This window comes from Ancylobacter tetraedralis (assembly GCF_014195655.1).
Taxonomy (GTDB): Bacteria; Pseudomonadota; Alphaproteobacteria; order Rhizobiales; family Xanthobacteraceae; genus Ancylobacter; species Ancylobacter tetraedralis.
Map to the genome: position 1 here is coordinate 1 of NZ_JACICD010000011.1, position 56,079 is coordinate 56,079.

The following is a 56,079-nucleotide window of genomic DNA, read 5'->3' on the forward strand; positions in this document are numbered from 1 at the left end:
CCAATCCCGCCGTTGCGGTGGCGCCGCGTCGATGGGCGCTTTATAGGGGCACCCCTCCCAACCTGTCAACGGCCTTCTTGCAGAAAAATGACAGGGCGAAATATGGCGTGTGGACTATCTCGCGGGAAAGCGTGGGTCCATATGGCTTTGCGCACGGTTCTCCGGCTGTTTCAGGAGCGCCATGGATACGTCATCTGATGCGGTACGTGCCGCTTCCCTCCGGCACCGGCGGGATTCGGTGGGCTCCCGCCGGTGCCGGTTTCGGGCGACAATGCGCGCCCGGTCACTCACCAAGGCGCCGTGATGCCGCAATCTCCTTCTGCCGACCCGTCTCCCGGAGACCATCCGGCCCGCCCAACCGCCGGCGAGGTGACCCGTGCGGCGCTGAAAACGCCCAAGGCGGCGGCGATTGCAGGGATCGTCTTCTCGCTGCTGCTGCTCGCCATTTTCGGCCTGCTGCGCAGCGCGGTGCCCGCCGACCCGCTGGAGCGCGGCATCTGGCTCATCACCGATCGCGGTCAGGTGGGGCTCGCGCTCAACCTGGTGCCCTTCGCCGGCATCGCGTTCCTCTGGTTCATCGGCGTGCTGCGGGATCGACTGGGCGCGCAGGAAGACCGTTTCTTCGCCACCGTCTTCTTCGGCAGCGCGCTTCTGCTGCTCGCGACGATCTTCGTTACGGCGGCCATGATCGGCGCGCTCCTGCTGGCCAGCAGCGTCACGCCGGCGGACGTGCTGGTCAACTCGCCGACCTTCACCTTCGCCCGCGCCACCATCTACATCCTGGTGAGCGTCTACGCGCATAAGCTGGCGGGCGTGTTCCTGTTCACCACGTCCACCGTGGTCATCGTCACGCGGATCGCCCCGCGCTGGATCGCGCTGCTGGGCTATGCCCTGGCCGTCATCGTCCTGTTCGGCAGCTATTTCATCAGCTGGAGCTTCATGGTGCTGCCCATCTGGGTGCTGCTGATGAGCATCCATATCGTAATGGAGACGTTCCGCCGCCCGGTATGAGCGGCGCGGGCGATTCCGGCGCGGCCGCGGGGCTCATGCTGGGCGGCCGTCTTCGTCCTCCGGGGGCCAAGCGTTGCGAGAGAGGGACACGGAAGGGGCGCGAGGAGGGCACAAGCCGCAAAGGCCGCAAGGCGCCGCTCACCCCGGTTTTTGTTCATTCCAAATCGGAAATATTTTCTCGATATCCGGGGCAATTATCATCCAGTCCGATCCGCGCGACGATGGGCCATCCCGTCCCCAACAGCGGAAGTCCCGTCATGATCGATACCCGCACCGCGCCTTACGCCGCCCTCATCCTGCGACTTGCTCTCGGAATCCTGTTTCTCGCCCATGCCGGGCTGAAGATCTTCGTGTTCACGCCGGCCGGCACCGCCGGCTTTTTCGGGTCGATCGGCCTGCCGGGCTGGCTGGCCTATGTCACCATCGCATGGGAGCTGGTCGGCGCGCTGGCGCTGATCCTCGGCCTGTGGCCGCGCATCGCCGCGCTGGCGCTGATCCCCATCCTCGTCGGCGCCATCGTCACGGTGCACGGCCCCGCCGGCTTCTTCTTCACCAATCCCAATGGCGGCTGGGAATATCTCGCGCTGTGGATCGTCGGCCTGCTCGCCGTCGCGCTTATCGGTGACGGCGCGCTCGCGCTGAAGCCCACCTCGGCCGGCGCTGCCCGTCGCGGATAGCGACCGGCAAGGAGACATCGCCTGCCCCGTTGAACATCGTGTGAGGAGGAGGTTTCCATGACCGCACCCACCCCTGCGTCCGTCACCGCATCCCCGACTGGCGACGCGCGGCAGGCTCCCCCTTCCGCCGGCCGCCCCATCGCCCATCCCCCCCTGGCGATGGGGCGCGTCGCGCTCACCGTGAACGACCTCGACCGGGTCGCCGATTTCTACGTCCGTGCCGTGGGCCTCGCGCCCCTGCGCCGCGATGGCGAGAGCGCGCAGCTCGGCGCCGGCGACGAAGTGCTGCTTGAGCTGCGCCAGGACCGCGCGGCGCGCCGCCGCTCCCCGCGCGAGGCCGGGCTGTTCCATACCGCCTTCCTGCTGCCCGAGCGTACCGATCTCGGCCGCTGGCTGAAACATGCCGCCAGCGCGCGGGTGCCGCTGGTCGGCGCCTCCGATCACGAGGTCAGCGAGGCGCTCTATCTCACCGACCCGGAAGGCAACGGTATCGAGATCTATGCCGACCGTCCGCGCGCGGCCTGGAAATGGCGCGACGGGCAGGTGCACATGTCGACCGAGGCACTGGACCTGCAGGGCCTCGTCGCCAGCGCGCAAAGATCCAGCTGGGCCGGCTTTCCCGTGGGGTCGCGGATCGGTCATGTCCACCTGCAGGTGGGCGCGATCGGGCCGGCCGAGGAGTTCTATGCCGGCCGGCTCGGTTTCGACGTCACCTCCCGCTATCCCGGCGGCACATTCTTCGCCACCGACGGCTATCATCATCACCTCGCGGCCAATATCTGGAACAGCCGCGGCGCCGGACCGCGCCTTTATCCCTCGACCGGCCTCGCGGAAATCGAGATCCGGCTTGATCCGGCGCGCCTCGCCGCCGGGCGCGCGCATGATAAGGTCGCCGCCATGTCGGACGCGACCTCCGCCGAGCTGCGCGATCCCTGGGGAACAGCGGTCGCGCTCCGGGCCTTGTCCGCCGGCTGATCGAGATTTGTGGATCGATTGCGCGGATCAAGGCGCGCTGCTGAGGAACCACCATGCTGGTCGATGGAAAATGGGTCGAGAACTGGCAACCGGTGCAGGCCACCGATGCCAATGGCGGCTTCGTGCGGCAGGTCTCCAGCTTTCGCAGCTGGGTGACGCCGGACGGCGCGCCGGGCCCCACCGGCGAGGGCGGCTTTGCCGCCGAGGCCGGCCGCTATCACCTCTATGTCGCGCTGATCTGCCCCTGGGCCTCGCGCGCCCTCATCGCCCGCAAACTCAAGGGGCTGGAGGCGGCGGTGTCCATCTCCGTCGTCAACCCGGTACTGACCGAGCAGGGCTGGCGATTCGGCCACCATCCCGGCGCCAATGAGGACACGCTCAACGGCGCGACCTATCTGCACGAGATCTACACCCGCGCCGACCCGCACTTTACCGGCCGCGCTACCGTGCCGGTGCTGTGGGACAAGCACCGCGGAACCATCGTCAACAACGAATCCGCCGACATCCTCCGCATCTTCAACACGGGCTTCGGGCGGCTGGCCCGCCACGCCATCGATCTCTATCCCAAGGGTTTGCGCGCGGAGATCGACGCGCTCAACGCGGCCATCTACCCGCGGCTCAACAATGGCGTCTACCGCGCCGGCTTCGCCACCACGCAGGGCGCCTATGAGGAGGCTTTCGGCGAGGTGTTCGGCATGCTGGATGAACTGGAGGACCGGCTCGCGAACGCGGGCCCATTCCTCACCGGCGAGGCCCTCACCGAGGCCGATATCCGCCTGTTCGTGACGCTGGTGCGGTTCGACGCGGCCTATCACGGCATCTTCAAGTGCAACCGGCACCGGCTCGCCGACTACGCGCATCTCTCCACCTATCTCGTGCGGATACTGGCCATTCCCGGCCTGCGCGAAACGGTCAATATCGACCATATCAAGCAGGGCTATTATTCGATCCGCGCCCTCAATCCGAACGGCGTCGTCCCGCTCGGGCCGCAACTGGCCTGGCTCGACGATTGACCCCGCCGGCCACGGGCCGCGAAGATGGTGGTGGCGCGCGTGCGCCATCCACCCGTGCGCCCGCAAACGCTTCGCGGAAAACCTTCGAGGAAACGCCTCATGGAACGCCTCGATTGCGACCGCATGCTGGTGGCGGTGCTCGACACCGGCAGCTTCGTGGAGGCGGCGAGGCGGCTGGGGGTGAGCCCCGGCCAGGCGTCCAAGTTGGTATCCCGGCTGGAAGCCGATCTCGGCGTGCAGCTGATCAAGCGCACCACCCGCGCCCTCTCGCCGACCGAGGTCGGGCGGGCCTATTGCGAGCGGATTCGGCTGCTGCTGGAGGAATTCGACACGCTCGACGCCTCGGTGCGCAACGCCTCGGGCGCGCCGGCCGGCCGGCTGCGTCTGACCGCGCCGATGTCCTTCGGCACGATCCAGCTGGTGCCGCTGCTGCTCGCCTTCGCCGACGCCTTTCCCGACATTCAGGTCGAGGTGAATTTCTCCGACCGCGTGGTGAACCTGGTCGACGAGGGCTTCGACATGGCGGTGCGGGTGGGCAAGCCCTCCGACAGCAGCCTGATCTCCCGCAAGCTGTGCGACGCCAAGGTGGTGGTCGTCGCCGCGCCGTCCTATCTGGCCCGGCGCGGCACGCCGATGCGGCCCGAGGATCTCGCCGCGCATGAGTGCATCATCGACGAGAATTTCCGCGACCCGTCCAACTGGCGCTTCACCGAGCCGCCGTCGGGAAACCCCATCACGGTGCCGGTGGCGGGGCGGCTGCGCTTTTCCAATGGCGAGGCCTGCCTCGCCGCGGCCGAGGCGGGGTTCGGCATCGCCCGCGTGCCGAACTTCATCGCCGGCCGCAGCCTGCGCGAAGGCCGAGTCGAGCCGCTGCTCGGCGCGTGGGACGATGCCACGCTCGCCATCTATGCGCTCTATCCCCCCGCCAGGCATCTGGCGCTGAAGGTGCGGGCGCTGGTGGACTTCCTGGCGGCCAATTTCCGTTCCGGCACCGACTGGGGCGGGTGACGCCGCCGAGCAGGAAGCCGGCTAGTAAGCCGCCTGGGAAGGTGCTTCGCACCACGCCGGCCGGGGCCGCGATGGCGCTGGCGGCGCGGCCGGCGCGTGCTATCGGTTCGTATCCGGGGCCGGCATCGCGCCGGACGGGGAACGGCTCGCGGGAGGCGCGCATGACCGCAGGATCGATCGCAAGAGGGGGCGTCACCGCCCGGTGCGTCACCGCGCTGCTGGCCCTACCCCTGCTCGCCCTGCTCGCCGCCCCACCGGCGGCACGGGCCAATGACGACGTGCTCGCGCGCAGCGCCGATCCGTCGGGGCAGGTGATCCAGACGCTCGACTACGCCAATACCCGCTATTCCCGCCTCGACCAGATCAATGCCGGCAATGTCGCCCGGCTCAAGGTGGCGTGGACCTTCTCCACCGGCGTCCTGCGCGGCCATGAGGGCAGCCCGCTGGTGGTGGACGGGGTGATGTATGTCCACACCCCCTTCCCCAACATCGTCTATGCGCTCGACCTCGACCATGACGGCCGCATCCTGTGGAAATACGCGCCCAGCCAGGAGCGCGACGTCGCCGCCATCATGTGCTGCGATCTCGTCAATCGCGGCCTCGCCTATGCGCAGGGCATGGTCTTCCTCGCCCAGGCCGACACCACGGTCGTCGCGCTCGACGCGAAGACCGGCGCGGTGCGCTGGAGCGTGAAGAACGGCGATCCCCGGCGCGGCGAATCCAACACCGCCACCGTGCTGCCGGTGAAGGACAAGCTCATCGTCGGCATTGCCGGGGCCGAGTTCGGCGTGCGCGGGCATATCAGCGCCTATAATCTCACGGACGGCGCGCTGGCCTGGCGCGCTTATTCCACCGGCCCGGACGCCGACATGCGCGTCGATCCGGAGAAAACCACGCAGCTCGGCCGGCCGGTCGGGCCGGATTCCTCGCTGAAGAGCTGGGAAGGCGAGCAGTGGAAGGTCGGCGGCGGCGCGCCCTGGGGCTGGTTCGCCTACGACCCCAAGCTCAACCTCATCTATTACGGCACCGCCAACCCCGGCACCTGGAATCCCTCGCAGCGCCCGGGCGACAACCGCTGGACCAACGCCATCTTCGCCCGCGATGTCGATACCGGCGTGGCGCGCTGGGTCTACCAGCTGACGCCGCACGACCAGTGGGATTATGACGGCGTCAACGAAATGATCCTCACCGATCAGGCGTTCGAGCGCCGCGCGCGAGCGCTGCTCACCCATTTCGACCGCAACGGCTTCGCCTATACGCTGGACCGCGCGACCGGCGAGCTCCTCGTCGCCGCCGCATTCGATCCGAAGACGAACTGGGCCAGCGGCATCGACCTCGACAAGGCGAGCCCCACCTATGGCCGCCCCCTGCTCGATCCGAAACACGGCACCGAGGCGGAGGGCGAGGATGTCACCTATTCCGGCATCTGCCCCGCCGCCATCGGCGCCAAGAACCAGCAGCCGGCAGCCTTCTCGCCCGTCACCGGCCTGTTCTACGTGCCGGCCAGCGCGCTGTGCATGGATTACGAGCCGTTCCACGTCGATTACGCCGCCGGCCAGCCCTATGTCGGGGCGACGCTCGCCATGTATCCCGCCCCGGGCGGGGATGGACGCACCGGCTCCTTCGTCGCGTGGGACAATGTGCGCGGTCGCGCCGTGTGGTCGCTGCCGGAGCGGTTCTCGGTCTGGTCCGGCGCGCTCGCCACGGCCGGCGGCGTGGTGTTCTACGGCACGCTGGAAGGCTACCTGAAAGCGGTGGATGCCACCACCGGCAAGGAACTCTACCGGTTCAAGACGCCGTCCGGCATTGTCGGCAACGTGATGACCTACACCCATGGCGGCCGGCAATATGTCGCCGTGCTGTCGGGCATTGGCGGCTGGGCCGGCATCGGCCTCGCGGCCGGCCTCACCGACCCCAATGCCGGCTCCGGGGCGAAGGACGCCTATGCCGCGCTGAGCCAATACACCGCGCTGGGCGGCCAGCTCACCGTGTTCACGCTGTCCGAGGGGCCCTGAGGGCGGCGACGCCCTCCCCTCACACCGAGACGCGTAGCCCGCTCGCGGCGAACAGGTGGCAGGCCGCCACGTCGATCCCCAGCTCCAGTGCCTGCCCGGCATGGATCGGCGTGCCGGCATGGCGCAGCACCAGCCGGCCGGCCGGATGATCGCCCGCATGCAGGTGCCAGGCCCCGCCGACATATTCGCTGAAGCTGATGCGGGCCTGAAGGCGGTGGGCGCGCGGCTCCAGGCTCAGATGTTCCGGCCGGATGCCGAGCTCCACCGCGTCATCGATCCTGAGCCCGTGCCGCTCGGCGACCGCGATCCGCAGCGGCTCGCCCGCGAGGCCCGGCAGGTCGATCGTCACCCGGCCCGGCTCGACCCGTGTCACCCGGGCGGCGAGGAAGTTCATGCGCGGCGAGCCGATGAAGCTCGCCACGAAGCGGTTGGCCGGCTGCTCATAAAGCGTCGTCGGCGATCCCGCTTGCTCGATGCGCCCGTCGCGCAGCACGACGATGCGGTCGGCCATGGTCATGGCCTCGATCTGGTCGTGGGTGACGTAGATCATGGTCGTGGTGAGCCGCCGGTGCAGTTCCATCAGCTCGGCGCGCATCTCGACACGCAACTCCGCGTCGAGATTGGACAGCGGCTCGTCGAACAGGAACAGCGAGGGCTCGCGCACGATCGCCCGCCCGATGGCGACGCGCTGGCGCTGGCCGCCGGAGAGTTCCTTCGGTCGGCGCTCCAGCAGGCGGGTGATCTGCAGCGTCTCGGCGGCGCGGGCAACCCGGACCGCGCGCTCGGCCTTGGGTACGCCGGCCATGCGCAGCGCGAAGCCCATATTCTCGGCCACGCTCATATGCGGGTAGAGCGCATAGGACTGGAACACCATGGCGAGCCGGCGCCCGGCCGGCGGCACCCCGCGCACATCCCGCTCATCGAAGCGGATGCGGCCCTCGGTCGGCACTTCCAGCCCGCAGATCAGCCGCAGCAAGGTGGACTTGCCGCAGCCCGAGGGGCCGACGAACACGGCGAACTCGCCGTCCTCCACGGTGAGATCGATCCCGCGGATCGCCTCGAAGGCGCCGAAGCGCTTGGTGATGCCGCTCAGTTCGACGCGCGACATGGCAGGACTCCAGCTGGGCAGGCGGCGACGGGCCGGGCAAAGGGATGCGCCCTCATGGCAGGCGCACCGTGACGGAATGGATGCCGGTAAGCCCGGCCGCATCCTGCGCGTAATAGACAACCACGAGGTCGCCATTGGCCCGCAGGCCGAGGGTTGGATAACCGAGATCCTTGGTGGCGAGGTCGTCGACCAGCGCCACCGGCTCGCTCCAGCTTTCCCCCTCATCCTGCGACAGATGCAAGACGATGCCGAAGGGCGGCGCGCGGCGTCCGGCCACGGCGGCGAGACGCCCATCCGCGAGACGGATCATCTGGGCGGGATAAGCGCCGATGCCGGTGGGGCGCGGCGCGCTCCAGTGGTGGCCGTCATCGTCGGAATGCACCGCGTGCAGTTGCCGCGTGGCATTGTCGCGCAGCAGCAGGAGGATGCGGCCGGAGGGCAGCAGCAGCGGCGCCGGCTCCTCGAATTCATGCCCCTCGCCCTCCGCCACCAGCACGGGCGGCGACCAATTTTCGCCGCCGTCGCGCGAACGCACGACGAAGATCCGCCGGTAATGCGGCACGTCGGAGAGCGGCAGGAGGATGTCGCCCCCCATGGTCTCCACCGCCCCGCGCATGCCGTAGCCGCCGCTGAACGGCGCGGTGGCGATGGCGCGGGTGGCGTGGAAGCTGCGCCCGTGATCGTCCGACAGGTGCACCACGGTGCGCCCGCCGCCGCGCGCCCAGGGAAAGGCGCGCTCCGCCTCCCCGGCCAGCGCGGCAGGGGTGAAGGCATCGAGCTCCGGCGAGGCCGCGAGATCGGCGAACAGCGCGCCGGGCATCACGGCATCCGCCCGGCCGAGCGCGCGGGCGCGCTCCAGCGGCAGCCATTCGAACCGCCACTGGTTGAGCAGCACCCGCCCGGAGCGCAGCACGGTCAGCCCCGCGCACTCGACCCCGCTCCAGTCGTAATCGGGCACGACGGAGGGCGGGCTCCAGCTCGCCCCCTCGTCGCTCGAGCGCATCATCACGTTGCGGTAGTCCGGATCCTGCGGCGGATGCAGGATCAGCTTGCGGCGCGGCACCCGGTTGAACACCAGGAGCCAGCTGCCATCCGCCGCCACCGCGAGGTGCGGGTGGGCGCAATAGGCGTCCACCTCGCGATGCAGGGTGCCGCGCGGGACGATTTCCGCCCGCAGCGGGGACGGCCATCGTCCCGTTCGCACGCTCGACATGCCCGGCCTCAGACGCGGAACCGCGTGCACAGCAGGTACTGCAGCGGCTTGGGATCGTCGGTCCACTCGTGATAGGCGCAGACGATGCTGCCATCGGCGACCTGGGCGACGCTGGGATAGCCGATATGCTGGTAGATGCCGGGATGGTTCCAGTCGATGCCGCCACCGGCCAGCTTTCCGGATTCCGGCGTCATGCGGCTGGAGCCCGGGGTGTCGGTGACGGTGCGGCCGGGAACGCCGCCCTCGCGGATGATGAACTCGTTCTTCACATCCCAGGTCACGCCATCCTCGGAGATGATGCCGCGCACGCCATAGGGCGGGCGACGATAGCCGTAGACCATGAGATAGCGCCCGTCCTGCAGGGCGATCAGCTCGGCCGGGTAGCCCCAGATGTTGGTCCATTTCGGCGGCGTCCAGGAGAAGCCGTCATCCTCGGAAATGGTCATCACCATGTTCTTGGCGTCGCTGGAGGGCTGGGTGTGGGTGCGCATGAAGCACACCAGCCGCCCGTCCTTCAGCCGGAGCAGCGCGGGCTCCTCGTAGTCGATGATGCTGGCGGGGTCGTAGGCGAGGGTGGAGAAATATTCCCAGTTGTCGCCGCCATCGTCCGAGCGCATCAGCGCCGAGCGCGTGGTCTCGCCTTCGCCTTCCTCCTCATAGCCGCGGATGCGCCCGTACAATCCCATCAGCAGCGAGCCGTTCGGCAGCAGCCACGAGCCGAGCCGGCAGCCGCCATGCTTGAGCGGGCGGACATTGACCGGGATCGGCTTGGTCCAGGTCACGCCGCCATCGGTCGACTTGATGACGAAGGTGCCGAGCCATCCCTGCAGCTTGTAGGTCCAGCTCCAGTCACCCCATTCATCGGTGCGCGGATGCGCCGACCAGGAAGGCTGCTCGGGGCGCACGCCGCGCTTGAAGAAGCCGGTGATGGTGAGGTTCACCAGGAGCGTGCCGTCCTCCAGTTCGCAGATGCCGCAGTCCCAGTTGCCCTCGGTCTGGCTCCAGGGCAGCACCACATGCGGGGGGCTCCAGCTCTTGCCGCCATCGGTGGAACGGGTCATCAGCGTCTGGCCGCTGTCATGGTGGAACGGGAAGCGCTCCTCGTTGAAGACGGCGAACAGGTCGCCATTCTTGAGGGTGCGCATCGCGATCTGGTTCACGCAATGCGAGCCGTGGCGGAAGATGTCGTAGGTTTCGACGTCCTTGATGATGCCCATGACGGTGTCTTTCACGTTTCCTGTTCAGGCGAGATGAGGCGGGGACCGGCCGGCTTCAGAGCCGGATCCCCACATTCTTGATGGAGAGGTAGTTCAGGATGCCGGGCAGGCCGCGCTCGCGGCCGACCCCGCTGTCTTTGATGCCGCCCGTCGGCGCCTGCTGGCCGCCGATGAACCAGCCGTTGATCCACACCGAGCCGGCCTCGATATCGCGGGCGAGCCGGAGCGCGGTGCCGATGTCGCTGCCATAGACGCCGGCCACCAGCCCGTAGCCGAGGCCGTTGGCGAGGCCGAGCGCCTCCTCCGCGGTATCGAAGGCCAGCGCCACCGCGACCGGGCCGAAGATCTCCTCGCGCGCCGCGACATTGGCGGGCTCCACCTGGTCGAGCAGCGTGGGATTGAGGAAATAGCCGCGCGGCAGGTCCCCCGGCCGGCCGCCGCCGAAGCGCAGCCGGGCGCCACCGCGCAGGCCCGCGGCGATGTAGCCGGCCACGCGCTCGTGCTGCTCGGCCGAGACCAGCGGGCCGAGGTCGCGGTCGTCCATCCCAGGCCCGACGGTGAGCCGCGCCGCCGCATCCGCCAGCCGGTCGAGAAAGGCGTCGTGGATCGAGCGGTGCAGGAGGAGCCGCGAGGAGGCCGAGCACACCTGCCCCGAATTGCCGAAGGCCCCGTCGAGCACGTCGCTCACCGCCCGGTCGAGATCGGCGTCGGACAGGACGATCAGCGGGTTCTTGCCGCCGAGCTCCAGCACCGCCGGCTTGAGGCCGCGCGCCGCGCCGGCATAGACCAGCCGCCCCGTTTCGACCGAGCCGGTGAAGGTGATGGCGCGCACGTCCGGGTGGGCGACCAGCGCGGCGCCCGCCTCCTCGCCATAGCCGGTGACGACATTGACGACGCCGGGCGGAATTCCCGCCTCGATGCAGCACTTCGCGAACAGGCCGGCGCTGAGCGGGGATTGCTCCGCCGGCTTGACCACGCAAGTGCATCCCGCCGCCAGCGCCGGCGCCACCGAGCGGGCCAGCATGCCGAGCGGGTAGTTCCACGGCACGATGTGGGCGGTGACACCCACCGGCTCCAGCAGGGTGAAATCGATGATGTCGCGCCCCAGCGGGATGGTGGCGCCTTCCAGCTTGTCGGCCGCGCCGCCATTGTAGCGGAGCGTCGCGGCCACGCCCTCGACATCGCCGCGCGATTCCCTCAAGGGCTTGCCGACATCCAGCGTCTCGATCAGGGCGAACTGCTCCTTGCGGGCCAGCACGATGTCGGCGAGCCGGTGGATCAGCCGCCCGCGCTCGGCCGGTGTCACCTCCCGCCACGGGCCGGCAAGGGCGGCCTTGGCGCCGGCAACGGCGCGGTCGATGTCGCGCGCCCCGCCCCGCGCCACCGGGGCGAGTTCGGCTTCGGTCGAGGGATCGAGGCTGGCGAAGCTGTCACCCGAGGCGGCGGCCGCGAAGGCGCCGTCGATGAACAGGGTGCGCGGGGGCTCCAGCCCGAGCGCGGTGAGATCGATGCGCGCGGTCACGACTTGATGCTTCCCTGAGAGATGCCCTGGATGAAGTAGCGCTGCAGCAGGAAGAACAGCGCGAGCGACGGTACGGAGAGGATCGTCACCGCCGCCATGGCGACGCTGAACCCTTCCAGCTGGGTTCGCGTGCCGACCACCGGGGTGAAGGCGGCGATGCCCACCGGCAGCGTCTTCATGCTCTCGTCGAAGGTGACCAGCAGCGGCCACAGGAAATTGTTCCAGTTCAGCGTGAACAGGATCACCGCGGCGGCGATGGCGGGGGCCCGCGCCAGCGGCAGCGCGATGAGAAAGAACAGCCGGAACGGCCCGGCCCCGTCGACCCGCGCGGCTTCCTCGATCTCGGCAGGAAAGCCGAGGAAGAACTGGCGGAAGATATAGACCGCGAAGACATTGCCGATGCTCGGCAGGATCAGCGCCTGATAGCTGGAAGCCCAGCCCATCTTGATGAAGCCGAGCAGCATCGGAATGATCGACACCTCGGTCGGTATCATCAGCGAGGCGAGGAACAGCGCGAACAGCCCATCCCGCCCGGGAAAGCGCATCCGCGCCAGGCCATAGCCCGCCATGGCCCCGAACAGCACGGAGAGCGAGGTCGCCACGCCCGCCTGAATGAGGCTGTTGAACGCCCAGCGCACCACCGGGTATTCAAACACCTTCACGTAATTGTCGAAGGTGATGCGGCTCGGCAGCCATTCGATCTGCGCCGTCATCACGTCTTCGGGGTATTTCAGCGAGGTCGACACCATCCACACGAAGGGGGCGAACCAGGCGAATGCCACCGCCATGCCGACCAGCCAGATCGGCAGGTCGAGGAGGGTGAAGCGGTGCTCGTCCATGTAGCGGCGGAGGCGGGTCATGAGCGTGGTCATCAGGCACGCTCCTTCAGCAGGAAGCGCTGCAGCAGGGTGATGACGAGAATGACGATGAACAGCAGGAGCGCGATGGCCGAGGCATAGCCGAACAGGTTGCGCACGATCGCCATCGTATAGATGTAGTAGATCGGCGAGGAGGAGGAGCCGGCCGGCCCGCCATTGGTCATCACATAGACCTGGCTGAAGATGCGGAAGGTGGAAATCAGCTGCAGCGTCACCACCATGGAGATGACCGGCCGAAGCTGCGGCAGCACGATGAAGAACAGCCGCTGCCAGCGCCCGGCGCCATCCACCAGCGCCGCCTCGGTGAGGTCGGCGGGAATGTCCTGCAGCGCGGCGAGGAACAGCACGAAGGCAAGGCCCAGATCCCACCACACCGAGGCGATGGAGACGCCGACCAGCGACCAGTCCGTCGAGGTCAGCCACGGCACGGCACTGACGCCGACGACACCGAGATAGTGGTTGACGAGGCCGAACTGGGTATCGAGCAGCCACACCCACACGAGGCCGATCACCGTGGCGGAGACCACGTTGGGCGCGAAGAACAGCGTGCGGGCGAGGCCGGAGAGCGGATAGCCGCGGCTGACGAACAAGGCGAAGGCCAGCCCCAGCACGGTGACGCCGGGCACGATCAGCACGCCGTAGATCAGCGCGTTCTGGAACGCCACCGTGACCCAGGGGTCGGCGAAGGCGCGGGTGAAATTCTCGGTTCCCACCCAGCGCGGGCTGCCGACGATGCTCCAGCGGGTGAAGGCGACATAGACCCCGAACAGCACGGGCAGGATGTTGAACAGGAAGAACGGCACGGAGAAGAAGGCAACGAAGAGATAGCCGACGCGGTCGACGCGCGGGCGCTCGTGTCGCCGGCCCGGCGGCGGCGCGACGGCCGTCTCCGGGGCAGGCACTGCCATATCGGTCATGATGTTCCCCGCTCCGGATCGCCGGCGGCCGGCCTCAGAGTGATCGCGGACGGAGCGGCCGCGCGGGGCCCCGTCTTTTCGGTGTCGCGCGCCGCCGAGGTCGGACCCGTGTCCTCACCGGCCCGACCTCCCGCCCCCCGGGCGGCGCGGCTCCCGCAGCAGCTTCCCGCCGCTCAGCCTTCGTCGAGGCCGCGCTGCCAGGTCTCCTGGATCTGCGCCATCGCCTGGTCGATGCTGGTCTTGCCGGCCCACACGCCGTCGAGCGTCTTGGCCAGGAAGTTGCCGCCGGAATAGATGGTGAAGTCCGGGCCGGCCACGACCGGGATCTCGCCCTCGGTGGCGAACGACATGCCCTCCACGAACGGGCCGCGCACGCTCCACGGCGCGCCGGCGGTCTTGTAGTCCGGCCGCGACAGGATGGATGTGCGCGGGGAGGCGCCGCGGCCGACCGTGGTCCACAGGAAGCTGTTGTCGGACAGCCACTTGACCGCCTGCATGGTCGCCTCGTAGCGCCCCTTGTCGCCCTGCGCGTAGAGTTCGAGCCCGCCGATTTCGCTATAGGTGCGCCGCGTGCCGCCAATATTGGGGAACAGAGCGGCGGTGAAATCGAGCTTCTGGCCGAGATAGCCGTTCAGCGTCCACGGCCCGGTCCAGAAGATGCCGCCCTGCCCGGTGCCGAACGCCTTGTAGCGGTCGGTCACGTCGCGGGTGGAGACCTTCTGCTTGTCGAACAGGTCGAGCACCCATTGCATGGCGGCCTTGCCGGCATCCGGATTGACCGCCGCGGTCTTGAGGTCGTCGCTGGCGCGGCGGAAACCCATCTGCGCGGCAACGATGCCCCAGGTGACGGTGGGCTGAACGCCCGAGCCGGTCATCATGATTCCCGAGCGCGTGACCTTGCCGCCCTCGGTCTTGGTCATCGCCTTGGCCCATTCCATCAGCGAGGCGGCGTCGGTCGGCGGCTTCGAGCCGTCGAGGCCGGCTTCCTTGGCGATGGCGAGGTTGAGTAGCGGCTGCAGGCTCATCAAGTCCATCGGGACCATGAACAGGCCGTTGCCGTATTTGGGGTAGCGCGAGGCCTGGATCGACGCGGCGCTGAAATCGGGCAGGTCCAGCCCCGCCGCCTTGGCGAGGTCGTCCAACGGCACGATCACCTCGTCGCGGGCGAGCGCGGCTTCCTTGCCGGCGGTGCCCCAGCCGAAATCGGGTGCCTTGCCGGAGGCCACGGCCGCGAGGATCTTGGTGGTGTACTGCTCCTCGGGCACGATCTCCATGCGGATCTTGATGCCCTGGGAGGCGTGCGCGGTGTTGAAGGCGTCGATCATCTTCGCCCACACCTCGCCATCCGAGGCGGCCAGCCAGCTCCAGTGCACGATCTCCACCGGCTTGGCGAGAGCGGGGCGGGCGGGCACGAAGGGGGTGGCGGCGAGGGCCGCCGCACCGGCAAGAAAGCCGCGCCGGCTCGGCCGCAGAAGCGTCGAATCAGTGATTTCGGATTTCGTGTTCATGTATTCCCCTCAATCTGTTTATTGCAGTCCGGAGGAAGTGCGTCACCGAAGTCGGATCTCGTGTAGAAGCGCGAAATAGACCTCTCAAGGCGAACGCGTTTCCTACGAAGGAACAGCGCCCCTTCGCATGATGTCGTCTGCGTTTATTGTATTCGGCCGGATTTTTCGGAAGCCGTGACCGCTTATTCCGGCAGTCGTCGCCGTTGCTTCATAGTGGACCAGTTTCCCGGTCCGACTTGATCAAAAAGGACTCATTATTCGCATCTAGGGCCGTTTTCGGCATCGGTTCCGGGGCGACATCCAGGGCCCGATGGGTGAGCGGGGCGATGGACAGGCGGCGCACTTCCGGCCGGTAGGCCTGGTTCTGCTGGCGGCGCAGCGAGGCGCGGAATTCGCGCGGCGTCATGCCGAACTGGGCGTGGAAGGCCCGCGACAGAACGCCGGGATAGGAAAATCCGCAGGCGGTCGCCACGTCCTTGATGCCGAACTCCTCGTAGAACAGCATGTTGCGCGCCGCCTGCAGGCGAATGCGCAGGTAGAGCCGCATGGGCGTCTCGTCGAAGCTGCGGCTGCAGGCGCGCAGCACCGTCTTGGCCGAGACCCCAAGCTGGTCGGCGATGTCCTCCAACGCCAGCGGGAAGTCGAGATTGTTCTCCATCAGGGCGACGATGCGGTCGGCCAGCGTCGGGCGCGCCGCCGGGCGGGGGGCGTCGTCCAGCCGCTGCGGCGTCGCGGCCGGGCGCGGGGCATGGACCAGCGCGTTGGCCACCTCGCTGGCGAGGCTCGGGCTCTCCAGCCGGCCGATCAGGTCGAGAATGAGGTCGAGCATGGCGACGCCGCCGGCGCAGCTGATGCGCGGGCCGTCGATCAGGTAGATCTGGTTGCTCACCGCGATGTCGGGAAAACGCTCGCGGAAGGAAGGCACCGCCTCCCAGTGCAGCACCACGCTGCGCCCCTTCAGCATGCCCGCCTGGGCGAGCGCGAAGGCGCCGGTATCCACCGCCCCGATCGTCGCCCCGAACCGCGCGGCGGTGCGCAGCTGGTTGAGCAGCTTGGGCGAATTGCGCTGCATGGGCAGGTTGCCCTCGAACACGAAATAAAAGTCGGCCGGCGGCAGGCTGGAGAGCCCGTCATCGACCGACATCCACAGCCCGTTGCTGGCGCGCACCGGGTTGCCATCCTCCGAGGCCAGCCGCCAGCGGAACAGCTCGCGCCCGCTATACTGGTTGACGATCCGGAGCGCCTCGGTCGCCAGTACCAGCGCGTTGAGCGGAAATTCCGGCTGCAGGATGAAATTGAAGCTGGGAGGGCCACTCGAGCGCCGCTCGCCGCTCGAAGGTGCCTCGGTCGGGGACATCACGGCACTCCTGGCGGGAGATGGAAGGGCGGGTCACGCCGGGCGGACCACCGGCCGCGATCGGCCGCAGTGACACGACCTGTCCAGAATGGTTCACATTTGGTCCCGCACTGTCAATTCGTTTCGCGGATTGTTGGGAAGGATGGGTCATCGAGATGCAGACGGAGCCCCTTCCCGCTGTCCGACAGGCGGACGGGGCTCCCGCCAATCTTCATGAGCAGGACATCGAGCACGCGGCGCCCTCGCCGGTGAAAGCCCTCGGCCACGCGGCCGCGGGACGGGTGGGCGCGCGGGCCGCACGACGCGGGGAAGAGCAGTGATGCGGACGGACATGTCCCGGACGGACATTCTGAAGAAGAAGCTGGAAGGGTGCTACGTCACGGTGCCGACGCCATTCCGCGACGAGGAGGGCTTTCCGGTCGACGAGGCGGCGCTGCGTACCTATGTCCGCTTCCTCATCGAGGGCGGGCTGACGGCGGATACCGCGGTGTTCCTGGCCGGCGGCGCGGCGGGTGACTTCTCCACCATGAGTTTCGACGAGCGGGTGCGCGTCGCCGAAATCGTGATCGACGAGGTCGCCGGCCGGGTACCGGTGGCGATGGGCGCCCAGACCACGAGCACGCTGGAACTGGTGCGCCTCGCCCAGGCCGCCCAGCGCATCGGCGCCGATTTCATCCAGGTGTCCTGCCCGTTCTACTTCAGCCATACCGAAGCCGATTTCGAGGAATTCGTCCGCGCCGCGGCCGAGGCGGCGCCCGATATCGGGCTCATCATCTACAATACGTTCTGGAACACCACGAACATCTCCTTCGCCATGGTCGAGCGCCTCGCGCAGATCCCCAATGTGGTGGGGCTGAAATGGGCGACCCCGCGCACCGACGCGATGGAGTTCGAGAGCGTGGCGGCGCGCTTCTCGAAGCGCTTCACCATCATCGACAACAACCTGTTCTTCGCCTTCAGCGCCATGCCCGCGCTGGGCGCGCGCGCCTTCGAGGTGCACCTGTGCAACTTCTGGCCCGAATGGGGGCTCAAGCTGGTGCGCGAAATCGGCGCGGGCAACTACACCGAGGTGGCCCGCATGCTGGTGGAGGAGGCCATGCCCTTCTACAAGCTGTGGGTGGAGATCGAGCGCGACTTCACCAGCGGCGACGGCTATCTCGACAAGCTCTGCATGGAGCTGGTCGGCCTGCCTTCCAGCCGCTGCCGCCCACCCACCCGTGACGCGCGCCCGCATTACCGTGCGGCAACGCTCGCCATGATGCGGGCGATCGGCACACCCAATCTCGTAGCCGGCTGAGGACATGATGGGCGAAGCGGGCGCGGCGAACATGATCCGGCTGGCGGCGGGCGACAATGTCGGCATCGCGCTTGTCGATATCGCTTCCGGCGGCACCGCGGCGACGCTGGACGGCTTCGCCCTCACCGCTCTGGAAGCCATCCCGCAGGGGCACAAGATCGCCCTCCTGCCAATCCCGCAGGGGGCGGACATCGTGCGCCTGCGCATGGCGGTCGGCATAGCCCGGGCGGACATCCCCGCCGGCCGGCTGGTGCATGTGCACAACGTCGCAAGCCGCTACCTCAACAATGATCAGGATCATTATGAATAGCCCCGCCCCGTCCCCCTCCACGGCGTCGCCCGCATCCGCGCCTGTCGCGATGCGCGGCTATCCGCGCGCGGACGGGCGCAAGGGCATTCGCAACTTCCTGCTCGTCGCCTATCTCGTGGAATGCGCCCACCATGTCGCGCGCATGATCGCCTCGCCCTATCAGGGGGACGGGGTGCAGCTGATCGGCTTTCCCGGCTGCTACCCCAGCGACTATGCCCAGCGCGTGATGGAAGACCTCGCCACCCATCCCAATGTCGGCGCGGTGCTGCTGGTCTCGCTGGGCTGCGAGGAGTTCCAGCGCACCCGGCTGAAGGAGGCCATCGCCGCCAGCGGGCGCGAGGTGGAGCTGCTCACCATCCAGAGCGCCGGCGGCACCGCCGGCTCGGTCGCCAAGGGGCGGGCCTGGGTGGAAGCCCGGCTCGCCGCGCTGATGGCGGCCCCGACCGTGCCCCTGGCGCTGTCCGATCTCGTCATCGGCACCAAATGCGGCGGCTCGGACGGGCTGTCCGGCGTCACCATCAACCCGGCGGTGGGCTATGCGAGCGACCTGCTGGTGGATGCCGGCGCGACCGTGATGTTCGAGGAGACCTGCGAACTCATCGGCTGCGAGAGCCACATGGCGGCCCGCGCCACGACGCCCGAGCTTGCCGCCGCGCTGACGGCGGCGGTGCGCAAGGCGGACAGCTACTATACCGAGCTGGGCCATGGCAGCTTCGGCGGCGGCAACATCAAGTACGGCCTTTCCACACTGGAGGAAAAGTCGCTCGGCGCCTATGCCAAGAGCGGCTCGCGGCCGATCTCCGGCGTGCTGAAGCCCGGCGTGCGCCCACCCGCGCCGGGCCTCTATCTCATGGACACGGTGAATGACGGGCCGGTGCGCTACGGCATTCCCAATATCAACGACACCCAGACCATCACCGAGATGGTGGCGAGTGGCTGCCACCTCATCCTGTTCACCACAGGGGCCGGCTCGGTGGTCGGCCAGGCGCTCGCCCCGGTCATCAAGGGCGTCTCCAATTCGCGGGTCTTCGCGCGGATGGAAGGCGACATGGACATCAATGGCGGCACCATCGCCGACGGGATCGAGGGCGTCGCCGATGTCGGCGCCCGCATCGTCGAGGCGGTCCGCGCCGCCGCCGCCGGCCAGCCGACCAAGTCCGAGGCGCTGGGGCACCAGGAATTCGTCCTCTCCTACAAGACCTATGAACCGCTCGGGCCGGGATGCCTGCCGGTGTGAGCGGCCACAACAAAGCAACCAGAGAACCAACCAGGGGATCGTCATGAGCATATCGGGAGTGTTCGGAACACGACTGGCCTCCGCCGCCCTTGTGGCGGTGGGCCTTTTCACCGCCAGCCAGGCACAGGCGCTCGACGACGTGCGCCTGCGCCTCAACTGGATGTGGTACGGCTCGCACGCCGCCTTCGCGCTGGGCAAGGACCGCGGCTACTTCAAGGATGCCGGCATCAATCTGGATGTGCGCTCCGGCAACGGCTCGGGCTCGGCGCACCGGCTCGTCGCCAATGGCGACAGCACCTTCTCCTACGGCTCCTGCGCCAGCATGGTGAACCTGGCCGCCAAGGGCGCGCCGCTGGTCTCGGTCGGCGTCATCGACGCCATGGGCACGGAGGCGATCATCGTGCGGCCCGATGCCGGCGTCGCAAAGATCGGCGACCTCAAGGGCAAGAAGCTGCTCACCACGGCCAATGCCGGCGTGAACACCTTCTTCCCGCTGGTGCTGAAGAATGCCGGTCTCGCCGAGGGCGATGTCGGCATCATCAACGTGCCGGACGGCGCGCTGGTATCGAGCTATCTGCAGGGCGCGGGCGGCGTGGTGGGTCTGCTCGGCGGCCTCGACGACAAGCCGGCGGAGATCAAGGCGGCCGGCGGCGCCGCGCCGGTCACCTTCCCCTATTCCGACTATGGCGTGAACCAGGTCGGCTACTGCATGGTGGCCAACCGCGAGACCGTGGCCAAGAATCCCGATCTGGTGAAGCGCTTCCTCGCCGCCACCGTGCGCTCCTACAAGGCGGCCGAGGCCGACCCGCAGGCGGCGGTGAACGCGATGGGCGACATTGTCGGCGGCACCATGAACGAGGATGCCGGCAAGAAGCAGGCGGCCGAGGTGCAGAAGGTGACGCTGGACGTGCTCTATTCCAAGGCCAATACGGGCAAGGTGCTCGGCCTCAACGTGCCGCAGGACTGGACCGAGATGCTGGAACTGATGAAGGCCTATAACGGCCTTCAGACCAAGGAGCCGGCGACCTTCTTCTACACCAACGACTTCCTGCCGAAGTGACGGGTTGAACGAGGGACGGCGGGCGCCCCGGCGCCCGCTTGCGGTAGAGTTCCAGCCAGGATGAGGGCGCGCGCGCCATGGCCGCGACGATCGACATAAAGTCGCTGAGCAAGACCTTCGGCACCGGCCCGCAGGCGGTGCACGCCTTCGGGCCGGTGGATCTCACCATCGAGGCCGGCAGCTTCGTCTCGCTGCTGGGACCCTCCGGCTGCGGCAAGTCCACGCTGATGCTGATGGTGGCCGGCCTGCTCGAAGCCTCGGAAGGCGCCATCTATTTCGATGGCGAACGGGTCGGCGCGCCGCGCACCGATATCGGCATCATGTTCCAGGACAACACACTGGTGCCGTGGCGCTCGGTGGAGGGCAACATCGCGCTGCAGCTGGAGCTGCGCGGCCTCGATCCCAAGCCCTATGCCGGCCGCATCCGCGACCTGCTGCGCTCGGTGAAGCTGGACGGCTTTGCCGCGCGCCACCCCTATGAGCTCTCGGGCGGCATGCAGCAGCGCGCCGCCTTCTGCCAGGCGCTGGTGCACGAGCCGGAGACGCTGCTGTTCGACGAGCCGCTCGGCAAGCTCGACGCCATGACCCGCGAGAGCATCCGCACCGATCTGCAGGCACTGTGGATGACGCGGCGGCCCACCGTGGTGTTCGTCACCCATTCGATCGAGGAGGCGGTGCAATTGTCATCGGTCGTCTGCGTCGTCACCCCGCGCCCCGGCCGCATCGAGCGCACGATCGAGATCGACCTGCCGTGGCCGCGCGACATGGAGGTCAAGGCGAGCCCCGCCTTCACCCGCTACGTCCATGACATCCAGGGGATATTCCGTGACTATGGTGTCCTCTAACGCACCCCGCGACCCGGTGCCCGCCGGGGCCGGCCGGCTCATCCGCGCCGTGGAATGGCTCGTGCTGCGCATCGCCGCGGCGTGGCCGTTCCTCCTGTTCTTCGTCGGCTTCTTCCTCTTCTGGGAATATGCCGTCATCCTGTTCGGCGTGCCCGGCTACATCCTGCCGACGCCGTCCGAGATCGTCACGCGCGGCTGGGCGGATATTCCCCGGCTGCTCGACTACACGCTGGTGACGGGCACCGAATCGGTGCTGGGCTATCTGCTGGCGGTCGCGGTGGGCCTGCCGATCGGGCTCGCCATCGCCTTCTCGCCGATGCTGCGGCGGACGGTCTACCCGTTCTTCGTCAGCCTGGAAATGGTGCCGAAGATCGCCTTCGCGCCGCTGTTCATCGCCTGGCTCGGCTTCGGCCTGCTGCCCAAGGTGATCATCGTCGTGCTGGTGTGCTTCTTCCCCGTGGCGCTCAACTCCATCCACGCCTTCGGCTCGCTGTCGGACGAACTCACCCGCTTCTGCCGCTCCACCGGCGCGGGGCCGTTGCGCACCTTCTGGAAAGTGCGGCTGCCGGCGGCGCTGCCGCAATGTTTCGTCGGCTTCAAATATGCCGCGCTCAACGCCACGGTGGGCGCCACCATCGCGGAATTCATGGGCTCCGACCAGGGGCTCGGCTTCTACATCTCCATTGCCACCGGCAATATGCGGCCCGACCTCGCCTTTGCCGGCATCTTCTTCCTGACGCTGCTCGGCCTCGCTTTGTTCGGCTGCGTCACGCTGGCCGAGCGGCTGCTGATCCCCTGGCACATTTCCCAGCGCCGGCACTGAAACGGCCCCCGAAACCGGCCCACGACGTCCCCAAGGATCCCCCGATGCCGACACGCTACGCCGCCCCTGACCTCGTCGCCCTTGCCGGCGACATTCTCCGCGCGGCCGGCCTACCCGAGGAGCCGGCGCAGGCGGTGGCGCAGGGCCTCACGGAGGCCGACCTGCTGGGCCACACCACGCATGGGCTGGCGCTGATCGCCGATTATGTCGAGGAGCTGGACACCGGCGCGATGGAGCGCGAGGGGCGGCCCGGCATCGTCGCCGACCACGCCGCGGTGGCGACCTGGGACGGGCGGCGGCTGCCTGGCCTGTGGGTCACGCGCCTCGCGGTCGAGGATGCCGTGCGCCGCGCGGGGCTGTTCGGCATCGGCGCGGTCGCGGTGCGGCGCAGCCATCATATTGCCTGCCTCGCCAGCTTCCTCGAAGCGCCGGCGCGGGCCGGCATGATGGTGCTGGTGTTCTCCTCCGACCCCAGCGACGCCCATGTCGCCCCGTTCGGGGGGCTGACGCCGGTCATGACCCCCAATCCCATCGCCGCCGGCATTCCCGCCGATCCCGACCCGATCCTGATCGACGTCTCGACCTCCATCACCACCGCCGCCCTGTGCGGGCGCGCCCGCGCCGCCGGCACACCACTGCCGGGCGCCTGGCTGCAGGACGCGGACGGCCGCGCGACCGACGACCCGCACGCGACCAGGCAGGGCGGCTCGCTGCTGCCGATCGGCGGGCTCGACCATGGGCACAAGGGCTACGGCCTCTCGCTCATGGTGGAGGCGCTGACGCAGGGCCTGTCCGGCTATGGTCGCGCCGAGGCCCCCACCGGCTGGGGTGCCGGCGTGCTGGTGCTGGCGCTCAGCCCGGCCGCCTTCGCCGGACTGGACGGCTTCCTGCATCAGACCGGATGGCTGATTGATGCCTGCCACGCCGCCCGCGTGCCGGCCGGCGCGCCGCGCGTGCGGCTGCCCGGCGAAGCGGCGCTGTCGCGCAAGCGGGCCGCGCTGGCCGAGGGCGTCGCGCTGCATGCCGGCATTGCCGAGGACCTCGCCCGGCTGGCCGCCCGCTTCGAGATCGCCTTCCCGGCTCCCGTGTCCGCCACCCCGCCCGAAATCGCCTGACAACGCCCGGAGACACCGCCCATGAGCGCCTACAAGTCCGCCGACCAGTACCGCGACATCGCCGGCCGCCTCGCCTTGCCGTCGCAGGCCTTCATCGATGGGGAATGGAGCGCGGCGGCCGCGGGCAAGGTGTTCGAGAACCTCGATCCCGCGCGCGGCACTCCGCTCGGCCTCATAGCCTCCTGCGACGGCAGCGACGTCGACCGCGCGGTGGCGGCGGCGCGGCGCGTCTTCGAGGCGGGCGACTGGTCGCGCGCCGCGCCCGAGGAGCGCAAGGCCGTGCTGCTCAGGCTCGCCGACCTCGTTTCGGCGCATGCCGAGGAACTCGCCGTGCTGGAGAGCCTCGATTCCGGCAAGACCATCAAGGATTGCCTGAACGAGATCGGCCATGAGGTGCCGACCTTCTTCCGCTGGTATGCCGAACTGATCGACAAGAGCTTCGGCAAGGTGGCGCCGACCGCGCAGAACATTGTCGGCATGATCGTGCGCGAGCCGATCGGCGTGGTCGGCCTCGTGCTGCCGTGGAACTTCCCGCTGCTGATGGCGGCCTGGAAGCTCGCCCCCGCGCTCGCGGCCGGCTGCTCGGCGGTGCTGAAGCCGGCCGAGCAGACCCCGCTCTCGGCGCTGAAGCTCGCCGAACTCGCCATGCAGGCCGGCCTGCCGGCGGGCGTGCTCAATGTGGTGCCGGGCTTCGGCGAGACCGCCGGCCAGGCGATCGGCCGCCATATGGACATCGACGCGGTGTCCTTCACCGGCTCGACCGAGGTCGGTGCCTATTTCCTGAAATATGCCAGCGAGAGCAATCTCAAGCCGGTCGGGCTGGAAATGGGCGGCAAGAGCCCGATGATCGTGCTCGACGACGCCGCGATCGACGATACGCTGGTCTCTTCCGCCATCTCCGCCGCCTTCTGGAACGGCGGGCAGAACTGCTCGGCCAACATGCGCCAGATCGTCCACACCAAGGTGAAGGACGCCTTCCTCGACGCCGTGGTCGACAAGGCGAAGGCGCTGGTGGTCGGCGACCCGCTCGACCCCGCGACCGATCTCGGTTCCATGGTGAGCGAGGAGCACCGCGCCCGCGTGCTGTCCTATATCGAGATCGGCAAGGCCGAGGGCGCGAGCCTGCTGGCTGGCGGTGGCGCCAGCGCGGGGCTGGACGGCGCCTATGTCGACCCCACCGTGTTCGATAACGTCGACCCGGCCATGCGCATCGCGCGCGAGGAAATCTTCGGGCCGGTGCTCGGCGTCATCGGGGTGAACAGCGCCGAGGAGGCGCTCGCCATCGCCCGCGACAGCGATTACGGGCTGCACGCCACCGTGTTCACGCAGGACCTCGACAAGGCCTTCCACCTCGCCAAGCGCCTGCCCTGCGGCACGGTGGCGGTCAACGGCTTCAGCGAGGGCAATGTGACGACGCCCTTCGGCGGCTACAAGCGCTCGGGCTCGCTGAGCCGCGACAATGGCACCGAGGCGATGGACCAGTACCTGCAGACCAAGACCATCTGGATCACGCTGAAATAGCCCGCTTTCCATTCCCGTCCGGGGATGCGGCGTGCCGCTCTCCGGGTCCCACCTTGGCGCTCCGTCTGGCGAACTCCCGTTCGCCGGGCGGGCGCCATTTCTTTTGCCGCGAACGCGCCCTATCGCAGCCAGTGCGGCAGACGCGGCGGCGCCCGGCCGGTGAGGGCGGCCTCGACGCAATCGTCCAGCGTGCCGAGCCGCACCGCACAGCCCGAGAGCCCCGGCCCGTAATGGGCATATTTGCCCGAGGTGGTGATCACCGCCCGCGTTTGCGTGGGAAAGACCGGCCGCGTGATCGAGCACCAGCACAGATCGGGCACCACCTCCACCCCGCAGGCGCGCAGCCGCTCCAGCGTGCCCTCCGCCTGCGCGTCGGCGATCACCTGCCGACCGGCGGTGACGATCACCGCGACATCGGGCGCGCGGTGCCGGCCCGCCAGCGCGTCGGCCAACGCCCGGCACTCGCCGAGCGACGCATGCGGGCTGCCGATGGCGACGAGGTTCACCGCCTCCGGCCCGCCATTGAGGCCGGCCCAGCCGGCGATGAGATCCGCCCGCGTGAGGCTGACCGTGTCGGCATCCCCGGCGGGCGGAAGGCCGGCCTCCGGCGTCAAGCCCTCGATATGCAGCATGGGCGCGGCGGAGGTGGTGCCGAAGGCGGCGCACAGCGCCTTGAGGTCGTCCGGCGTCGGGCGGCCCGACGCCAGCCCGCGCAGCAGCGGCACACGGTCCGGCGCGGCGCGGCCGGCGAGATAGCCGATAAGCGGCCACACCGCCGCGCCGGCATCCGCGGGCAACGCCACCTCGAGGATGCGCCGCGCCCGGCGGGCGCCGTCGAGAAAGGCCCCCGCCAGCGGCGCGCGGCCGGTGAGCGCGATGCACAGGTCGAGAAAATCGGGATGCTTGGCGGTGCGCGCGCCCAGTACGCTGTTGGCGAAGATCACCGCGTTGGATTCCGACCAGCCGATCGGCTCGCCCGCCGCCGGCGGTTCGTCCAGCAGATAGGGCGCGCAGGTGAAGCTCGGCCGGCAGCCCATGCGCAGATAGGCATCCGCCAGCCGCGACGCGGGAAGGCCGAAGGCCGGGGCCACGCCCTGCGCGCGCCAGTTCGCGTGGTCGACCGAAATGGCGTTCATGGTCGTGGGCACGCGAACGCGCCCGCCCAGCTTCTCCATCGCCTCGGCGAAGACGAGATTGGCCGGCCCGGCATAGATGCAGCCGTCAATATGGGCGCGGGTGACATCGGTGAGCGCCGCCGCGCCCTGCTGGCGCGCCATCGCGCAGAGAATGGCCATCGCCTGCCGCACCGCCGGGCCGTCCGAGCCATCGAGCATGGCCTGGTCGCGCGGCGTCAGCGTGAGCGCATCGGCCGGCGGCGAGACGAGGGGGATCGTTTTCCCCTCCGCCTCGATGGCGACCGACGAGATCGATGCCGTCAACGCCCCGGCGAGCGCCTCGAAGGCGGCGTGCGACAGGCGCAGCACCGGCACGGTGCGGCCGAACATCTCGCTGGCGACCAGCGCGCCCAGCGTGAGCGTGTCCTCCGGCTCGGAGAAGACCAGCGCGGCCGGCGTCTGCCCGGCCATGGCGAGTTCCAGCAGCACACCCGAGCCCGAGCATGAGCCCCGGCTGGTCGGCATCAGCACGATGGCGCCGGCCAGCATGGCCCCATGGCAGGGATGGTGCACGTCGATCACCCGGCCGGTGCCGGGATCGACCCCGCCCCAGAAGCTCAACCCTTCCGCCATGGCGACGACCGGCCCGCGCGCGGCGCCGCCCAGAACGGCAAGGCCGGTCTCGCTTCGCAGGCTCGCGCCCTCGCCCCCCGCCGGCATCATCGCTCCTCGCCCCGGTCCATGCCGACCCCTGCGCGGGCACTCGCAGCAGGAGCCCGGACGGCGGCCGGATTACCGCGTCTCCTCGCGCCGCGCCAGCCAGCTGCGGTAGTGATCGAGCAGCGTCTCCTCGATCGGCCGGTAGACGATGCCCAGTTCGCGGATGCTGCGCGCGTTGTCGATCTTGAAGCGGATGCCCAGATGCTTGCGCGAATAGTCGCGGCTGAGACCCCATAACGGCCCGAACATGGTGATAAGCCAGTTCGGCAGCTGGTTCTGCGGCAGCAGCAGGGGATGCTTGTGCACCTTGCGCAGGATCCGCGACATCTCCACCAGCGGCGTCATCTCCTGCGCCGCCAGTATGTAGCGGCCCGCCGCCTTCGGATCGTCCGCCGCCGCGACATGCGCCTGCGCGGCCTCGCGAATGTCCACCGTCGCCATGCTCCAGTCCGGCAGGCCGAAGAAATAATGGCCGCGTATCATCCCGTCGAGCAGGAACAGGCTCCCCGATTCGGACGCCGTGGTGAGCGAGGGGCCCAGGATCAGGCCGGGATTGATGGTGACAAGGCTCCAGCGCGATTGTTCACCGGCGATGCGCCAGGCTTCCTTCTCCGCCTCGACCTTGGCGAAATGATAGGGATAGGTCTCCAGCGTGCTGGACGTATTGAAATATTCCTCCGCGAGGATCTCATCCTTCATCTGCCGCACGTCAATATAGTCGCCGAAGATGGCGCCCACCGTGGAGGTCATGACGACGCGGCCGACACTCGGCGTTCGATTGACCGTGTCGAGCACGTTGCGCGTGCCCTTCAACGCCGGCTCCAGCATTTGCTGCCGGCCGTCCTTGATCTTTTCCGGGAGCAGGAAAGGCGAGGCAACGTGATGCACCACGGTGCAGCCGGCCATGGCCGCGTCGAACGCGCCGGGCACCAGGAGATCGGCCTCGAAGATTGTCAGCTGACCCGGGAATTGGCGCTGCAGGCGATGCAGCGGACGCACCTTGGCCTCATGCCCCAGACTGCGAACGGTTGTATGAACGGAGCTCCCGGCCGCCAGAAGTTGGCTAATCAACTCCAAAGCGACAAAGCCGCTGCCGCCGGTCACGAGGACAAGCCCAGTCATTCAGCAAACTTTTCCCGATCAACGTAAACTTATCCGCCACACTTATCCAGATCTTTGCTTTCCGGTCAATAATACATAGTTTTAGCCGCCGCACCCGCTCTCACCACGCAGGATTGCAGACGATCAATGCCCGATTGCCGACGGCGATAATGTCAACATATCCCGACCAATTCCTCTACGTCATCATCCGGCAACGACAAGATCGTATTCCCGTCATGTTCGTTGAACGACAGTATGAATAGATGCATCGTAAATATGGACCAAAAGCCTGCGCCGTCGCGCCTCCGGCAGCGCGATACGCGCGAATGAGGACCCTCGGGCCCGAAGGCTATCCGTGCGGGGGATAACCGGACTATGCCGTCAGGCGATCCGGATTGACCTTCAGCGTGATGACGACGCCATCCTTGGCCCAGTTATAGTCGATGGAGCCGCGCAGATGGCCGGTCACGCTGCGCTCGACGAGCTTGCTGCCATAGCCTCGTGCTCCCGTGGGCGGCGTCACCTTCGGCCCGCCGGTCTCTGTCCAGACAATCGTGACGGCGGCATCGTGCGCCGAGCATGAAATATCGAGACTGCCCATGTCGACCGACAGGGCCCCGTATTTCAGCGAGTTCGTTGCCAGCTCATGCACGATCAGCGCGAGGATCGTGGTGGTGGATTCACCGACGCTCATGCGCGGCACCGATACGCGGATGCGGCCGCTGAAGGCACCGAGATCGTCATAGGGCGCCAGCAGCACGGTCAGGAGATCGCCCAGCAGCGCCGAGGCCGCCATCGTCTGGCCGGGGACGGGCCGCACCAGGTCATGCGCGCGGCCCAGCGCGGTCAATCTCAGCGTCAGTTCGCGGGCCATGTCCGTTGTCGTCGAGGTCGAGCGCGAGGTGATGGCCGTGAGGCCGGACGCAATGGCGAGGAGGTTCTTGACCCGGTGGCTCATCTCGCCCGCCAGCAATTCCCGCCCTTCCTCCGCCTGCTTGCGGCCCGTCACATCGATGAAGATGCCGAACATGAGCCGCTGCACCATGCCGGCGTCATCGCCCTGGCCGCGCGCGGAAATCCACTTGAGTTCGTCGCCTGTGATGATGCGAAAATCGATCTCGTAGGCGCCGAGAATGGCGCGCGTCGCCGTGAAGGCGGCACGAACGCGATCGCGATCGGCGGGATGAATATGGGCGGAAAGATCTTCGAAGTTAACCTCGCTGCCGCGAGGAATACCCCAAAGATCATAGGCGTGGTCGTCCATGGCGAGAGCGTCGGAATCGACGTTCCAGGACCAAAGCGCGACCCCCGCTGCTTCGATGGCCCGAACGAGATTTTTGGGCTCCCACAGAAGCGGCTTCAGATTATCGGCGTTCGATGTCATTGAAGCTCCAGGTTCAAGAGCGCACGCTACCTAGTCACTATGACATTCTTGGGATGGCACAAAATCGCGCTCGCTCGAGTGAGCGGATCAACCAATGAAGGACGGTGAGCGAATGTTCCGTTCCGCCCGCGTGCACCCGGTCGCGGGAGCGGCATCTTCGCTTGCCTTGCGCCGGGTGCCGTAGGACAGTCCATGAAACTCAGTTTTCACGGGAGGATCCATGCCCCCGAAGGATCGCTCCTTCCTCACCCGCGTTCGCCAGGCCTTGCCGACGCTGCATCCCGCCGAGCGCCGGCTGGGCGATTTCGTGTGCGATTTCCCCGGCGAACTCGCGAGCTATTCGGCGCAGGAACTGGCGGCGCTGGCGCATGTCTCCAAAGCGACGGTGTCACGCTTCGTCCAGCGGCTCGGCTATGACAATTATGAGGAGGCGCGCCGCCATGCGCGCGCGGAAAAGCAGACCGGTTCGCGGCTGTTCCTGACCACCTCGGTGGATGCCAGCGGCGAGCAATCGGTCGCCGCCCATTCCGCACAGGCGATCGCCAATCTCGAGGCCACCTTCCTCGCCATCACCGACAGCCAGGCGAACGACGCCGCCGCCGCCATCCTCGCGGCGCGCAAGATCTGGGTGATGGGCTTTCGCGCCAGCGCACCCTTTGCCGCCTATCTCCAGTGGCAGCTGACGCAGGTCGTGGAGAACATCGTCGCCATTCCCGGCGCCGGACAGACGCTTGGCGAGCATCTCGTCAGCGTCGCGCCGGAGGATCTGGTCATCGTCTTCGGCCTGCGCCGGCGCGTCGCCCGCATCGGCCTCATCCTCGACCAGGTGCAGAAGAGCGGCGCCCGGCTTCTCTACATCACCGACGAGGGCGAGAGCTTCCTGCCGAGCGCGACATGGCATCTGCGCTGCCAGACGCTGGCGCCGGGGCCGCTGTTCAGCCATGTCTCGGTGATGGCGGTGTGCCATCTGCTGGCCACACGCTGCATCGAGCGCGCCGCCTCCGCCGGCCGCATCCGGCTGCGCGGCATCGAGGCCATTAACGACGCCCTTGAAGAGCTCTGACGTCGATTTGTGCATCTGCACGAAATCGGCGTCTATTATTGCCTCATAAGAAACTGAGGTTTCATGCCGGAAGTCGGCAGCCTAAATCGACCATCTATATGATTTTAAATATGAAACTATAATTTCATATGAGTTGGCATGAAATCTGTATTCCTTATCCTCCAGGGAAGATCGACAGAGCCGCTGGATGGCAGGCTCGGCTGCTCTTCCACCGCCTAAGCAGTGCCGAAACACGCCTCGCACTCGTTCATCCTCGCTTGGGAACAGGAAATCCGCATGTCACACCGCATCCTTCTCGCCGCGATCACCGCGCTGATGATCACGCCCGTCCATGCCGAGACCATCACGCTGCGCGTGCTGGGGCAGCCTTCGGGCTCCGGCCTCATCGCCCAGAAGAAGGAACAGCCCTTCTTCGAAAAGCTGGCGGCAACCACCGGCCTCGACATCAAGATCGAATATCTCCCCGTCGATGTCGCGGGCATCCCGGACACGGACGGCCTGCGCGTGCTGAAGTCCGGCCTGTTCGACATCGTCTCGCTGCGCGGGCCGCAGGTCAGCCGCGATGAGCCGGCGATGCTGGGCCTCGATCTGGTCGGGCTCAACACCAGCTTCGCCGCCGGCAAGGCGCATATCGCGGCCTTCACGCCCTTCGTCGACGAGCGGCTGCAGGGCCGGTTCAACGCCAAGCTGCTCGGCGTCTGGCCGGCCGGCCCGCAGGTCATCTTCTGCAAGCCGGAGGTGAAAAGCCTCGCCGACCTCAAGGGGCTGAAGGTGCGCGTGGGCGACCAGAGCGCGGCAAACTTCGTCGCCAAGCTCGGCGCCACCGGCATCTCGATGCCGTTCGGCGAAGTCCAGCAGTCGCTGGCGCGCGGCGTCGTCGACTGCGCCATTACCGGCCCGGCCTCGGCCAATTCCGGCGGCTGGCCGGAAGCCACCACCACCGTGCTGCCGCTCGCGCTGCAACTCGCCGTCAATGGTTACGCCATCAACACGGCCTCGCTGAAGAAGCTGACGCCCGAGCAGCAGGCCAAGCTGACAGCCGCCATCGGCGAACTCACCACCGAGATCTGGGCGTTCTCCGAAGAGCTGTACGAGGACGCCATGCGCTGCAACACCGGCAAGACGCCGTGCGAGCGCGGGGTTTCCTACAAGCTGACCGAAGCCACGCCCTCGGAGACCGATCTCAAGGCGGTCGCCGCGGCGGTGGGCGATGTCTCGCTGCCGATCTGGGCCAAGCAGTGCAACGCCGTGGCGCCGAACTGCGAGACGGTCTGGCGCGCCACGGTCGGCAGCCAGCTCGGCCTCTGACAATCCTCGGAAGGCGGAGAAGACCCATGCATACCTATTCGCGCCTGCTTGGTATCGTCTTCGGGGTCCTGATGATCTCGTTGTCGTTCGCGGTGACGGCGGAAACGCTGCTCCGCAAGTTCTTCTCCGTCACGCTTGGCGGCATCGACGAGCTGGGCGGCTATGCCATTGCCATCGCCGCCCCGCTCGCCTTCACGGTCGCGCTGGTCGAGAACTCGCATATCCGCATCAACCAGCTGACCGCCCTGTTCCCAAAGCCGGCGCAGGCGATGCTGGACGCGCTGTCGGTGCTCTCCATGGCGTTGCTCGCCGGCTATTTCTTCTACTTCACCGTCGACACGGTGCTCGACACGCAGGAATACCAGTCGATCGCGCAGACCCCGTGGGCCACGCCGCTGATCTATCCGCAGCTGCTGTGGCTGATCGCCAGCGCCACCTTCCCCATCGCCGCCCTCATCCTCGCGTTTCAGGCGCTGCGCCTGCTCCTGCGGGGCGACTGGCGCGGCCTGGCGCGACGCTTCGGGCCGCCCTCCCCGGAGGAGGAGCTGAAAGCGGAACTTGACGACCTGAAGAAGCGCGAAGCCCTGGCTCATGAGACGCCGGCGCATGAAGGAGCGGCCCCATGAGCATCGCCATCGTCGGTATCGGCTTTCTTCTCATGCTGGGGCTGATGTTTCTCAGCTTTCCAGTGGCCGTCGCCATCATCGCGGTCGGCGCCTTTGGCGGCTACCTCATGTATGGCGCGCCGCTGGTCGACATGATGGGCGGGGTGATCTGGTCGAGCGTGAACAGCCCGTCCATCCTCGCCATCCCGCTCTTCATGCTGCTGGGCGAATTGCTGCTGCGCGGTGGCATCGCCGATCGGATGTATGACGCGATGGCGGTGTGGCTGGCGCGCCTGCCGGGGGGCCTGCTCCACAGCAACATCGCCACCTGCACGCTCTTCTCGGCCACCTCCGGCTCCTCGGTGGCAACCGCAGCCACGGTCGGCACCATCGCCCTGCCGGCGCTGCAGCAATATAAATATCCCATGGCGCCGGCACTGGGTTCGCTGGCGGCGGGCGGCACGCTCGGCATTCTCATTCCGCCGAGCGTGAACCTGCTGGTCTATGGCTCGCTCGCCAACGCCTCGGTCGGCCAGCTCTTTGCCGGCGGCATCGTGCCCGGCATCCTGCTGGCGCTCAGCTTCTCGCTCTACATCGCCATCTTCCACGGCAAGGCCGGCGCGCAGGCGACCGAGCTGATCGACATGCCGTTCCGCCAGAAGCTGGCGCTCGGCAAATATCTCATCCCGCCCTTCATCATCTTCGGCGTGGTGATGGGTTCGATCTATGGCGGCCTCGCCACCCCAACCGAATCCGCCGCCATCGGCGTCATGCTGGCGCTCGGTTTCGTCGCCTTGAACCGGCGGCTCTCGGTGGACCTGCTGATCAACTGCTCGATCCAGGCCGCCAAGACCAGCGGCATGGTCATCATCGTGCTGGTGTGCTCGCTGCTGCTCAACGTCACCATCTCGATGACCGGCGCGGCGCAGGCCATGACCCAGTGGATTGCCGGCTTCGAACTGAGCCAGCTGGCGCTGCTCTTCGCCCTGCTGGTGTTTTACGTCCTGCTCGGCACCTTCATGGACGCGATGTCGATGCTGGTGCTGACCGTGCCCATCGTCATTCCGGTGATCCTTGCCGCCGGCATCGATCCGATCTGGTTCGGCATCTTCATCGTCATCATGTGCGAGATCGCGCTGATCACCCCACCGGTCGGCATGAACCTGTTCGTCGTGCATGGTGTGCGAACCGATGGCGGCAGCTATAGCGACGTGACGCGCGGCTCCTGGCCCTATGTCTTCGTGATGATGATCTTCACCATCCTGCTGATGCTGTTCCCGCAGGTGGTGATGTGGCTGCCCGACATGCTGGCGGGACGGTGATGATATCGGCCCGGATATCCCCCGAGGAGGCGCGCGCGACGCGCCTCCTGATCGTCAACCCCAACACCAATCCGCGCGTCACCGCCAATATACGGGCCGAGATCGCGCGGGTGATCCTGCCCTCGACGCAGGCCCGCGTGGTGAACCCGCCGGAGGGGCCGTTCTCGATCGAGAGCGAGGCCGATCGCGACGCGGCGGAAGCTCATGTGCTCGCCCTGCTGCGCGGCAGCCTCGCGGCGCGCCATCAGGCCTATGTCCTCGCCGCCTTCGACGACATCGCCCTCGCCAGCGCCCGTGCCTTCCTCCGCGTGCCGGTGGTTGGGGCGGTCGAGGCCGGCATCACCGCTGCCCGCACCCTGGCGCGCCGCTTCACCGTCGTGACCACGGTGGCCAGCGCGCTGCCCGGCATTCGCAGCCAGCTCGAACGCTACGGTGTCGCGCAGATGGCCACGGCACGGGCTGCCGGCATCGGCGTCGCGCAAGCGGCAGAGGGCGGCGGCGTGGCAATAGAGAGGCTGCTGGAGACCATCGCGCGGGCGGTGAAAAATGACGGAGCGGAAGCGATACTTCTCGGCTCGGGCGGGCTCACCGGCAGCGCCGACCGGCTGCGGCCGCATGTACATATACCGATCATCGATGCCGTTCTCGCGGCGGCAAAGCTGGCGGAAGCCCTGGCAGCGCTCGCGCCACGCGGGTCCTCGGATGAGCCGATGCCGGCCTGAACGACCCACCCGACCCGCCACCGCGCCATCCGCCATCCCGGCGGAAAATCCGGCTTCCGCAGCCCGCCGATTTCAGTCCGTAGCGAGGCTCCCGGAGGCGAGGCCGCCGGAGCCGGCCCTGATTCCGCCCGGGGCACTCTGTGCAATGCTCAGGGCAAGCTTGGCCGAGGCAAGGGGCGCCGCCGCGGATCGACACGCCATGCGTCCGCTGAACAGCGTCGGATCGGACGTCACGGTGCGGACTTCGCAACCAGTCCGCGCAATGGCTCGGCGTTACCCGGCGCGATAGCCGCCGCACCACCGGCAAAAACGGCGACCGCTATCGCACGCGTCGGGATCGCCAAAGGCTGCCAAGGCGCCGATCTTTGTGATTTCTCAGACGCTTATGCACATAAGCGAACCTCTGCAGGAGAGGAAATGGTGCCGCTTGTCAGACTCGAACTGACGACCTCCGCATTACGAATGCGATGCTCTACCAACTGAGCTAAAGCGGCGCGCGGCTTCTGATAGCCGCGAAGTCGCTTCTTTTCAAGCACCCCCGCCAAAGGAACCACGCATGCCGCGCCCGCGCCTCAGCCCCACGGGCCGCGACGGCCCTGCGGCTGCCGCGAATCCGGGCCGCGCGAGGGCCGCGAGGTGCCGCCCCACGGACCTCCGGGCGCGGCAGCATTCCCTACGGGATCGGCCGGCCGCGCGGCGGCAGCGGAAAAGCCTCCGCCGCCCGCGCCCATCTCCCGCGCCAGCACCTCCAGCGCGGCAATGCGGTTCTCGGTCGCCGGGTGGGTGGAGAACAGGCTGTCCATCCGCTCGCCCGACAGGGGGTTGATGATGAACATGTGCGCCGTCGCCGGGTTGTGCTCGGCCGGCATGTTGGGAATGCGATGGGCATAGCCGGAAATCTTGGCCAGCGCCGAGGCGAGCCAGAGCGGCTGGCCGCAGATTTCGGCCCCCGTCCGATCGGCCACATATTCGCGCGAACGCGACACCGCCATCTGCACCACCATGGCGGCGAGCGGGGCGAGGATCATCATCGCGAGGGTGCCGATCACGCCGAACCCGTTATTGTTGTTTCGGTTGCCGCCAAAGAACATGGCGAAGTTGGCGAGCATGGAGATCGCGCCCGCCAGCGTCGCGGTAATGGTCATGGTGAGCGTGTCGTAATGCTTGATATGCGCCAGTTCATGCGCCATCACGCCGGCCACCTCCTCGCGCGAGAGGGCGTTGAGCAGGCCCGTGCTGGCCGCCACCGCGGCGTTCTGCGGGTTGCGGCCGGTGGCGAACGCGTTGGGCTGGGGATTGTCGATGACATAGACGCGCGGCATGGGAAGCTGGGCCCGCGCGGCCAGCTGCTCCACCAGCCCGTAGAAGTCCGGCGCGCTGGCTCGATCCACCTCGCGCGCGCCATACATGGACAGCACCATGCGGTCGGAATTCCAGTAGCTGAACAGGTTCATGCCGGCCGCCACCACCAGCGCGATGAGCATGCCGCCCTGTCCGCCGATCATGAAGCCCACGCCCATGAACAGCGCGGTCATGCCGGCCAGCAGGATCGCGGTGCGGAAATAATTCATCTCGTCCCTCGTCTGACGCGCCGTCTCATGCGGTCTCGTCAATAGGATGGGAAGCATCGTGCGAAGCCGCAAGGCCGGGCGGCATCGGCACTGCCCCAGCGTCAGTCCGAACGCGCTCCCGCACCCCGCGCCGGCTTGACGCGGACCCGCCGGCAATGGTTCCAATGCGCCATGACCGATGACATCGAAACGCCCAAAGCGGCGCCCCAGACCCCGCACCGCCCGCTCAGCCCGGCCGCCGAGCGCGCGCTGGCCGAGGCCGCCGCGCGCCGGGCCGCCGCAGTTCCCGTTCAGGCGCCGACGGAGATCGATGGCCGCGACGGGCCGGAGCCGGTGCGCTATGGCGACTGGGAAGTGAAGGGCATCGCCTCGGATTTCTGAGGCGCGCCGCCAACGAGCGCCTTACCTCAGCCGGCGCACGCTGCGCACCGGGGCGCTCGCCGCCTCAATACGGGCCAGCGCCCCGGCCAGCGGCTCGCGCACCACCGACATGAACGCGGCGGTGGCGTGCAGCAGCGTGCTGCCATCCTCGACGATGCCGACATGGCCCGGCCAGAAGACGAGGTCGCCGCGCTCCAGCACCGCGATATCACCATCGAACGCCACCGGCGCACCGAGCGCGCGCTCCTGCATGTCGCTGTCGCGCGGCGCGGCGATGCCGGCGGCTGCGAGCGACACCTGCACGAGGCCCGAGCAGTCGAGCCCGAGGCTGGAGCGCCCGCCCCAGAGATAGGCGGCGCCGAGGAAGCGGGCAGCCACCGTGACGAAATCCTCTTCCACCGCGTCCAGCGGCGCGAGGTGGCCGGAAAAGAGGAAGCCGCCATCCTGCGTCACCGCGAAGCGCTCGCGCATCTCCACCACGCCGACACGGCTGCCGAAGGAGAGCAGTTCGCGCGGCGGCAGCTTGATGGACGGGCCGGGAAATACCGGCGTGCGCAGCGCCGCCACCTTGTGCGTGACAGGCGCGCCCGGCGCGGCCAGCGCCCCCACGGGCAGCCAGCCGACATACAGGTCCGCCTCCAACTGGCCCCAGGCCCAGCCCTCCGGCGTGGTCTCGTAAACCATCACCGTCTCGCCCGACAGCGCTTCGGTGGTGAGCGACGCCTCGGGGGACGGCTCGCGGCGCACCGGCGCGCTGACGGCACGCACGCGCCACCTTTTGCCCTCAATGAAGCGGGCGGCATCGACGACGCCGCGCAGATGGGCGGCGGCAAGGTCCGGCCGGGCCGGCGTCAGGCGGGGGTCGAGGGTCACGGGTGGGCTCTCTGGAATGAACGAGCGGTGGCGACGGGTGGCAGACGACAGGCGGCGCCGCTCAGCGCGGCAGGGCGCGGGCCACCGCTACCACCTGATCGCCCAGCTTCTCCAGATAGAGCGCGCCTTCGACGGTGCGCTGGATGATGACATTTCGCCGATCCGCCTCGTCGCGCCGGCGCGAGACGAGATGCAGCGCGCCCATCGTGTCGAGCGCGCGCGTCACCACCGGCTTGGTCACGCCAAGTCGGGAGGCGAGCCCGCGCACCGTGTGCGGCGGCGTTTCCAGATAGACGCTGAGCAGGATGGCCAGCTGGCGCGGGGAGAGATCGGGCGCGTCGTCCCGCACCTGCACGAGCGACAGCTCGTGCAACAGGCGCAGCGCCTGCGATGGGCGCAACTCGATCGCCATGCCCCGCTCCCCGGCTCCAATCCGCCGCGCCACCAAGGATCGTTACGGCAGCGGATTGTTCCCGGGAATATGCGGTGCCGCGGGCCAACAAAGTCTTAACGCCCGTAACGCTCGGTGAGCAGCGCGTCGAGCGCGCGGATGGTCTGCGCCTCGCCGCCCTCCGGCCGGCCGGGGCGCGCGGAGGGGTTCCAGGCGAAGATGTCCAGATGCAGCCAGCTCGACGCCCGCTCTACGAAGCGCTGCAGGAACAGCGCGGCGGTGATGGAGCCGGCGAAGCCGCTGCCCGGCGCGTTGTTGAGGTCGGCGATCGGGCTGTCGAGCATGGAGGCGTAGGGCTTCCACAGCGGCAGCCGCCACAACGGGTCGGCCTGCGCACTCGCGTGGCGGGCGAGATCGGCGGCGAGCGCCTCGTCATCGGTATAGGCGGGCGGCAGCTGCGGGCCGAGCGCGACGCGGGCCGCGCCGGTGAGCGTGGCGAAGTCGATCAGCAGTTCGGGTGCCTCCTCGTCCGCCAGCGCCAGTGCATCGGCGAGAATCAGCCGGCCCTCGGCATCGGTATTGCCGATCTCGACCGACAGCCCCTTGCGCGAGGGGAAGATGTCGCCCGGCCGGAAGGCATTGCCGGCAATGGCATTCTCCACCGCCGGGATGATGAGGCGCAGCCGCACCGGCAGGGCGCGCGCCATGATGAGGAGCGCCAGGCCCAGCGCGTTGGCCGCTCCGCCCATGTCCTTCTTCATCAGCAGCATGCCGCTCGGCGGCTTGATGTCGAGCCCGCCCGTGTCGAACGCCACGCCCTTGCCGACCAGCGTCACCTTGGGCGCATCCGGCGCGCCCCAGGAGAGGTCGATGAGCCGGGGCGCGCGCGGGCTGGCACGTCCCACCGCGTGAATCAGCGGAAAGTTGGCGGCGAGCAGGTCCTCGCCGGTCGTCACGTTCACCTGTGCCTCGAATCGGGCGGCGAGCGCGCGCACCGCCGCCTCGATTTCCGCCGGACCGAGATCGTTGGCCGGCGTGTTGACGAGATCGCGGGCGAGCGTCACCGCCTCGGCCATGTGCTCGATATCGGCCTTGTCCACCCCGTCGGGCACGACCAGCCGCAGCTCCGGCGAAGGCCGCTTGCGGTACGACGTGAAGCGGTAGGCGCCGAGAAGGAAGCCGAGCACAGCAAGGCGGGGCTGGGCGGGGGCGCGGGCAAGTGCGTAATCGCCGGCGGGCAGCGAGGTCGCCAGCTTGCCGAAGGCGAGGGGGTCGCGGGGCGTCTCCTCGGTGCCGAACAGCACGCCGGCGATCGCGCCATCAACGGCGGGCAATACCAGCACCGCGCCGGGCTCCGCCTTGAAGCCGATCGCCTCGCCGAAGGCCAGCGCCGGCGCGGGAAGCTCGGCGGCGACCTCACGCCAGGTCTGCGGCGTCACGCACCAGATGGGGCGAGGATTGGCGGCCTCATCGGCCCGGATCAGTTGTGCGCCCATCGCGATACCTCATCTGTGCCGCCATCGGAGCGGCTTCGTGCAAAGCCTCAGGCGACGGCGAGTTCGAACGCCCCGTCCCGGATCATGTAGACCGCCCCCTGGCGCACCGGCAGCTCCACCGCCTGCTGCGGCGGCATGCCCGCCAGCATGTGCAGCATGGCGCGCACCACGCCACCATGGGTGACGACCACGCTGTCCTCGGTCAGATCGGCGAGCGCCGCCGTCACCCGCTCGGTGAGCATGTCGTAGCTCTCCCCGCCCGGCGGCACGAAATGCCACGGGTCGGCCCGGCGGGCGGCGAGGCTGATTGGGTCGCGGCGCTTCAGCTCCTGCCAGGTCGCGCCCTCCCACCGGCCGAAGGAGATTTCCTTCAGCCGGTCGTCGCGGCGGAACGCGTCCGGCGGCAGGCCAAGCTCGGCGCGCAGGATCGCCATGGTCTGCGCGGTGCGCGAGAGCGGGCTCGCCACATAATCGAGCGCGCCGGCGCCCCCGCTGAGCCGGCCGATGACCCGCGCGAGATTGGCTGCCTGTTCGCGGCCGAGATCGTTGAGCGGAATGTCGTGATGGCCCTGCAGGCGGCCGGCGAGATTCCAGTCGGTCTCGCCGTGCCGGACAAGGAAGATGCGCCGCCGGGTCATTTCGACGGCAGGGCCACGGTGTGCGTGTAGCTGGTACCGCCATTGCGGCCGATGCGCGGCCAGGAGACGCGCACCGTCACGCTGCCGCCACCGCGCGGGGCGCGGCCGGACAGGATGAGGCGCGTGCCGCGCACGGTGCGTCCGCGACAGAAGGTGGAGCCGGCATCGTTGCCGGTAGCGACGAACTGGCCGTAGTCGGTGGTCAGCGTCACCCCGGGCGGGGCGTTGCGCACGGTGAGGGTCGGCGCGCCGGCGGGCTGGCAGAGCGTGTCGGCCATGCCGGCGGCGAACACCACGCGGCCCGTGCCGCCGCCGATCAGCAGGGCGAGGCGCTGGTAGCTGCTGTCATTGCTGGTCGGCGAGGTGTAGCCGGGGAAGATCAGCCCGCCGGTGCCGAAGATGCGGCTCCAGAACGGATATTGCTGGAAGGTGGGCGGGGTGCCGCTATCCTGCGTCGGCGAGCCCGGCGTCGCCCAGTCCGGCAGGCCGGAGCCCGGCGGCGGGCGGACGGTGATGGAGGATTGCGCCGCGGCCGGCAGGCTCGCCGCGCCGATGCCCATGAGCACCGCCGCCGCCAGCGCCGCGCGGGCGAAGCCGCGCATCGTGCCGCGCCTGTCTCCGGGAGCCTTGATCATCGTCCGTCTCCTGCTCGCCAGCCGCCGCGCCGTCCGGCGCCGGCTCAGTCCCGCTCCAGCGTCAGGTCCGGAGCTTCCGGGTTCTTCATTCCGACCACGTGATAGCCGGCATCGACGTGATGAATCTCGCCGGTCACGCCGCGCCCGAGGTCGGACAGCAGATACATGCCGGTATCGCCCACCTCGTCGATGGTGACGGTGCGGCGCAGCGGCGCGTTCAGCTCGTTCCACTTGAGAATGTAGCGGAAATCGCCGATGCCGGAGGCCGCGAGCGTCTTGATCGGGCCGGCGGAAATGGCGTTGACGCGGATGTTCTTGGGCCCGAGATCGGCGGCGAGATAGCGCACGCTGGCCTCCAGCGCGGCCTTCGCGACACCCATGACGTTGTAATGCGGCATCCACTTCTCGGCGCCGTAATAGGTCAGCGTCAGCATCGAGCCGCCATTGGTCATCAGCTTCTCGGCGCGCTGGGCGACCGCGGTGAAGCTGTAGCAGGAGATCAGCATGGTCTTGCTGAAATTATCCGCCGTGGTGTCGACATAGCGCCCGTCGAGCTCGCTTTTGTCGGAAAAGGCGATGGCATGGACCAGGAAGTCCAGCCCGCCGAGCTGGCGCTCGGTTTCCGCAAAGACGGCGTCGATGGTCGCCGGATCGGTCACGTCGCAATGGCCGACCACCACGGCGTCAAGCTCGTTGGCCAGCGGCTCGACGCGCTTGCGCAGCGGCTCGCCCTGATAGGTGAAGGCCAGCTTCGCCCCCTGCGCCTGAACCGCCTTGGCGATGCCCCAGGCAATGGAGCGGTTATTCGCCACTCCCATCACCAGGCCCCGCTTGCCGTTCATGAATCCGCCCGTTGCTCTGCCCGTCACACCGCGCTCCGTGCTTCGTTCCACCTTGCGGTGCCGAGTGGTTCCTATCGCACAGCGGCAGGACCCGCTCAAGCCAGCGGTTGCGCGCCCGCCCGCCATACTGTGGTCGGGCGGGCGCAGGCGTGCTCAGGCGGCGCCGTCGCGCCGGCTTCGCAGCAGCGCCTCGAGCTCGGGATCGCGCTCGGTGGGAAGCATGATTCGCAAGGTGGCGAACAGGTCGCCCGCCGTGCCGTCGGCCTTGGGCAGGCCCTTGCCGCGCAGGCGGAACGTGCGGCCGGACTGGGTCCAGGCCGGCACGGAGAGATCCACCTCGCCGCCCAGCGTCGGCACGCGCACCTTGCCGCCGAGCACGGCATCGGCCAGCGGCAGCGCGACATCGGCCCGGAGGTCGGCACCCTCGATCTTGAAATCGGGATGCGGCGCATAGGAAACCACGACATAGGCGTCGCCCGGCGCACCGCCGAACGGGCTCGGCTCGCCCTGCCCCTTCAGCCGCATGCGATGGCCCTCGGCCACCTTCGCGGGAATTTTCACCTCGACCACACGCCCATTGGGCAGGTGCACCTTGACCGGGCCACCCTCGACCACCCGATCGAGCGGCACCGGCACGGCGATATCGATGTCGCCTCCGCGCGGCGTCTCGCCGCCGCCGGCACCGCGCGCCCGGCCGCGCCCGCCCAGCCCGCCGAGAATATCGGCGATCACGTCGTCGAAGCCGCCCGCATCGTGCGGGCCATGGCCGGAGCGGCGCATGCCCTCCGGGCCATAGGAGAAGCTCTCGAAGATGGTCTCGCCCTGCGGGCCGCGCTGGAAGCCGCGTCCAGGACCACGCCCCCCGCCCGGGAAGCCCTCGAAGCCGCGCGGCTTGCCCTCGGCGTCGATCTCGCCGCGATCGAACTGGCCACGCTTCTCGGGATCCGAGAGCAGTTCGTTGGCGGAATTCAGCTCGGCAAAGCGGTCCTGCGCCTTCGGATCGTCCTTGTTGGCGTCCGGGTGCAGTTTCTTGGCGAGCTTGCGGAAAGCTCGCTTGATGTCGGCCTGTTCGGCGTTACGGGCAACGCCGAGAATTTCATAGGGATCGCGCATGGATGATCATCTCGTCCGGCGGTTCCGGCTCTCGCCTCCATGTAGGCACGGTGTTGCTGCGACGCAACGGTTTCGCGACGCTCCTTTTGCACGCTCGGCAACCGGTCAGCTGCGGGCGAGCAGCCGCGCCTGCGCCACCTGCCAGCTGCCATGGGAACTCCGGCACGCCTCGCCCTGCAGCCATTTCTCATCGGCGGCGCGCACGAAGCTGATGCGGAAATCGCGGCAGGTGCCCGTCTGGGTCTGCCGCGCCGCGCCGAGCGGAATGGCCGTGCCGCGAGCGGCATTGGCGTAATTCTCCCACGGAACGCTCGGGGAGGCGTTCTTCTCGCGCAGCGCCTCGGCCAGTGCCTGGCGGGCGGCGGCCCAGTCATCCGGCGCGATGCCCTTGGGCACCGGCTCGGCGGTATAGGCGACCGCCTGCACCACGGGCTTGCCACCGGCGATGGCGACGGCGGGGCGCGGGGAGAGAGGCGGCGACGGGGGCGCCACGGCGCGCGCCGCCACCGCATCGCCCCCGAGCGAGCCGGTCGCGCTCATGTCGAGCGCATCGGGCAAGGTGGAGCATCCGGCGACGGCGAACCCGGCTGCGACGAAGATCAGTACGGATCGCGCTGTGCGCAGCAGCGCGACGCGCTTATATGGGGGGGTGACGCATGCTGGAGCCGCCCCCCCGCGGGGATCCCCCTTGTGCGCCGCCGCATTTCGTCGCTTGTGGATCATTGCCCCGGCCCCTTTGGGGTCCATTCACCGAAGATGTCCTCATGGAAGCGCCTGAACAGTTAACATCTGGTGATTTCACCGCCGCCGCCGAACCCTTTCGTCTGTTCGAGGAGTGGTTTGCCGATGCGCGCGCCAGCGAGCCGAACGATCCCAACGCGATGGCGCTCGCCACCGTCGACGCCGACGGGCTGCCCGATGTGCGCATGGTGCTGCTGAACGCCCGCGACGCGCGCGGCTTCGTGTTCTTCACCAATACCGGCAGCGCCAAGGGGCGCGAGCTGGCGGCGGTGCCCAAGGCCGCCGTGGTGTTTCACTGGAAGTCGCTGCGCCGGCAGATCCGCGTGCGCGGCCCGGTCGAGACCGTGAGCGATGCCGAGGCCGACGCCTATTTCGCCACCCGCCCGCGCCTGTCGCAGATCGGCGCCTGGGCGAGCCAGCAGTCGCAGCCGCTGGAAGGCCGTTTCGCGCTGGAGGGGGCGGTGGCCAGGTTCACCGCGCAGTACGCGCTGGGCGAGGTGCCCCGGCCGGCGCACTGGACCGGCTACCGCATCCGGCCGGTGCAGATCGAATTCTGGCACGACCGACCGTTCCGCCTGCACGACCGCGTCGTCTTCCGCCGCGAATCGCCGGACGCCGACGCGTGGAGCCGGACGAGGCTCTACCCGTGATGGCTGATCTCATGAACCCGCGCGCACCCCGCCTGCCCCTGTCCCCGAGCATCAAGTAGAGATCCATGACCAAAGGCTCCAACCAGCCGCGCCGCACCTTGCTGCTCACCGGCGCCTCGCGCGGGATCGGCCACGCCACCGTGAAGCGCTTTTCCGCCGCCGGATGGCGCGTCATCACCTGCTCGCGCCACGCCTTCCCGGAAAACTGCCCCTGGGAGATGGGACCGGAGGATCACATCCAGGTCGATCTGGGCGACGCGCAGGACACGCTTCGCGCCGTGGACGAGATCAAGAGCCGGCTGGAAGGCGGCGAGCTGCACGCGCTGGTGAACAATGCCGGCATTTCGCCCAAGGGGCCGGGCGGGGCGCGCCTGAGCACGCTCAACACGCCGCAGGAGGCCTGGCACAAGGTGTTCCAGGTCAATCTGTTCGCGCCCATCCTGCTGGCGCGCGGCCTGCTGGAGGAGCTCAAGCGCACCCATGGCGCCGTGGTCAACGTGACCTCCATCGCCGGCTCGCGCGTGCACCCCTTCGCCGGCGCGGCCTATGCCACCTCCAAGGCGGCGCTGGCCGGGCTGACCCGTGAGATGGCGGCCGATTTCGGCCGGGTCGGCGTGCGGGTAAACGCCATCGCGCCGGGCGAGATCGATACCTCGATCCTCTCGCCGGGCACCGAGAAGATCGTCGAGCAGATCCCCATGCAGCGCCTCGGCACGCCGGATGAGGTGGCCAAGATCATCTACGTGCTGTGCACCGAGACCTCGTCCTATCTCAACGGCGCCGAGATCCACATCAATGGCGGCCAGCACGTGTGAGGGCGCGCGGAGCTACAGCCACTTCTTCCACTTGAAGATCAGGTAGGGAACCACCGCCGCCGCCAGCATCGCGAGGAGCGCGAGCGGATAGCCGAAGCGCTCGTCGAGTTCCGGCATGTATTGGAAGTTCATGCCGTAGACCGAGGCGATCAGCGTCGGCGGCATTAGCACGACCGAGAGCACGGCGAAGATCTTGATGATGTTGTTCTGTTCGATCGACACCATGCCGAGCGTGGCGTCGAGCAGGAAAGTGATCTTGTTGCCGAGATAGGACAGGTGATCGTTCAGCGAGGCCACGTCGCGCTGCATGCTCTTGAGCTGGGCGCGCTGGTCCTTGTCGAGCCGCGCCGCGTCGCCCTCGGTGCCGAGGAAGGTGACGAGCCGGCCGATCGACACCAGGCTCTCGCGCACCTTGGAGGCGAGGTCGCCGCGCCGGCCGAGCTCGCGCAGCAGCACGCGGAAGCGCTGGCTGCCGCCCACGCTGGCCTCGTCCTGCTCGAACACGCGGCGCGAAATGCCGTCGATCTCGGCCCCGAGCCGCTCGATAATGTCCGCCGCACGGTCGATGATGGTGTCGAGCAGCCCCATCAGCACGCGCTCGCCGGTCAGCCCGGCGGCCTGCAGCTGGTCGAACTTGCCGGCGAGGACGCGGAACGGGGTAGTCTCGTCATAGCGCACGGTGGCGAGCCGGCCCTTGCTGAGGATGAAGGTGACGTCGGCCAGCATCGGCTGGTCGCTGTCGCTGTGGCAGACCAGCGACGCGGTCATGTAGCGCGTGCCATTCTCGGCGCGCAGGCGGCTGGATGGCTCGATCTCGACCATTTCCTCCCGCGTCGGCACGGCGATGCCGAGCGTCGCTTCCACGCTGGCATCCTCGTCGGGCTCCGGGCGGAACAGGTCGATCCAGATCGCCTCGGCCGGGATCGTCTCCCCCGCGGGAACGGTGACATGCTCCAGCGCGCCCTGGCGCATGCAATAGGCGTTGATCATAGGCTCTCCCCGCACGCGCCTTCGCGGCGGCCGCGACAATGGACAAGGCCGCGTCCGGTGTCACCACCCCGCTCTCGGGAATACCGAGGCGGGAGCGGCACGGCTCCGACACCGGTTCACGGCCGGCCGCCACGGCGCGCCGGAGGAGGCTCCACCGGCGCGCGGGAAGGCGCAGCCTCACAATCGGCCGCGGGACAATTCAGGATCGGCAGGGATGTTGCGGATGGCGGCGCTCAGGCCGCGAAATATTCCACGTCGCGTAGCGTGACGATTTTGTTTTCCCCATCGTCGGTCCGCGCCGCACCCTTGGCGGGGGCATCGGATACTGTCGGGGTCGAGGCATAGCGGGCAGCGGCGGCGACGGCGGAAATGCCGATCTCGCGCCAGTGGGCGGCTTGGTGGGAACGGTCCCAGCGTTCGCTCGGCCGGCTCTCGGGAGCCGGGGTTTCCTCGGTAGACATGCCTTCCTCCAGAATGGTCGCCCCGCTTTTCGAGAACGACAGTCGACGAAATGGGCGCCGACTGCGTCAAAATTAAGCAAATTCGGGGTCGGGTATAGGGTGCCTTACGTTACGAACGGTGTTCCGCCCGGTTTTGGGCCTCTTCCAACGAAACTGAGGTTTTTGAGCAACAAGTCCGCGCCACCGACACATGGCGCCGATATGTCCTCTTCAAGGCCAGAACGAGTTCGGCTAATCGACATGGATGAAAGCACGCATGTGTCGTGCGAGAAGAGATTCGGAGCTTCGGGATATGATTGTGCGCGGGGCGGGAGTTGTCCTGTTGGCGCTGCTGTTGGGGGCTTGCAGCGCCGTGGAGCGCCAGCCGGCGCCCGAGGCTTCTCTGACCCCCCGGGACAAGCAGCTGCTGGCCAATGCGCCTTACCAGAAGGTGCTGCCGCCGGATATTTACCAGCGCTCCATCGTCGACTATTCCGGCAAGGAGAAGCCGGGCACCATCGTCGTCGATACGGACAAGAAGTATCTCTATCTCGTCCAGGACGAGGGCAAGGCGATCCGCTACGGCGTGACCGTCGGCGAGGAAGGCCTCGCCTTCCACGGCGAGGCGAAGGTGGGTCGCAAGGTCGAATGGCCGACCTGGACGCCGACCCCCGAGATCAAGCAGCGTCTGGCCGGCGTGCCGAATTTCGTCGGTCCCGGCCCGCACAACCCGATGGGTGCCCGCGCGCTCTATCTCTACCAGGGCAACAAGGACACGCTGTTCCGCATCCACGGCACCAACCAGCCGGAATATATCGGCCAGGCCATCTCCTCGGGCTGCATCCGCATGCTGAACGAGGACGTGATCGACCTCTACACCCGCGTGCCGCAGGGCGCCGAAGTCGTGGTGCTCTGAAGGCGCACGGCTGTCACGGCGCGGCCCCTTCCCGGGGCTGCGCGAGGCTCGCGGAAGGCCGGATATCGAAAAGGGCGCTGCTCGGCAGCGCCCTTTTTCTTTGCCTGCTCGGCTTTGGGGCCAGCCGGCGAACAAGCGGCGGCCCGCTGCGGGAACGAGGCTCCGCGCGAACGGGGATCGCTCGGCAAGACGGGCCGGCGTCGCGCCACCGATCGCGGACGCGCGGCCCGGCGTCCCGTCCTCGGTCCGTCTCTCGCCATCCGCGCGATGGGAAGGTGAAAGGCTCACATCCCCGGGGAAGGCCCCCGGGGGCAGCCGTCCCACCCGTGCCCGGGCCTCTCAGGCCGCCAGCAGCTTCTCGCTCACCGCCCAGTCCAGCGTCTTGTCCAGTGCACGGGTGAGGCGGTCGAACAGGTCGTCGATCTCGGCCGGCGAGATGATGAGCGGCGGGCAGATCGTCACCGCGTCGCCGAACACGTTGCGCACGATCAGCCCCTCGCCCTGCGCGAAGGCCACGCACTTGGCCGCCACGCCCTTCTTGGCGTCGAACTGGTGCTTGGTCTTCTTGTCGGCGACGAGCTCGACGCCGGCCACCAGCCCCGCCCCGCGCGCCTCGCCGACCAGCGGGTGGTCTTCCAGCGCCGCCAGTCGCGCGCGGAACTGCGGGATCTTCGCCCGCACCCGCTCGAAGACGCTCTCGCGCTCGTAGATTTCCAGCGTCTTCAGCGCCACCGCCGCCGCCACCGGATGACCGGAATAGGTGTAGCCATGGCCGAAGCTGCCGAGCTTGGTGCTCTCCTGCAGCATGGCCTGGTACATGTCCTCGGGGATCATCACCCCGCCGATCGGCTGGTAGGCGGAGGAGAGCGCCTTGGCGATGGAGATCGAGTTCGGCGTCATGTCCATCGCCTGGCAGCCGAAGGCGGTGCCGAGCCGGCCAAAGCCGGTGATGACCTCGTCACCGATGAAGAACACGTCGTATTTCTTCAGCACCGCCTCGATCTTGGGATAATAGGTCTTCGGCGGCACGATCACGCCGCCCGCTCCCAGCACCGGCTCGGCGATGAAGGCGGCGACGGTCTCCGGCCCTTCCGCGATGATCAGCGCCTCGAGATCGGCGGCGAGGCGGGTGGCGAAATCCTCCTCGCTCTCGCCCGGCTCGGCCAGCCGGTAGTGATGCGGGCAGGTCGTGTGCCGCACGCCGGCGATCGGCAGATCGAAATCATTGTGGTTGCCAGCCAGCCCGGTGAGCGAGGCCGAGGCGATGGTCACGCCGTGATAGGCGCGCATGCGCGAGATGATCTTCTTCTTCTTCGGTCGGCCGAGCGCGTTGTTCATGTACCAGACGAGCTTCATCTGGGTGTCGTTGGCCTCGGAGCCGGAATTGGTGAAGAACACCTTGGAGATCGGCACCGGGGCCATCTCCTTCAGCTTCTCCGCGAGCTCGATCGCGGGATCGTGGCTCTTGCCGCCGAAGAGGTGGGTGAAGGGCAGCTTGCGCATCTGCGCGGCCGCCGTCTCCACCAGTTCCTCGTTGCCATAGCCGAGCGCCGTGCACCACAGGCCGGCCATGCCTTCGAGATAGGGCTTGCCGTCCACGTCATAGACCCACGAGCCCTGGCCACGCTCCAGGATGAGCGGCCCGCTGTCCCGGATGGACACGAGGTTGGTGTAGGGATGGATCAGGGTCTCGACGTCGCGAGTCTGCAGATTGGTGAGCATGAGCCGGAACTCCGCGGGGGGATCAGTGGCGCGCACCCTAGATCGCCCCGCGCCGCGCCGGAAGCGCGCCCTTCGGCGCATGCCGGCCGAAAGCCCGATTTTCGCACCGTTTCCGTCTCGCTCGCCATCGACCGCCATCGGGCCGACGACGCGCGCACCCATGCTCAGTGCGGCCCGCGCCCGCGCGTCGTCGGCCCGCGCGAGGCCTCGACGACGATGTCCCACTGGCACAGCACCGCCCCACTGCGCCGGCTCGCCCGGTCGAGATGCAGATGCTCCTCGTGATAGCCGTCCGAACCGGGGCCGAGAATCGTGGTGAAATCGGCGCAGGCGCTGGCGCGCAGCGTCTCCTGGAAGGCGCGCGACATTCCCGTCTCGCCCGCCCCCACCGGGCCGATCACGAAGCGGCGCCCGTCCGCCAGCACCAGGCCGCCAATGTCGATCGCATTGCCGCGCCCGTGCTCGCTGATCTTGGCGCCGGCGACACGGTTGCGCGGGCGGCACTGCTGCGAGGCCGCGACCATCACCGTGTCGAGCGGGGAGCCGAGCGCCGCCGCCGCCGGCTCCACCTTCTCGCGCAGCCAGGTCGCCACCGAGGCCGCCATCTCGCAGCGCAGTACCGCCGCGGGCGCCAGTTCCACCAGCCGCCCGTCCTTCATCCGCACGGCCGAGAGGCTGACGCCGCGATCGACCGTGCAGAGCGGATCGGTCGCCGTCACCACGGATGGCGTGAACACACCGATACCGCCATTGGACAGTTCCGGGCAGATGGTCGGCGCGCTCGCCGGCGCCGGCTCGGTCACGCTTTCCGACGGCGGCAGGGCGGCCACGCGCGGACCTTCCGGGGGCGGCGATTCGGCCGGACGCTGCGGCGGCAGCGGCGCGGTCTCGCGAGAGGCGGGAGGGTCGACGGCCGGCGGCGCCGGGGGAGCGGCGGCGATCACGGGGGCCGGCGCGGCGGGAGACGGGGCCGGGAGGACCGGACCCACCGCCACCGGCGCGTCGCCTGCGCCCGGCGGGCGGGGCGGCAGGGGTGCCCGCGCCGAGGGCGGCGGGGGAACCGCCGGCGTGCTCGCGAGATCCGGCGGGCGCACCGGCGTGGGAATCGCCGGCACGGCCGACGGAGCGGGAGCGGGAAGCGGCGTGGCCGTCACGGCCGGGACCGGCGCGGGCAACGGGACCGGCGCGGGTGCCGGGCCGGCCTCTGCCGAGCCGGCCCGCTCGGGCTCGCGGGCAAGCTCGGCCGGGCGGATCGGGGGCAGCGGCACGCCCGGGCGCGGCCGCGCCAGCCGGGCACGCGGCTTTTGCGGCGCGGGGCGCGTGCCGAACATGTCGCCGATCTGTTCGTTGAGCGCCTTGCCGGCGGCGTCGAAAGACGCTCCGGCCTCCCCCAGCGGATCCGCCGCGAGGGGGCCGGCCATCAACAGCAGCAGCGCCGCTGCCGACGACAAGACGCGGGTACGCAGGGTGCCCGGCGGGGTGCGCCATGTGGTGCACCATGTGGTCCACCATATGGTCCACCATGGGAGCGGCCGTAAATCCATGCTATCAGCCCTCTCAACGCCAACGGACGGTATCGACTGACAGTGAACGCACCGCGCGCCATTCTGTTCGACAAGGACGGCACCCTGGTCGATTTCGACCTCACCTGGGGCCCCGCCGCCGGCGCCGTGCTGGAGCGTCTCGCCGGCGCGGACAGCCGGGCGCGCGACGCGCTCTATGCCGCCGCCCATTATCTGCCGGACGAGCGCCGGTTCCGGCAGAGCTCGCCGCTCATCGCCGGCTCCTCGCGGCAATATGGCCCGGCGCTGGCCGACGTGCTCGGCCGCCCCGCGGATGCCGATTTCTTCCGCGAGATCGACGAATTGTTCATCGAGGAAGGCCGGCGCTTTCTCACGCCGATCGGCCGGCCCGCCGAACCGCTGGCGCGACTGCATCGCCTGGGCCTGCCGCTGGGCATCGCCACCAATGATGCCGAGGCCAATGCGAGGGTGCAGGTGGACCTGCTCGGCCTCACCGACATGATGAGCGCGATCTATGGCTATGATTCCGGCCATGGCTCGAAACCCGGCCCCGGCATGGTACAGGCCTTCAGCCGGCTGACCGGCCTGCCGCCGGGCGATATCGCCCTTGTCGGCGACACGCGCCACGATCTGGAATGCGCACATGCCGCCGGCGCGCGGGCCATCCTGGTGCGCTGCGGGCCGTCTCCGGTCGACGATTTCGCCCATGAGGCGGATCTGGTGGTCGATTCGGTCGCGGCGCTGGCCGACCTCCTGCTGGCCGAGCCTCTGCCGGTCGGGCATCTTCCCGTTTCACGGGCGACCTGAGGGGCAAGGCATGGTGCGCCGCCGGCTCTATGTCGAGGAACGCCTGTCGCGGCTCGCCGTATGGAGCCTGCGCACCGCCATCTTCGCGCTGCCCGTCACCGCCATCGGCATCGCGCTCTATGCCACGGAGACGCTGGATTTCCGCAGCGCGGTCTATACCGTGCTGGCGGGCGTGGGCCTTTCCGTCCTCGCGCTGCTGCTGGCGCTGGCCGGCTTCGTCGTCATCTGGAACGAGGGCCTGCGCGGCCTCGGGCGGGTGCTCGGGGCGGCGGCGCTGGCGCTGGCGCTGCTCATGCCCACGGCGACGGTGGCCGCGCTGAGCGTCGGCCTGCCGGCGCTGCACGATATCAGCACCGATATCGACGATCCCCCGGTCTTCGTGACGCTGGGCGCGGCGCGGGCACGCGAGGCCAATGCGCTGGCCTATGGCGGCGAGGGCGCCGCAGCCGGGCAGGACGACGCCTATCCCGGCATCAAGCCGATGGAACTCGACGTGCCGGCCGACGAAATCTACGCGGCGCTGCTGGCCATGGTCACGCGCCACAAATGGCTGGTCGTGGACGCGGTCTCCCCGCGCGGGGGCCTGCGTGACGGGCGGATCGAGGCGGTGGCGCGCGCCCTGCCCTTCGGCCTGCGCGACGATATCGTGATCCGCGTGCGCCGCACCGCCGAGGGCACGCGGGTCGACATGCGCTCGGTGTCGCGCAACAGCGACCGCGATTTCGGCTCCAATGCCCGCCGCATCGACGCTCTGTTCAGCGAACTCGCCGAGGCGCAGGGCCGGCGGAGGCGCTGAAGCGGCAAGCCGCGGGCGAAAAGCGCGTCCCGCCAACCCATCTTCAGGGCCGCGTGAACACGCCCTCAACCACGGCGGGCCCATCGGTGAGCACCGCGCCGCGCGCGACCAGATCTTCCAGATGCGCGAGGGTGGAGAGCCCCGCCGCCCCGGCGAGGCGCGGATCGAGCCCGAAATAGATGGCGCGCACGATTTGCGGAATGGTCATCGGCCCGCGCTCCAGCGCCCGCAGGATGGCGGTCTCGCGCGCCTGGCGGTGGCGGATCAGCCGCTCCACCAGCAATCGCCCCTCGCGCACCGGCCCGCCATGGCCGGGCAGGTAGAAGGTCTCCGGGCGCGCATGCAGGCGCCGCAGCGAGTCCATGTAGTCGTTCATCGAGCCGTCCGGCGGGGCGACGATGGTGGTGGACCAGCCCATGACATGGTCGCCGACAAACACGAGCCCTTGCGCCTCCAGCACGAAGGCCATGTGGTTGGCGGCGTGGCCCGGCGTCGCCAGTGCGTGGAGCGTCCAGCCGGCGCCGTGCACCTGCGCCCCGTCGGCCAGCGCGACATCGGGGAAGAAGGCGCGGTCGGCGGCTGATTCGAGGGCGTTGCCCTCGCCCTCGTGGGAGGGGCGTGCGGCACGATGCGGCCCCTGCGCATGGGTCGGGGCGCCGGTGAGCGCCTTCAGTGCCTCAAGCGCGCCGGAATGGTCGCGATGGGTATGGGTGAGGAGAATATGCGTCACGCGCTCGCCGCGCACCGCTTCCATCAGCGCCGCGACATGAGCGGGATCGTCGGGACCGGGGTCGATGATCGCCACCTCGCCCTCGCCCACGATATAGCTGCAGGTGCCGGTGAAGGTGAACGGGCCCGGATTGGGCGCCAGCACGCGGCGCACCCCGGGCGCGACACGGTCGGCCCGCCCGGGAACCGCGTCGAACTTCCGGTCGAAGGGAATGTCTTCCGCCATCTCAGCCTGCCCTGCCTTGTCCTTCCCGGTCTCGCGCAGATGCAGCGGACCCACCTTCACCGCCAAGGCTCAAGTGCCGCAAGGCCTCAAGCACCGCCAGGGCTCAAGCACCGCAAAGCCTCAAGCACCGCAAAGGCTCCGGCACCGTAATGGTCTGGGCGCCTGTTCAGACGCGCTTTCTGCCGCAACCCGCCGGCTGCCCCGCTCCAAGTCGCTCTAGACCATTTCCTCGCCAGGGGAAACCAAGCGCCGGCGCGGGCGGGCGGTGTCGGGTGCCGGCAGGAGGCGCAGCCATGGGGCGCTGCCGTGGGGCGCCGCCATGGGGCTTGGCCGGCGGGAGCCGCTTCTGCCCAAAGCGCGAATTGCCTCGGTCGCCCGCGACCTTTATTCAGCGTCTTGCGCGCGCGTTTGATGGGGAACGGACATGGATAATCTCCTGGATGGCTATCGTCGGTTTCGGGCCACCTCGTGGCCGGAACGCAAGATCCTGTTCGAGAAACTGGCGGCGCGCGGCCAGCGCCCGCAGACGCTGGTGATCGCCTGCTCGGACAGCCGGGTGGACCCGAGCATGATCTTCGATGCCGGACCGGGCGAACTGTTCGTGGTGCGCAACGTGGCCAATCTCGTGCCGCCCTACACGACGCCCGACCATGACCACCACGGCACCAGCGCCGCCATCGAATTCGCGGTGCGGGTTCTGGAAGTGTCGCAGATCGTGGTGGTGGGCCACGCGCTGTGCGGCGGTGCCGGGGCTCTGATCGACGGGGCGCCGGAGAAGGCGCGCGACTTCCTCCCGGACTGGATCAACATCGCCGCGCCGGCGCGCGACATCGCGCTCAAGCTGAGCGAGGACCCGGAGGAGCGCCGGCGCATCGTCGAGCACCAGTGCGTGAAGCTCTCGCTGCGCAACCTCGAAACCTTCCCCTGGGTTCGGGAAAAGCTCGCGGAAGGACAGCTAACATTGCACGGTGCGTTTTTCGCGGTGGCGACCGGCGTGCTGGAGCGCCTCGGCCCCGACGGCACCTTCGCCCCCGCCTAATTCGCACCGCGGATCCTTGTACCGACAAGCCTCGCCCGCCCCGGCCGCCCGCCTCGGGCGGGTAGGCCGCAGCAGGCGCTTGGGGTGACGCTGAGGCGGATGCTGAGGCGGCGTGACCGATAGCGCAGGCGAGCCCTGCGCCGGCACGCAATCCAGCCCACGCCGGCCCCGGAGGGCGGCTGCGGCGTCAGATGTCGAAGATGGATAAGTCTCGGGAAATAGATGGTCGGAGTGGCAGGATTTGAACCTGCGACCCCCTCGTCCCGAACGAGGTGCGCTACCAGACTGCGCTACACTCCGCCGCTGCGGCGCGCGAGCCTCTAACACGCGAATGAGCCGGGCTGCAAGGGCAACCGGCACTCTTCGTGTGGATGATCGTCACGGGCCGCTTCGACACCCGCGTTTTCCACCCCGCCCTGTGGAGCCTGCTTGCCGAGGTTGAAAGCCGCGCGCAGCTGTGGCTATGTCCGCGCCCATGCCGGTTTCCGCGCGGAAGCCGGCGCTGGTGGGGCGTCGCCAAGCGGTAAGGCAGGGGATTTTGATTCCCCCATGCGGAGGTTCGAATCCTCCCGCCCCAGCCATCCCGCATGTTAGAAGCGGACGAGTTTTCAACAGGGATTCGTCCAGCCTTGCGCATCCATCTCGTCAATCCGAACACCACCCGCTCGATGACGGACAAGATCGCGGCGGCCGCGCGGGCTGTGGCGGCGCCGGGGACGGATATCGTGGCGGCCACGTCCAGCATGGGGCCGGCCTCGATCGAGGGCTATTATGACGATGCCCTGGCGCTGCCGGGCCTGCTCGCCGCCATCGCCGCGGCCGAGGCGGACGGGGTGGACGCTCATATCATCGCCTGTTTCGACGATACCGGGCTCGATGCCGCCCGCGCGCTGGCCCGCGCGCCGGTGGTGGGCATCGGCGAGGCGGGCTTTCATCTCGCCGGCCTGATCGCCCATCGCTTCGCGGTGGTGACGACCCTGTCGCGCTCCATCCCGGTGATCGAGGCCAATCTTCATCGCTACGGGCTCGACCGACGTTGCAGCGGCGTGCGGGCCTCCGACGTGGCGGTGCTGGAGCTTGAGGATCCCGCCTCCGGCGCGCGCGAGCGCATATCCGCCGAGATCGGGCGGGCGATCGCGCAGGACCGCGCCGAGGCGGTGGTGCTCGGTTGCGCCGGCATGGCGGACCTCGCCCTCGCGCTGGCGCAGGAACATGGCGTGCCGGTCATCGACGGCGTGGCCAGCGCGGTGACGCTGGCGGAGGCGCTGGTGCGGGTGGGGCTCGCCACCTCCAAGGCTGGCCCCTATGCCCCGCCCCGCGCCAAGGCCTATGCCGGCCGGCTGGCAGACTTCGCCCCGCCCGGGAATTAGCGGCGCATTCGAGCGGCGCCGGCATTGCCCCGCGCCGGACGGCAAGACCCATGTCACAAGGGGGGGCGATGGCCCACGGGGGACGCGATGCCCCGGCGAGCGGCCGTCAGGCGATCTTGCGCAACAGGCCGAGCAATTGCTGGCGCTCGGTGGCGGCCAGCGGCTCCAGCGTCGCCTCGGCAATCTCGCGCGCCACCACGATGGCCGCCTCCGCCACGGCCTGGCCGCGTTCGGTGAGGCCGACCGCACGGCGCCGCCGATCCAGCGGATCATCCGCCGCCAGCACGAAGCCGCGCGCGCTCAGCCGGTCGACCACGCCCTTGATGGTCGCGGCGTCCAGATGGATCAGCCGGCCGAGGCGGTTCTGCGAGCACGGGCCCATCTCGCGCAGCTTGGCGAGGGCGGCGAATTGCGGCGGCGTCAGTCCCTCGATCATGCGTGCGGCGAAGATGGCGGTATGCCGCTGGCCGGCGACACGCATCACAAAGCCGACCTGCTCCGTCAGCCGGTATGATTCGACCTCTCCGCGGGCAGCCTCGCTCTGCATTCGGATATACGCCTCCATCGCCGTTCCCTGCCGTCTTGATTGCGATGCATCAAATCACAACGTCGGCGAGCCGCAAGCAGCGTTCGCGATGGAGGTAAACGAATAAGTTACGGCAGACGCCGCGCTCTCCGTACGGGGGGCGACAAAACGCAGCCGGCACGGCGTCACGGGCCGATTTCGACGTCCGGCGCCCGCGTTTCCCGCGCGTGACGCGAGGCGATGAGCGCCCCGCCGACGATGAAGGCCGAACCGGCCAGCGTGCTCGCACTCGGCACTTCGCCGAAGGCGAGGAAACCGATGCCCACCGCCCAGGCGAAGGACGTGTATTCCAGCACGCCGAGACTGCTGGCCTCGGCGCGCTGGTAGGCGGAGGCCAGGCACAGATGCCCCGCCGTGCCGAGGACGCCGATGGCGAGGAACAGGCCGAGTTCGCCCGTCGCCGGCATGGTCCAGCTGATCAGCCCGAGCGGGGCGATCAGCACGCCGGCAAAAGCATTTTGCAGCAGGACGATGGTTGGCAGCGGATCCTGCGCCGCACGGCTCTTCAGCACCACCATGGACAGCGCGTAGGCGACGGCGGAGATGAGCGCGGTGACCAGGCCGAGCGTGTTGCCCACCCGCTCGGTGTGGGTCAGTTCGTTCCCCAGCACCACCATCACGCCGATCAGGCCGAGCACCAGAGCGATATAGATCGAGCGGTTGGGCCGCTCGCCCAGGATCAGCGCGGCGAACAGCGCGATGAAGATCGGCGAGGTGAAGGACAGAGCCAGCGCGACGGCCAGTGGCAGCGTGGCCAGCGAATAGAAGAAGGTCAGCGCCGTCACCGCCACCACCACGGATCGCCAGGCATGCGGGCGCAGG

General features: G+C 68.6%; 54 protein-coding genes and 3 tRNA genes (1 of these 57 only partly in view). 28 read left to right on the top strand and 29 right to left on the bottom strand.

The window, feature by feature from the left end; translation table 11 throughout:
• Positions 1-303: 303 nt before the first annotated feature.
• The 6 genes from FHS55_RS20115 (at position 304) to FHS55_RS20140 (ending at position 6,699) form a co-directional block, all read left to right on the top strand.
• Positions 304-1,011, top strand: coding sequence for a hypothetical protein (locus tag FHS55_RS20115; RefSeq protein WP_246340316.1), 708 nt, complete (start codon positions 304-306; stop codon positions 1,009-1,011).
• A 257-nt stretch (positions 1,012-1,268) separates the two neighbouring features.
• Positions 1,269-1,688 (top strand): DoxX family protein, encoded by a 420-nt coding sequence (locus FHS55_RS20120; RefSeq protein WP_183191584.1) that lies wholly within the window; start codon positions 1,269-1,271, stop codon positions 1,686-1,688.
• 57 nt (positions 1,689-1,745) lie between these two features.
• Positions 1,746-2,663 (top strand): VOC family protein, encoded by a 918-nt coding sequence (locus FHS55_RS20125; protein ID WP_246340317.1) that lies wholly within the window; start codon positions 1,746-1,748, stop codon positions 2,661-2,663.
• 53 nt (positions 2,664-2,716) lie between these two features.
• Positions 2,717-3,676 (top strand): glutathione S-transferase family protein, encoded by a 960-nt coding sequence (locus FHS55_RS20130; protein WP_183191585.1) that lies wholly within the window; start codon positions 2,717-2,719, stop codon positions 3,674-3,676.
• Positions 3,677-3,775: 99 nt separating this feature from the next.
• On the top strand, positions 3,776-4,684 hold the full coding sequence (locus tag FHS55_RS20135; RefSeq protein ID WP_183191586.1) for a LysR family transcriptional regulator: 909 nt from the start codon (positions 3,776-3,778) through the stop codon (positions 4,682-4,684).
• A gap of 161 nt (positions 4,685-4,845) precedes the next feature.
• On the top strand, positions 4,846-6,699 hold the full coding sequence (locus tag FHS55_RS20140; protein WP_183191587.1) for a methanol/ethanol family PQQ-dependent dehydrogenase: 1,854 nt from the start codon (positions 4,846-4,848) through the stop codon (positions 6,697-6,699).
• 19 nt (positions 6,700-6,718) lie between these two features.
• Here FHS55_RS20140 and FHS55_RS20145 read toward each other — a convergent pair whose 3' ends face one another.
• From FHS55_RS20145 to FHS55_RS20180, 8 genes are all read right to left on the bottom strand, one after another.
• Positions 6,719-7,807, bottom strand: a complete 1,089-nt coding sequence (locus tag FHS55_RS20145) for an ABC transporter ATP-binding protein (RefSeq protein ID WP_183191588.1) — start codon at positions 7,805-7,807, stop codon at positions 6,719-6,721.
• Positions 7,808-7,859: 52 nt separating this feature from the next.
• Positions 7,860-9,020, bottom strand: coding sequence for a sialidase family protein (locus tag FHS55_RS20150; RefSeq protein ID WP_183191589.1), 1,161 nt, complete (start codon positions 9,018-9,020; stop codon positions 7,860-7,862).
• Between the two features lie 8 nt (positions 9,021-9,028).
• On the bottom strand, positions 9,029-10,252 hold the full coding sequence (locus FHS55_RS20155; protein ID WP_183191590.1) for an exo-alpha-sialidase: 1,224 nt from the start codon (positions 10,250-10,252) through the stop codon (positions 9,029-9,031).
• Between the two features lie 40 nt (positions 10,253-10,292).
• On the bottom strand, positions 10,293-11,759 hold the full coding sequence (locus FHS55_RS20160) for an aldehyde dehydrogenase family protein (RefSeq protein WP_210287091.1): 1,467 nt from the start codon (positions 11,757-11,759) through the stop codon (positions 10,293-10,295).
• Positions 11,756-12,631: a carbohydrate ABC transporter permease gene (locus FHS55_RS20165; RefSeq protein ID WP_183191591.1), complete on the bottom strand. Its 876-nt coding sequence runs from the start codon at positions 12,629-12,631 to the stop codon at positions 11,756-11,758. Before FHS55_RS20165 ends, FHS55_RS20160 begins: the two co-directional genes overlap by 4 nt.
• Positions 12,631-13,554: a carbohydrate ABC transporter permease gene (locus FHS55_RS20170; RefSeq protein WP_183191592.1), complete on the bottom strand. Its 924-nt coding sequence runs from the start codon at positions 13,552-13,554 to the stop codon at positions 12,631-12,633. Before FHS55_RS20170 ends, FHS55_RS20165 begins: the two co-directional genes overlap by 1 nt.
• Before the next feature lie 173 nt (positions 13,555-13,727).
• The gene (locus FHS55_RS20175; RefSeq protein ID WP_183191593.1) at positions 13,728-15,062 is read right to left on the bottom strand and encodes an extracellular solute-binding protein; all 1,335 of its coding nucleotides are present in this window, start codon (positions 15,060-15,062) and stop codon (positions 13,728-13,730) included.
• A gap of 208 nt (positions 15,063-15,270) precedes the next feature.
• On the bottom strand, positions 15,271-16,419 hold the full coding sequence (locus FHS55_RS20180) for a GlxA family transcriptional regulator (RefSeq protein ID WP_183191594.1): 1,149 nt from the start codon (positions 16,417-16,419) through the stop codon (positions 15,271-15,273).
• Positions 16,420-16,750: 331 nt separating this feature from the next.
• Between FHS55_RS20180 and FHS55_RS20185 the strand changes: the two genes are divergently transcribed.
• From FHS55_RS20185 to FHS55_RS20220, 8 genes are all read left to right on the top strand, one after another.
• The gene (locus tag FHS55_RS20185; RefSeq protein WP_183191595.1) at positions 16,751-17,716 is read left to right on the top strand and encodes a dihydrodipicolinate synthase family protein; all 966 of its coding nucleotides are present in this window, start codon (positions 16,751-16,753) and stop codon (positions 17,714-17,716) included.
• A 4-nt stretch (positions 17,717-17,720) separates the two neighbouring features.
• On the top strand, positions 17,721-18,026 hold the full coding sequence (locus FHS55_RS20190; protein WP_246340319.1) for a UxaA family hydrolase: 306 nt from the start codon (positions 17,721-17,723) through the stop codon (positions 18,024-18,026).
• Positions 18,019-19,263, top strand: a complete 1,245-nt coding sequence (locus tag FHS55_RS20195) for a UxaA family hydrolase (protein WP_246340321.1) — start codon at positions 18,019-18,021, stop codon at positions 19,261-19,263. The genes FHS55_RS20190 and FHS55_RS20195 overlap by 8 nt, the downstream gene beginning before the upstream one ends.
• A 43-nt stretch (positions 19,264-19,306) precedes the next feature.
• Positions 19,307-20,323, top strand: coding sequence for an ABC transporter substrate-binding protein (locus FHS55_RS20200; protein ID WP_183191596.1), 1,017 nt, complete (start codon positions 19,307-19,309; stop codon positions 20,321-20,323).
• A 77-nt stretch (positions 20,324-20,400) separates the two neighbouring features.
• Positions 20,401-21,168: an ABC transporter ATP-binding protein gene (locus tag FHS55_RS20205; RefSeq protein ID WP_183191597.1), complete on the top strand. Its 768-nt coding sequence runs from the start codon at positions 20,401-20,403 to the stop codon at positions 21,166-21,168.
• Complete coding sequence (locus tag FHS55_RS20210) at positions 21,155-21,991, top strand: ABC transporter permease (RefSeq protein ID WP_183191671.1); 837 nt, start codon at positions 21,155-21,157, stop codon at positions 21,989-21,991. Before FHS55_RS20205 ends, FHS55_RS20210 begins: the two co-directional genes overlap by 14 nt.
• A 44-nt stretch (positions 21,992-22,035) precedes the next feature.
• Positions 22,036-23,106, top strand: coding sequence for an Ldh family oxidoreductase (locus FHS55_RS20215; protein ID WP_183191598.1), 1,071 nt, complete (start codon positions 22,036-22,038; stop codon positions 23,104-23,106).
• Between the two features lie 21 nt (positions 23,107-23,127).
• The gene (locus FHS55_RS20220) at positions 23,128-24,627 is read left to right on the top strand and encodes an aldehyde dehydrogenase (protein ID WP_183191599.1); all 1,500 of its coding nucleotides are present in this window, start codon (positions 23,128-23,130) and stop codon (positions 24,625-24,627) included.
• A 119-nt stretch (positions 24,628-24,746) separates the two neighbouring features.
• Here the strand turns inward: FHS55_RS20220 and lhpI are convergent, their stop codons facing one another.
• The 3 genes from lhpI to FHS55_RS20235 all read right to left on the bottom strand — a co-directional run bounded on the left by lhpI (position 24,747) and on the right by FHS55_RS20235 (position 28,947).
• The gene (lhpI, locus tag FHS55_RS20225; RefSeq protein ID WP_246340323.1) at positions 24,747-26,465 is read right to left on the bottom strand and encodes a cis-3-hydroxy-L-proline dehydratase; all 1,719 of its coding nucleotides are present in this window, start codon (positions 26,463-26,465) and stop codon (positions 24,747-24,749) included.
• A 69-nt stretch (positions 26,466-26,534) separates the two neighbouring features.
• Positions 26,535-27,584, bottom strand: a complete 1,050-nt coding sequence (locus tag FHS55_RS20230) for an NAD-dependent epimerase/dehydratase family protein (RefSeq protein ID WP_183191600.1) — start codon at positions 27,582-27,584, stop codon at positions 26,535-26,537.
• Positions 27,585-27,936: 352 nt separating this feature from the next.
• Positions 27,937-28,947 (bottom strand): sensor histidine kinase, encoded by a 1,011-nt coding sequence (locus tag FHS55_RS20235; RefSeq protein WP_183191601.1) that lies wholly within the window; start codon positions 28,945-28,947, stop codon positions 27,937-27,939.
• A gap of 220 nt (positions 28,948-29,167) precedes the next feature.
• On the opposite strand from FHS55_RS20235, the gene FHS55_RS20240 reads away from it, so the two are divergent.
• From FHS55_RS20240 to FHS55_RS20260, 5 genes are all read left to right on the top strand, one after another.
• Positions 29,168-30,010 carry a MurR/RpiR family transcriptional regulator gene (locus FHS55_RS20240; RefSeq protein WP_183191602.1) on the top strand — a complete coding sequence of 281 codons (843 nt, stop codon included), beginning with the start codon at positions 29,168-29,170 and terminating at the stop codon, positions 30,008-30,010.
• 276 nt (positions 30,011-30,286) lie between these two features.
• Complete coding sequence (locus FHS55_RS20245) at positions 30,287-31,318, top strand: TRAP transporter substrate-binding protein (RefSeq protein ID WP_183191603.1); 1,032 nt, start codon at positions 30,287-30,289, stop codon at positions 31,316-31,318.
• Positions 31,319-31,344: 26 nt separating this feature from the next.
• Positions 31,345-31,944 (top strand): TRAP transporter small permease subunit, encoded by a 600-nt coding sequence (locus FHS55_RS20250; protein ID WP_183191604.1) that lies wholly within the window; start codon positions 31,345-31,347, stop codon positions 31,942-31,944.
• Positions 31,941-33,245, top strand: coding sequence for a TRAP transporter large permease (locus tag FHS55_RS20255; protein WP_183191605.1), 1,305 nt, complete (start codon positions 31,941-31,943; stop codon positions 33,243-33,245). Before FHS55_RS20250 ends, FHS55_RS20255 begins: the two co-directional genes overlap by 4 nt.
• Positions 33,245-33,967, top strand: a complete 723-nt coding sequence (locus tag FHS55_RS20260; protein WP_183191606.1) for an aspartate/glutamate racemase family protein — start codon at positions 33,245-33,247, stop codon at positions 33,965-33,967. The genes FHS55_RS20255 and FHS55_RS20260 overlap by 1 nt, the downstream gene beginning before the upstream one ends.
• 418 nt (positions 33,968-34,385) lie before the next feature.
• Here FHS55_RS20260 and FHS55_RS20265 read toward each other — a convergent pair.
• Both FHS55_RS20265 and htpX read right to left on the bottom strand, forming a co-directional pair.
• Positions 34,386-34,461: transfer RNA gene (locus tag FHS55_RS20265), tRNA-Thr, on the bottom strand.
• A gap of 78 nt (positions 34,462-34,539) precedes the next feature.
• Positions 34,540-35,538: a zinc metalloprotease HtpX gene (htpX, locus tag FHS55_RS20270; protein WP_183191607.1), complete on the bottom strand. Its 999-nt coding sequence runs from the start codon at positions 35,536-35,538 to the stop codon at positions 34,540-34,542.
• 171 nt (positions 35,539-35,709) lie between these two features.
• Here htpX and FHS55_RS20275 point away from each other — a divergent pair, with 171 nt between their 5' ends.
• Positions 35,710-35,919: a DUF1674 domain-containing protein gene (locus FHS55_RS20275; protein WP_183191608.1), complete on the top strand. Its 210-nt coding sequence runs from the start codon at positions 35,710-35,712 to the stop codon at positions 35,917-35,919.
• A 21-nt stretch (positions 35,920-35,940) separates the two neighbouring features.
• On the opposite strand, the gene FHS55_RS20280 is transcribed toward FHS55_RS20275, so the two are convergent.
• From FHS55_RS20280 to FHS55_RS20315, 8 genes are all read right to left on the bottom strand, one after another.
• Positions 35,941-36,792: an NlpC/P60 family protein gene (locus FHS55_RS20280; RefSeq protein WP_183191609.1), complete on the bottom strand. Its 852-nt coding sequence runs from the start codon at positions 36,790-36,792 to the stop codon at positions 35,941-35,943.
• Positions 36,793-36,853: 61 nt separating this feature from the next.
• Positions 36,854-37,204 (bottom strand): MarR family transcriptional regulator, encoded by a 351-nt coding sequence (locus FHS55_RS20285; protein WP_183191610.1) that lies wholly within the window; start codon positions 37,202-37,204, stop codon positions 36,854-36,856.
• A 95-nt stretch (positions 37,205-37,299) separates the two neighbouring features.
• Positions 37,300-38,679, bottom strand: coding sequence for a leucyl aminopeptidase family protein (locus FHS55_RS20290; protein ID WP_183191611.1), 1,380 nt, complete (start codon positions 38,677-38,679; stop codon positions 37,300-37,302).
• Between the two features lie 47 nt (positions 38,680-38,726).
• Complete coding sequence (locus FHS55_RS20295) at positions 38,727-39,317, bottom strand: histidine phosphatase family protein (protein WP_183191612.1); 591 nt, start codon at positions 39,315-39,317, stop codon at positions 38,727-38,729.
• On the bottom strand, positions 39,314-39,952 hold the full coding sequence (locus FHS55_RS20300; protein ID WP_183191613.1) for a hypothetical protein: 639 nt from the start codon (positions 39,950-39,952) through the stop codon (positions 39,314-39,316). Before FHS55_RS20300 ends, FHS55_RS20295 begins: the two co-directional genes overlap by 4 nt.
• Positions 39,953-39,996: 44 nt before the next feature.
• The gene (fabI, locus tag FHS55_RS20305; protein ID WP_183191614.1) at positions 39,997-40,794 is read right to left on the bottom strand and encodes an enoyl-ACP reductase FabI; all 798 of its coding nucleotides are present in this window, start codon (positions 40,792-40,794) and stop codon (positions 39,997-39,999) included.
• Positions 40,795-40,947: 153 nt separating this feature from the next.
• The gene (locus FHS55_RS20310; protein WP_183191615.1) at positions 40,948-41,907 is read right to left on the bottom strand and encodes a DnaJ C-terminal domain-containing protein; all 960 of its coding nucleotides are present in this window, start codon (positions 41,905-41,907) and stop codon (positions 40,948-40,950) included.
• A 105-nt stretch (positions 41,908-42,012) separates the two neighbouring features.
• Positions 42,013-42,465, bottom strand: a complete 453-nt coding sequence (locus FHS55_RS20315) for an RT0821/Lpp0805 family surface protein (protein ID WP_246340325.1) — start codon at positions 42,463-42,465, stop codon at positions 42,013-42,015.
• 206 nt (positions 42,466-42,671) lie between these two features.
• Between FHS55_RS20315 and pdxH the strand changes: the two genes are divergently transcribed.
• Together pdxH and FHS55_RS20325 are read left to right on the top strand one after the other, a co-directional pair.
• Positions 42,672-43,298 (top strand): pyridoxamine 5'-phosphate oxidase, encoded by a 627-nt coding sequence (gene pdxH / locus FHS55_RS20320; protein ID WP_183191616.1) that lies wholly within the window; start codon positions 42,672-42,674, stop codon positions 43,296-43,298.
• Between the two features lie 65 nt (positions 43,299-43,363).
• The gene (locus tag FHS55_RS20325; RefSeq protein ID WP_183191617.1) at positions 43,364-44,113 is read left to right on the top strand and encodes an SDR family NAD(P)-dependent oxidoreductase; all 750 of its coding nucleotides are present in this window, start codon (positions 43,364-43,366) and stop codon (positions 44,111-44,113) included.
• Positions 44,114-44,125: 12 nt separating this feature from the next.
• Here FHS55_RS20325 and FHS55_RS20330 read toward each other — a convergent pair whose 3' ends face one another.
• Both FHS55_RS20330 and FHS55_RS20335 read right to left on the bottom strand, forming a co-directional pair.
• Positions 44,126-45,103 (bottom strand): magnesium transporter CorA family protein, encoded by a 978-nt coding sequence (locus tag FHS55_RS20330; RefSeq protein ID WP_183191618.1) that lies wholly within the window; start codon positions 45,101-45,103, stop codon positions 44,126-44,128.
• A 233-nt stretch (positions 45,104-45,336) separates the two neighbouring features.
• Complete coding sequence (locus FHS55_RS20335) at positions 45,337-45,564, bottom strand: hypothetical protein (protein WP_183191619.1); 228 nt, start codon at positions 45,562-45,564, stop codon at positions 45,337-45,339.
• 292 nt (positions 45,565-45,856) lie between these two features.
• Between FHS55_RS20335 and FHS55_RS20340 the strand changes: the two genes are divergently transcribed.
• Positions 45,857-46,459: a L,D-transpeptidase gene (locus FHS55_RS20340; protein ID WP_183191620.1), complete on the top strand. Its 603-nt coding sequence runs from the start codon at positions 45,857-45,859 to the stop codon at positions 46,457-46,459.
• A gap of 339 nt (positions 46,460-46,798) precedes the next feature.
• Here FHS55_RS20340 and FHS55_RS20345 read toward each other — a convergent pair whose 3' ends face one another.
• Positions 46,799-48,181 (bottom strand): aminotransferase, encoded by a 1,383-nt coding sequence (locus FHS55_RS20345; RefSeq protein ID WP_183191621.1) that lies wholly within the window; start codon positions 48,179-48,181, stop codon positions 46,799-46,801.
• A gap of 164 nt (positions 48,182-48,345) precedes the next feature.
• The gene (locus FHS55_RS20350) at positions 48,346-49,632 is read right to left on the bottom strand and encodes an extensin family protein (RefSeq protein ID WP_183191622.1); all 1,287 of its coding nucleotides are present in this window, start codon (positions 49,630-49,632) and stop codon (positions 48,346-48,348) included.
• A 135-nt stretch (positions 49,633-49,767) separates the two neighbouring features.
• Between FHS55_RS20350 and FHS55_RS20355 the strand changes: the two genes are divergently transcribed.
• Both FHS55_RS20355 and FHS55_RS20360 read left to right on the top strand, forming a co-directional pair.
• Entirely contained in the window at positions 49,768-50,511 is a 744-nt protein-coding gene (locus FHS55_RS20355) for an HAD hydrolase-like protein (protein ID WP_183191623.1), read from the top strand.
• Between the two features lie 10 nt (positions 50,512-50,521).
• Positions 50,522-51,307, top strand: coding sequence for a DUF1499 domain-containing protein (locus FHS55_RS20360; protein ID WP_183191624.1), 786 nt, complete (start codon positions 50,522-50,524; stop codon positions 51,305-51,307).
• Between the two features lie 43 nt (positions 51,308-51,350).
• Here FHS55_RS20360 and FHS55_RS20365 read toward each other — a convergent pair whose 3' ends face one another.
• Entirely contained in the window at positions 51,351-52,262 is a 912-nt protein-coding gene (locus FHS55_RS20365; protein WP_183191674.1) for an MBL fold metallo-hydrolase, read from the bottom strand.
• A gap of 424 nt (positions 52,263-52,686) precedes the next feature.
• Here FHS55_RS20365 and FHS55_RS20370 point away from each other — a divergent pair, with 424 nt between their 5' ends.
• Complete coding sequence (locus FHS55_RS20370) at positions 52,687-53,301, top strand: carbonic anhydrase (protein WP_183191625.1); 615 nt, start codon at positions 52,687-52,689, stop codon at positions 53,299-53,301.
• Positions 53,302-53,524: 223 nt separating this feature from the next.
• On the opposite strand, the gene FHS55_RS20375 is transcribed toward FHS55_RS20370, so the two are convergent.
• Positions 53,525-53,601, bottom strand: a tRNA-Pro gene (locus FHS55_RS20375).
• A gap of 206 nt (positions 53,602-53,807) precedes the next feature.
• Between FHS55_RS20375 and FHS55_RS20380 the strand changes: the two genes are divergently transcribed.
• Positions 53,808-53,882: transfer RNA gene (locus tag FHS55_RS20380), tRNA-Gln, on the top strand.
• A gap of 48 nt (positions 53,883-53,930) precedes the next feature.
• A complete protein-coding gene (locus FHS55_RS20385) occupies positions 53,931-54,671 on the top strand; it encodes an aspartate/glutamate racemase family protein (protein ID WP_246340327.1) in 741 nt (246 codons plus the stop codon).
• Between the two features lie 106 nt (positions 54,672-54,777).
• Here the strand turns inward: FHS55_RS20385 and FHS55_RS20390 are convergent, their stop codons facing one another.
• The gene (locus FHS55_RS20390; RefSeq protein ID WP_246340328.1) at positions 54,778-55,218 is read right to left on the bottom strand and encodes a MarR family winged helix-turn-helix transcriptional regulator; all 441 of its coding nucleotides are present in this window, start codon (positions 55,216-55,218) and stop codon (positions 54,778-54,780) included.
• A gap of 164 nt (positions 55,219-55,382) precedes the next feature.
• Positions 55,383-56,079, bottom strand: partial view of a DMT family transporter gene (locus FHS55_RS20395; RefSeq protein ID WP_183191628.1) — the 3' portion only. Its footprint extends 197 nt past the window's final position; the window shows 697 of its 894 coding nt (coding positions 198-894); its start codon lies beyond the right edge, outside the window — the gene reads right to left on this strand; the stop codon is at positions 55,383-55,385.

Coding starts and splice junctions, on each gene's coding strand:
- FHS55_RS20210 (WP_183191671.1), top strand. CDS start 21,155: ATGGTGTCCTCTAACGCACCCCGCGACCCGGTGCCCGCCGGGGCCGGC.
- FHS55_RS20285 (WP_183191610.1), bottom strand. CDS start 37,204: ATGGCGATCGAGTTGCGCCCATCGCAGGCGCTGCGCCTGTTGCACGAG.
- FHS55_RS20170 (WP_183191592.1), bottom strand. CDS start 13,554: ATGACCGATATGGCAGTGCCTGCCCCGGAGACGGCCGTCGCGCCGCCG.
- FHS55_RS20180 (WP_183191594.1), bottom strand. CDS start 16,419: ATGTCCCCGACCGAGGCACCTTCGAGCGGCGAGCGGCGCTCGAGTGGC.
- fabI (WP_183191614.1), bottom strand. CDS start 40,794: ATGAACGGCAAGCGGGGCCTGGTGATGGGAGTGGCGAATAACCGCTCC.
- FHS55_RS20125 (WP_246340317.1), top strand. CDS start 1,746: ATGACCGCACCCACCCCTGCGTCCGTCACCGCATCCCCGACTGGCGAC.
- FHS55_RS20175 (WP_183191593.1), bottom strand. CDS start 15,062: ATGAACACGAAATCCGAAATCACTGATTCGACGCTTCTGCGGCCGAGC.
- FHS55_RS20150 (WP_183191589.1), bottom strand. CDS start 9,020: ATGTCGAGCGTGCGAACGGGACGATGGCCGTCCCCGCTGCGGGCGGAA.
- FHS55_RS20205 (WP_183191597.1), top strand. CDS start 20,401: ATGGCCGCGACGATCGACATAAAGTCGCTGAGCAAGACCTTCGGCACC.
- FHS55_RS20360 (WP_183191624.1), top strand. CDS start 50,522: ATGGTGCGCCGCCGGCTCTATGTCGAGGAACGCCTGTCGCGGCTCGCC.
- FHS55_RS20330 (WP_183191618.1), bottom strand. CDS start 45,103: ATGATCAACGCCTATTGCATGCGCCAGGGCGCGCTGGAGCATGTCACC.
- FHS55_RS20300 (WP_183191613.1), bottom strand. CDS start 39,952: ATGATCAAGGCTCCCGGAGACAGGCGCGGCACGATGCGCGGCTTCGCC.
- FHS55_RS20185 (WP_183191595.1), top strand. CDS start 16,751: ATGTCCCGGACGGACATTCTGAAGAAGAAGCTGGAAGGGTGCTACGTC.
- FHS55_RS20310 (WP_183191615.1), bottom strand. CDS start 41,907: ATGCGCGATCCCTATGAAATTCTCGGCGTTGCCCGTAACGCCGAACAG.
- FHS55_RS20120 (WP_183191584.1), top strand. CDS start 1,269: ATGATCGATACCCGCACCGCGCCTTACGCCGCCCTCATCCTGCGACTT.
- FHS55_RS20215 (WP_183191598.1), top strand. CDS start 22,036: ATGCCGACACGCTACGCCGCCCCTGACCTCGTCGCCCTTGCCGGCGAC.
- FHS55_RS20340 (WP_183191620.1), top strand. CDS start 45,857: ATGATTGTGCGCGGGGCGGGAGTTGTCCTGTTGGCGCTGCTGTTGGGG.
- FHS55_RS20245 (WP_183191603.1), top strand. CDS start 30,287: ATGTCACACCGCATCCTTCTCGCCGCGATCACCGCGCTGATGATCACG.
- FHS55_RS20235 (WP_183191601.1), bottom strand. CDS start 28,947: ATGACATCGAACGCCGATAATCTGAAGCCGCTTCTGTGGGAGCCCAAA.
- FHS55_RS20140 (WP_183191587.1), top strand. CDS start 4,846: ATGACCGCAGGATCGATCGCAAGAGGGGGCGTCACCGCCCGGTGCGTC.
- FHS55_RS20260 (WP_183191606.1), top strand. CDS start 33,245: ATGATATCGGCCCGGATATCCCCCGAGGAGGCGCGCGCGACGCGCCTC.
- FHS55_RS20325 (WP_183191617.1), top strand. CDS start 43,364: ATGACCAAAGGCTCCAACCAGCCGCGCCGCACCTTGCTGCTCACCGGC.
- FHS55_RS20145 (WP_183191588.1), bottom strand. CDS start 7,807: ATGTCGCGCGTCGAACTGAGCGGCATCACCAAGCGCTTCGGCGCCTTC.
- FHS55_RS20200 (WP_183191596.1), top strand. CDS start 19,307: ATGAGCATATCGGGAGTGTTCGGAACACGACTGGCCTCCGCCGCCCTT.
- pdxH (WP_183191616.1), top strand. CDS start 42,672: ATGGAAGCGCCTGAACAGTTAACATCTGGTGATTTCACCGCCGCCGCC.
- FHS55_RS20345 (WP_183191621.1), bottom strand. CDS start 48,181: ATGCTCACCAATCTGCAGACTCGCGACGTCGAGACCCTGATCCATCCC.
- FHS55_RS20190 (WP_246340319.1), top strand. CDS start 17,721: ATGATGGGCGAAGCGGGCGCGGCGAACATGATCCGGCTGGCGGCGGGC.
- FHS55_RS20130 (WP_183191585.1), top strand. CDS start 2,717: ATGCTGGTCGATGGAAAATGGGTCGAGAACTGGCAACCGGTGCAGGCC.
- FHS55_RS20165 (WP_183191591.1), bottom strand. CDS start 12,631: ATGACCACGCTCATGACCCGCCTCCGCCGCTACATGGACGAGCACCGC.
- FHS55_RS20230 (WP_183191600.1), bottom strand. CDS start 27,584: ATGACTGGGCTTGTCCTCGTGACCGGCGGCAGCGGCTTTGTCGCTTTG.
- FHS55_RS20255 (WP_183191605.1), top strand. CDS start 31,941: ATGAGCATCGCCATCGTCGGTATCGGCTTTCTTCTCATGCTGGGGCTG.
- lhpI (WP_246340323.1), bottom strand. CDS start 26,465: ATGATGCCGGCGGGGGGCGAGGGCGCGAGCCTGCGAAGCGAGACCGGC.
- FHS55_RS20275 (WP_183191608.1), top strand. CDS start 35,710: ATGACCGATGACATCGAAACGCCCAAAGCGGCGCCCCAGACCCCGCAC.
- FHS55_RS20220 (WP_183191599.1), top strand. CDS start 23,128: ATGAGCGCCTACAAGTCCGCCGACCAGTACCGCGACATCGCCGGCCGC.
- FHS55_RS20240 (WP_183191602.1), top strand. CDS start 29,168: ATGCCCCCGAAGGATCGCTCCTTCCTCACCCGCGTTCGCCAGGCCTTG.
- FHS55_RS20335 (WP_183191619.1), bottom strand. CDS start 45,564: ATGTCTACCGAGGAAACCCCGGCTCCCGAGAGCCGGCCGAGCGAACGC.
- htpX (WP_183191607.1), bottom strand. CDS start 35,538: ATGAATTATTTCCGCACCGCGATCCTGCTGGCCGGCATGACCGCGCTG.
- FHS55_RS20250 (WP_183191604.1), top strand. CDS start 31,345: ATGCATACCTATTCGCGCCTGCTTGGTATCGTCTTCGGGGTCCTGATG.
- FHS55_RS20135 (WP_183191586.1), top strand. CDS start 3,776: ATGGAACGCCTCGATTGCGACCGCATGCTGGTGGCGGTGCTCGACACC.
- FHS55_RS20115 (WP_246340316.1), top strand. CDS start 304: ATGCCGCAATCTCCTTCTGCCGACCCGTCTCCCGGAGACCATCCGGCC.
- FHS55_RS20365 (WP_183191674.1), bottom strand. CDS start 52,262: ATGGCGGAAGACATTCCCTTCGACCGGAAGTTCGACGCGGTTCCCGGG.
- FHS55_RS20295 (WP_183191612.1), bottom strand. CDS start 39,317: ATGACCCGGCGGCGCATCTTCCTTGTCCGGCACGGCGAGACCGACTGG.
- FHS55_RS20370 (WP_183191625.1), top strand. CDS start 52,687: ATGGATAATCTCCTGGATGGCTATCGTCGGTTTCGGGCCACCTCGTGG.
- FHS55_RS20390 (WP_246340328.1), bottom strand. CDS start 55,218: ATGCAGAGCGAGGCTGCCCGCGGAGAGGTCGAATCATACCGGCTGACG.
- FHS55_RS20290 (WP_183191611.1), bottom strand. CDS start 38,679: ATGGGCGCACAACTGATCCGGGCCGATGAGGCCGCCAATCCTCGCCCC.
- FHS55_RS20195 (WP_246340321.1), top strand. CDS start 18,019: ATGAATAGCCCCGCCCCGTCCCCCTCCACGGCGTCGCCCGCATCCGCG.